Below are 40,808 nucleotides of genomic sequence, written 5' to 3' on the forward strand. Positions count from 1 at the left end.
CCTGTGGCAATCCGGTGGTTTCGCGACCGAAGAGGAAGTAGATTTGCTGATTGCGGTCGCTGTAGTCGAACTGAGTGTAGTTGCGTGTGCCGTAGGTTTCTATCAGGTAGACTTGTGCATTAATTTGAGTTTCGGTCATGCTGATGAATGCTTCCAGACTATCATGATAATGAATATCTACATGAGGCCAGTAATCCAGACCAGCACGCTTAAGCATCTTGTCATCGGTAGAGAAACCTAAAGGATGAATTAAATGCAGGCTGGTATGTGTGCCGGCACAAGTACGGGCGATATTGCCGGTATTAGCAGGAATTTGAGGTTGATACAGAGCTATGTGCAGACTCATCTGATTGGTTTTTATTGATACAAAAAAGATGATTAGTATAATCTATATTAGAAATTTAAGTGACTACTGCTTTGAATGAAGAATGTGACAGATGTATCGCTTATTCGCTTAACTGCTTATAGATAGAAAATTTCTATACCATTTTAATTTAACATAGATTAATCTTATTTTTTATCATTAAATCTACAGATATTTCATTTAAACAATAAAGTAATAATCCAGATTAGCCAGAGTAGGGCACAGCTTATTAAGGAGTATTTGAGTTGCTTCAGTGCTCCCTGATATCTTTGTTCCAAAGTAAAATCTTGCAGTTTTTGTTTTTGCCAAATAGAAGTAAGAATAATACCAGCCTGCCGGTTATTTTCCTGAGTGAGTTCAGAAATATAATGATTATCCAGCCATAGTCGCCAGCATTGATAAATAACCATACCGGCACCAGCTGTGATCAGTGAACGTATCAAGCCAGCAGATGCGCAAAATATTGCCCATAATAAAGGTATTAATGCCATCAATAACAAAAAGCGCCAGCTTGCTAATGTGTGGCTGACTAACACTTTACTAAGTTCATGTTCATTGGATTCTGGGTTATGCTGATATGCCATTGCTCAAGAAGTTCCATATGTTTGGAGCCTAGTACAATTTGCGGGCGTTGTTGCTGCACAAATGTACAGGCCTGTTCTACAGTTTTAAAATTATCAAAAGCCAGCAGCCATGCTACTACTACAATGGCACTACGTGATAGTCCCAATGAGCAATGGATTAAAACACTATTGTGCTGTGTACGTAATTTTTCTAATTCACTGACAGCTTGTTGCAATTGCAACATACTGGGGCAAACCAGATCCAGCATCGGTATACATGTATACACACGATTATATGTAGATTGGGCGCGTGGAAATTCGAATGTTAAATCCAGAATGGCTTTTTGTTTAACACTGCTGCAAGGATAACTACCCATAAAAATGTGCTCATTGATTGGGCTAATAGCAGGAATTTTACGGGTATACAGCCATCTGGAAATAGTCATCAGACATCGCCAGGGAAATAACAGAATATAAGTAGCCGCTGAATATTTGCCATGCTGTGATTTATATATTGTATTAACACCAAAATGATATGAACAACTGACAATAAATAAAGATAATGCCAGCCATAATAACCACGGAGTAGAATAAATTCCAAAACATAAGCACACAAGCGCTGCTGTTGCATAATACTTAGTCAGCTTTTTTGACTGTGTACACGGTATATGAATATGGGTTTTTGGTATTTTTTTAACCGGTATTAGCCAGTCAATAAACATACCAATAGCTACGCCGATGATTACATCAATAAAATGATGCTGCCATGTCGTCAATACAGAAATACCAATTAACAGAAACCAGCAATGAATCAGCCAGCGCAGACGTTTAGGAGCATGTTGTAAAAAGTGTTGCCACAGCAGCCAGCTTAGGATGATATAGAGTATTGAAGACTGATTATAAGATAAATTAAACTGCTCCAGCTGATAAAACCACCAGCCGGTAAAACCTTCAACTTTGGGACGGATAAAGCTAAAACGAAGAGGAAATAGTAAAAAACTGATACAGGCTATTGTAGAAGCTAATACTAACCGGCAGGCCTGACGAGTCTGTTCAGATACAGAGCGACACAAAAATAAAGATATACTATAAAGCAAAGCCAGACTACAGTAAGGAATAATGGTGAGTGGAATAAACGGGATGTATTGTTCCCAGCTATATACCACACTATTAATATCAGCTCGTGTGGCAGTAAACTGATTAACCAGTTCATACATTACCAAGAAAAACGGCGCCAGAATGATTAACCAGCCTACTGCCAGACAGTTTAATTGACTACGCAACTTCATGATGCACGGCGAATTGCCATGGATACGCTGAAAATCCCCCATTCATCAATAATTTGTGCACATTTATCAAAACCGGCTGCACTTACCAGAGCATCCATTTCACCTTGAGAACGATTACGCATAATCCACGGCTGACCCTGACGATGGCTGGTTAAAGACCATGCAATGGTTTTCAATTGTGGGTGCCAGGGTTGATTGGTGTAAATCAGGATACCACCGGCAGGGATAGCAGCTGCTAAACCATTTAGTGAATTGCGTAACAGAGAGTTATCCGGAAAAAGTTCATACAGTCCGGAAACAATACCCAGGGTTGGCTGAGGTGTAAGTGCTGCGAGTTGTTCCTGATTGAAGGCATCACCAATTTCAAATCGCGCTTTATTGCTTAAACCATAATCAGCAATCATCTGCTGACCTTTGCTGACATTAAGTTCACTGTAGTCGCGTAATAAAATTTCTTCAACTGCATTGATATTGGATAATGCTTCAATGACATACCTGCCATGACCGGCAGCAATATCAACAACCCGAACCGGAAGATTTTTTTCCTGTAGTTTTGATACAGCTTGTTTAATCATATATTCCAGATTAATTTTGCGTTGCCGGATACCTCGCCAGCCAATGCTATTGAGATAAGCTTTGTCAAATTGTTTTCCCAGCCAGTTTTGACCCTGAGGCTGATTCTGATAAACATAATCCAGTGTACTGCCGGAATCAAAGCCAGTTTCACAACCCAGTTTAATGCCATTAGAAAGTTTACCAAGGGTTGTCATACCTTTATGTAAGGCACGATAACTGAAGGCACTGAAAGAAAGCGGAACCGGTCCGCCGCTTAATTCACGCCAGTTATCTGCACTCGGGCTCCAGCGATCTTCATGCTGATAATTAAAAGCGGCTACTGGCTGCTGATATAAGGTATCGATAAAGCTGCGAATTTTTGTAAAAGCTTCTTCTCGGTTAAGTTCGCCCAATGTATCGTGATAAAAACCGGGCAGAATGTGCATTTCTTTGAGCGGATTGCGAATACGCTGATAGAAATCCAGTTGTGGTTGCCTGTGCACTACATAATCCTGACCGGATATCAGCAGTTGCGTAGGTAAAGTAATAGCAGCAGCATCTTCAATGACGCGGTCGGCTGTACGGTATAAATCCAGTAAAATATTTACTGCAATTGCACGGGTAATCAGCGGATCGTTATTAAAACTGTTAACACGTTCGGGATCATGGGTCAGATACTTGCCTTTGACATAGGAATTAACAAAGAAAAGGCCTTTCACATATTGTCCGAAACTAAGCAATGGCCGGGCAAACGGCACGTACAGTTTTACTTTAAAAGCAGGAGAGGCTAATACAAGCCCGCGAATTTTCGGGGCATAATCATGTGCCCATGTTGCTGCCAGTACCGCTCCCACACTCTGGGCAATCACTATGATATTCGAAAGGGGAGTTTGGCTGTCTGCGGCAACAAAATGCATAAATTCATCCACATCCTGTACAGAACGAGCCAGAGACGGGCTGTAACCGCGAGGGCCGGGAGAGTGGCCATGCCCGCGGGCATCCCATGCATAAAAATCCGTATCCGGCATGTTCAGCTCATCCACAATGTGCTGCAAACGACCAGAATGTTCATGTCCGCGGTGAAACAATACAATAACTTTACGTATCGTGCCGGAGGTAATTGCAGACCAGTGTCGATAAAATAATTCTTGTTTATCGCTGGTATAAAATGTACTTTCTTTTGCTTGGCGTTGTTCAGTCATCAGAATCTCTTTTCGTATATTGCGGACGCAATGCGAGTAAATTATTTAATAAATCTGCTTTAAACTGGTCCTTATCCGGCTGGTAATACATGGCACTACCAATATTAATGTCTATGAATAGGGGCAGCGGAATACGATTACCTTTAGCCATAATCTGTTCAGTTCCCTGTAGCCATACCGGAATGATGGGTACAGTTGGCATAGCAGCGCTTAAATACCAGATACCTGATTTGAGCGGTTGCATTTTTCCGGGTTCGCCACGAGAGCCTTCTGGAAATAGGATAAGGATTTTGTTTTGACGTAAGGCTTCTTCACAGCCCTGAAGCGGATTGTTCTGACCGCCATTCTGACGGGTAACCGGAATAATGTTGAGAATATTAATTGCAAACCAGGCCAGCCATTTATTACTCAGAAAGTAATCTGCTGCAGCTACCGGATGAATCTGATTTTGCTGTAAAGGTGAGTATAGACCCATCAGTGCAAATACATCCATGTGGCTATTATGATTAGCAACAATGATTGCCGGACCCTGTTTAGGCAGATTGTGATGCTGATGAATACGCAAACCCAGCCAGAAACGCATAAACGGCCATTCTATACATAATGCAAATATGGGTTTGAGTAATGATTTAAGCATGATTTAGTAGTAAAAATAGCGAACGAAATGAAAAAATACCGGTGCAGTAAAAATCAATGAGTCCAGACGATCAAGAATACCTCCGTGGCCGGGTAATATCGTGCCGCTGTCTTTAATACCAATATCCCGCTTGATTGCAGACATGACAATATCACCACAGAATCCGCTTATACTGATGATCAGACCTGCAATTAAAGACATTTCCCAGCTCAGTGGTGTCAGTATAGGACCCAGCAGCATGGCAGCAATTGTCGTGCTGGCTATGCCGCCAAGTAGTCCGGCCAGAGTTTTGTTCGGGCTGACTTTAGGTGTTATTTTGATTTTACCCAGAGATTTACCCCACAAGTATTGAGTAATATCATTGAATTCTGTTAAACCCACAAGGAACAGTACCAATAGCGCACCAGTTTGCTGATGATCATTCGGCAGTACCAGCAAACTGGCAACATGGCTGAAAGCAAATACAGTTGTCATCAAACCCCACTGCAATTGAGACACTGTACGCAGAAAATGTTTGGTATCACCAGCAATAACCATTCGTGCCGGTAAAAACAGGAACATATATACCGGAATAAATATAATAAAAAAACCGTACCAGTTACTGCCGATAAACCAGTAATTAATCGGAATAGTGATAAACATCCACAGGATAGGCATACGGTCTGCATGGCGTGCCGGTACCAGCGTTAAATATTCTTTTAACGCCATGAAGCTGACCAGAGCAAAAAAACATATCCCTAACCAGGATGGACTGATTAATGCCAGAGAAAACAGTATAATAATAATCCACCACGTTCGAATACGCAGTGTGAGTTCATGCCAGTCTTTATCCGGTTTCAGGTACACTAATAAGCCATTGATAACTGTAGCCAGTAATAAAAGGCTGAAAATGACCAGTAAGGATTTTTGCAACAGCATATCAGTGTTCTCCGGTCAGGGCACTGCGACAACGGTTAACACAAGTCCAGACCAGTAAGACAATTGATATACACCACAGCAGATTGTTCCATGATGTTAATTCTGGCCAGATAGCCAGTAATAAAGACCATGTACCGAAAATCAGGGCACGATCACTTTTACCCATGGGACCCGCATAGCTGCGGATGCCATTAATTGTTTGAGCAAGAATGCCGCAGAATTCCGTAAGTACTGCACAGAAGAACATTACCAGTACCACAGTTGTATTACTGCCCGGTAACAGAATGAACGGCACATATAAGGCAATATCAGATAAGACATCACCCAATTCATTTAAGACAGCACCAAGCCGGCTTTGCTGGTTACATTCACGAGCGAGCATGCCATCCAGTGCATTGAGCGCCATTCTGATAAACAATGTAATCGGTAGCAGCCAGAATAATTCCGGATGCGGAAAAATAGCCAGTATGACACCGATTAATACAGAAAGACCAATTGCAGAAAGGGTAATGTGGTTTGCTGTAACGCCTTTTCGATACAGCCAGAACATGAGCGGGCGTAATAATTTTTGAAAAGCAGGTTTGATACTGTAAAGAGTCATGCTTTTATAAATTAAGTTATGTAATTTCTATATTATAAAATGTATTTAAAATTTTTGTTTTGTTATTTTTATTAAACATGTTAGGCTGCTGTACCGATTTGTTTAGCCATACTGCAAAACATACGTTAATAAATATTCCATGCGGGGTTTATTTTCAGTGTTGTGATTAATAAGTAGTGAACTGCTATACGTTTTTAAATTTTTACTGTTACGTGATGAATTTATAGATGAATTGCCGGTAATGCGTGATAGTATTACCGGCAATTTTCAGGATGAAATAGGTTTATTCACCTTGTGGCAGTGCCCACATCTGATTTTGATTGTATTTCTGCATAAATTGTTTAAATTCTGGTGATTGATAGGCTGCTTTTAAGTCTTTTGCCCACTGTGTATCTTTATTTTTTTCATTAATGGTAACCACCATTTCCATTTCCGGAATTACTTTTTCACGAAGTACGGCTTTTTTCGGATCAAGTTTAGACTGGTAAGCAATCCCACCGGAGGCGAAACCGAAATCTACTTCACCTAGTGTGCGCGGAATCATGACTGAATCCATTTCTTTAATTTTCAATTGTTTTGGATTGCTGACAATGTCTCTGGATGTTGCCAGTATCGGGTTAGTACCGGATTTGAGCTGAATGAAATGATTATCGGTCAGAATGCGCAATGCACGCGAAGTATTGGCCGGATCACTGGGAATCAGCACAGTAGCACCATTGGGCGCCTGCTGAAAGGATGTGTATTTGTCTGAATAAATAGCAGCCGGTATGGTGGGGATATGCACCAGAGGATACAGATGTGTACCTTTTTCACGGTTAAAGACATTAAGATAGGCAGTATGCTGATCCAGATTAAAATCAACCTGACCATTATTAACAGATTGATTATTCACTTCCAGCGTGGAAAAATTCATGGTTTTAATGGTGTAGCCCTGTTTTTCCAGAATAGGTTTAATGCCTTGTTCAAATACTGTGCTGTAAGGCATAGCAGAGGCACCAAAAACCAGCTCTTTTTTGGTCGTACTGGCTGCTGTGGAATCTTGCTGAGTTTTAGAGCAGGCAATAAGACCTGTTGTTACGAGACAGAATAAAACGAAATAGATAATTTTGTTCATAATGTGCCTGCTAAAAATTTAATATGGAATTTAAGTATATAATTGGAATTAGTTTGTAAATATACTGATTTTAAATAACTTTACTACTAAAAAGAATATGGGTTTATGCTATTTGCCTATTGTTTGAATTGTTATGCTTACTGATTTAGAAAAAAACGCCATACGTGATCATTACCAAAGTATTGCCAGAAGTTTGCCTAATTTCCGGCCCCGGCAGGCACAGCGGGAAATGATTGCGGCCGTTGCTAATGCATTTTCACGCACTCAGCAACAGCAGGATGGTGAGGATGCACCGGAGCGCAATGGTGAGTCTATCGTTGTAGTAGAGGGGCCGACAGGAGTAGGTAAAAGTCTGGCATATTTACTTGCCGGCGGAATTATGGCGCAGACGCGCGGCAAAATACTGGTAGTAAGCAGTGCGACTGTCGCCTTGCAGGAACAACTGGTCGGGCGTGATTTACCGTTTGTAGTCAGGCACAGCGGACTGAGTCTTAGTTTTGCTCTGGCTAAAGGACGCGGACGTTATTTATGTCCCTATAAACTGTATCAATTAACCCAATTAAACGCACAGGACAGTTTGCAGGGTTTTGAACCACAAATGGTACTCTGGGAGCGGAAGCCTAAAAAAGAAGAATTGGCAGTATTGCGTAATATGGCAGATCAGTTTGCTGCCCGTACTTTTAATGGAGACCGGGATACATGGCCGGAACAAATTGACGACGGTTTATGGCAGAAAGTAACTAATGATCGCCATGGTTGTTTGAAATCCGGGTGCCCGAACCGCGCCGAGTGTCCTTTTTTTCTGGCGCGGGAGACGCTGGAAACGGTGAATGTTGTGGTAGCCAATCATGATTTACTGCTGGCTGATATCGGCATGGGCGGCGGTGTAATTTTGCCGGCACCGGCCAACAGTTTTTATTGTATCGATGAAGCGCACCATTTACCGCATAAAGCTTTACAGCAATTTGCGGCTGAACATAGTTTGAATCAGACATTATGGTTTTTAGACCGGATTGGTAATATTGTAGATAAAGTAGCTGGTGTGCTGGATAAAAGTGAACTTGCAGTGCTGGCTGTTGAAGCTGCATCGGGTTTGCAGGAAAGTTTGCAGGAATGGCTGATTTGTCTGGCTGATGAACCCAGTCTGGCAGTACAGGACAGTATCGAAGAAAGCAGCTGGCTGTGGCCGGATGGTGAAATACCATCGAGTTTGAATATGCTGGTAAATAATACCGCTATCGCCGCACGAATGCTGCTGAAACATTTAAATGGTATGAATGAGGCATTATCTGCCTCCAGACGGGATAAGAATAAGGATAGCAGTCTGCTTGATCAGCTCAGTACGGATTTGGGCATGCTGCTGGCGCGAACTGAACAGGTCGTGGATGTATGGGATTTAATGTCCACGGAAAAAGTTGAAGGCGAAGCACCACTGGCTAAATGGATTACTCGGATAGCTAAAGATAAGGTTGACTACAACTTTCATGCCTCTCCCATTACCAGTGCCAGTAAGCTGGCCAGTGGTTTGTGGCGGCGGGCAGCAGGAGCATTGCTGACTTCGGCTACGTTGCGCTCACTGGGTACATTTGATTTACTGTTAAAGCAAACAGGCCTGAGCTGGCTGCCTGATACTACTATGCTGGCACTGGACAGCCCGTTTCATTTTGCAGAACAGGGTGAGCTGTATATACCGGCACTGGCAGCCAGTCCGAAAGATGCGGCAGCGCATACCAGCGAAATTGTTAATTGGCTGCCGAAGCTGATTAATGAAAGCGAACCTATTGGGACGCTGGTATTATTTTCTTCACGGCGGCAAATGCAGGAGGTCGCGCTGAAATTGCCGGATAGTCATTTGCCTTTATTGCTGGTGCAGGGAGAAATACCCAAACAGATATTATTAGAGCGCCATCATGAGGCAATTGCTGCCGGTCGTCCGAGTATTATTTTCGGTCTGGACAGTTTCGCTGAAGGTCTGGATTTACCCGGTGAGATGTGTGTGCAGGTCATTATTGCCAAGCTGCCGTTTGCTATGCCGGATAATCCGATTGAGAAAACCCGCAATCAGTGGATAGAGGCACGCGGCGGTAATCCGTTTATGGAGATTACTGTGCCGGAAGCCAGTATCAAGCTGATTCAGGCCGTAGGGCGGCTGATTCGGACTGAAACAGATTACGGCCGGGTTACTATTCTGGATAATCGTATTCTGACTGCGCGATATGGTAAACAGTTACTGGCGTGTTTACCGCCTTTCAGACGTATCGGCTGAATATGACTACAGATGTAATCATCAATGCAACTGTATCCTGCTCAGTACAGGGAAATTGTCATACAAACCCTGTACAGCAATTGACAATCAATTGATTAATCTTTAATATTAGAAGCTTTCGTATATTTATCTGGATTAGCTTTTATGAAAACCTTTTCAGCTAAGCCCCATGAGGTGAAGCGCGATTGGTATGTGGTTGATGCTCAAGACAAAGTTCTGGGTCGTCTGGCTGCTGAAATCGCCCGCCGTCTGCGTGGCAAACATAAGCCAGAATACACGCCACATGTTGATACTGGTGATTACATTATTGTAATTAACGCTGACAAACTGCGTGTGACTGGTCAGAAACAGACTGACAAAAAATACTATCGCCACTCAGGTTTTCCTGGTGGTATTTATGAGCGCACTTTTGCTGAAATGCAAAACCAGTTTCCTGGCCGTGCGCTGGAAAAAGCCGTTAAAGGTATGTTACCTAAAGGCCCGCTGGGCTATGCCATGATTAAAAAACTGAAAGTATATGCTACTGCAGAACATGGCCATGCTGCTCAACAACCTAAAGTTTTGGATATCTAAGGACACGCAATGAACGGTAAATATTACTACGGCACGGGTCGCCGCAAAAGTTCAGTGGCTCGTGTTTTCCTGCAAAAGGGTAGCGGTCAGATTATTGTAAATGGTCGTCCGCTGGATGAATTTTTCGGTCGCGAAACCGGCCGCATGATTGTTCGTCAGCCTCTGGTACTGACTGAAAATCTCGAAGCTTTCGATATTAAAGTAAATGTAGTAGGCGGCGGTGAAACCGGTCAGTCTGGTGCAATTCGTCATGGCATTACCCGTGCACTGATTGATTACGATGCAGCTCTGAAACCAACTCTGTCTGCTGCTGGTCTGGTTACTCGTGATGCACGTGAAGTTGAACGTAAAAAATTCGGTCTGCGCAAAGCACGCCGTGCAAAACAGTTCTCAAAACGTTAATCTGTATTGCCACTACCAAAACAGTTTATATATTCAAAAAAGAGCCTTTATTGGCTCTTTTTTTTGTGAATAGGTCAATAAAGATATATTGTAAATTCTGAAACAGATTACTGGTATATTATCCGCAGGAGCAACCTATTGCTTAGCAGCTAGATGGCGCAGTAAGCCGGCAGTTCTAGTACAGGCTGTTAAAATTGCTGCTGGTTATGAGTATGATGAAATTAATCTGAACTGCGGCTGCCTCAGTACTAGCTCGCGGGTACGGCAAGGTGCTTTTGGTATCTGTCTGATGCGTGGTTGAACTGGTAGCACAATGCTTAATGCTATGCAGGAAACGGTTAATATTCCGGTTACGATTAAGCATCGCATCGGTCTGGATTAAGTCGAGTTTTACAGACAAATATAAAAGCAAAAAATTACAAGTTATATAATTTAATAAAAATAAAACAAATCATAATTAGATAATTGTTTAATATTTTTGCTAAACAAATTATTTATACTTTTGGTATTAATTTTAAGATTAATATATCTGTTTTATTAATAATAATTAATGATTTGTATCTAGTAGAAATTAATCTATATAATTTTATTTAATCTAATTTCAGATCATACTCGATAAATATTTATTAAATTGATATGACGATTTTTAATTAAATAATGTATTAAATAATTTCCGAATAATTATAATTTAAGGATAATTCTTTTGTGATTTCTATATTGTTTGTATAAGATATAGTTTGCTAATTTTTTGATGATTTTTTTAGGTAGCAGGTCTGTTTTTACGCCATTTGTACCGGTTATAGCCAAACAGGTACTGGCTTGGGAAACGTGTTACCCATTTTTCAACATTATTATTAATAATCTGTGCATCATGCTCGCGGTTGCCGTTGAGTGTGCCTTCAAGCGGTGCGATATGAAGGGCAAAGCCGCGACCGTGCGGCAGGCGTTCGCCGCAAAAGAACAGGGGAGTGACTTCAGGCATGATGGCCAAACGAGAGGCTAGGGTCATGGTGTAGGCAGGCTGACCAAAAAAGGTTGCCCATACACCTTCTCCTTCGCCGGGTACCTGATCGGGCAGTACAATAGTAGCCTGCTTATTTTTTAATGCCCGTACAATCTGTTTTACCCCCAGCATATTGGCAGGAGCGGTATAGCCGTTATCACGCACACGTCCGCTATTCATAACGTTTTCCAGCCAGCTTATTTTAGGCGGGCGGTACATGGCAGTAAGCGGAAAAGGCAGTTTTTCGCTCAGAAAACGGCCAGCAAGATCATAATTGCCCAGATGTGGTGTAATTAAAAGCAAACCTTCGTTGCGTTCAATAGCGGCTTCTATGTACTCCCAGCCGTGTACTTCTTTAAATAATGAGACGATATGCTTGCTTGAGCGGGTCCAGGCTATGGATAACTCAAGCCCGCTTTTGGCTGTTTCTGCAAAAATAGATTTAACCAGTTTTTCTGATTCTTGGTCGTTGGCGGCAAGTTTGCTAAAATGCAGATTTTTAGTTGTGCGTTTACGTTCACTGGTGGCGAAGTAAAAGCCAAGGCGCCCCAGTACGGAACCTAAACCCTGTAAAACAGGTAAGGGGATTAATGCCAACAGGAAAAATATGAAATAAACCAGCTTTTGCATCCGTTCTGTATCTCAAACTCGAAAATTTGGGCGACATTGTAACAAAAGCATTTATAACTGCCCATCATAATGCTTGATTAGCATCAGAAAGTATCCGCCAATTATGAGTGAATTTCTGTTTACTTCCGAGTCGGTATCCGAAGGTCATCCGGATAAAGTTGCCGACCAGATTTCCGATTCTATTTTAGACGCTATCCTGACTCAGGATCCTACTGCACGTGTTGCAGCTGAAACTCTGGTAAATACCGGTTTGTGTGTTCTGGCCGGTGAAGTTTCTACACGTGCGCATATTAATTATATACAGGTTGCACGCGATACAATTAAACGTATCGGTTATAACTCATCAGAACTGGGGTTTGATGCCAGTGGCTGTGCGGTGATGGTGTGTTATGACGAGCAGTCTCCTGATATTGCTCAGGGGGTTAATGAAGGGGAAGGGCTTGACCTGGACATGGGTGCAGGCGATCAGGGACTGATGTTCGGTTATGCCTGTGATGAAACGCCAGCACTGATGCCGTTTGCAATTTATTATGCACACCGTCTGATGCAGCGTCAGAGTGAAGTGCGTAAAAGTGGTGAACTGCCGTGGCTGCGTCCTGATGCCAAGGCACAGCTTACCTGTGTGTATGACAGTGAAACCGGAAAGGTAAAACGTATTGATACTGTGGTGCTGTCTACGCAACATGAGCCGGATATCGAGCGTGATGAGCTGGTTGCAGCTGTTAAGGAATATATTATTAAGCCGGTGTTACCTGCTGATATGCTGACTGAAGAGACGCAATATCTGATTAATCCGACCGGGCGTTTTGTCATTGGTGGTCCGCAAGGCGACTGTGGTCTTACTGGTCGCAAAATTATTGTGGATACTTATGGTGGGGCAGCTCCTCATGGCGGTGGTGCTTTTTCCGGTAAAGATCCTACCAAGGTTGACCGCTCTGCTGCTTATGCCTGCCGTTATGTGGCGAAGAATATTGTTGCCGCTGGTCTGGCCAGTCAGTGTCAGATTCAGATTTCCTATGCTATCGGTATTGCACAGCCTACTTCGATTGCGATTGATACTTTCGGTACTGGCAAGATCGATGAAAACAAGCTGATTGAAATTGTGCAGGAACATTTTGATTTGCGTCCGAAGGGTATTATTAAAATGCTGGATTTGCAGCGACCGATTTATGCGAAAACGGCGGCATATGGTCATTTCGGGCGTGAAGAGCCTGAATTTACCTGGGAACGTACGGATAAAGCGCAACTGCTGCGTGAAGCCGCAGGTATTTAATTCTGGTTATGTAGAAACAGGCTGCTTTTGACGCAGCCTGTTTTTTTGCTGATGCAGGAGTTAGTCAGGATATGTATATATTGTGATGGTGTTGTATCAGTAGGTTGTCTGTGGAATAAGCTGAATATGCTGCTTATGTCGTTATTGGTAATGTATTTGCTAAGAAAATTGCAGTTTTGTACAGGGTGGAAGATGCAATTTTGTTTAAGGCTGGTGTGAAAGGTTGTTGTGGAGAAGCCGGTAAAACAGGTATCTGGTTAATAAGGCGTAAAAAAATTCAAAATGTCTCTATATTTAATCTGTTATTAAATATAATTATGCTCTTAACACATAAGTATGGTTTTGAGTTGTTACTTTATGGTTTGTATAGAAAAATAATTATGTTTATGGTCTTTGCAGCCAATTATTAACAAATTTAAGTGATGGTTTATCTGAGTTGAAAACCGGTTAACCGGTATTGCTGAATGCTGTCCGGGTTGTTTCATTTCTGCAACGACGGATGATGCGCTAAAGCAATTTGCTGTTCTGGTCTGTAGAGTCTGTTTCCGGTAATTGTATTTGACAGGTGATAGATGAGGGCTGGAAAAAACGATAACGGTATAGGGTATTTACTGTTACCGGCAATATGCAGATATACAGATAGATAAGAGGGCTTTTCAAAAAATTTGCTAAGGTAGTGACTATTTTAGGAATGGAATATTTTCAGCTAAATAATAAGCTTCATTTATAATAAGTGGTATGGTTATTAAAATGGTTTATTTTTTGGATTTTGAGGTGTTCTAAGATGGGTTTTTCTCTTCCTGCTACCGAACTGGAAGCTACTTTAGGGGTGCTGGCAGTGAAAATGCCAAGCATGAATGTTCAGTTGGTGATGCTCAGCCGGTTAATCCGTCTGGTACATACGTCGATTCACGGTGAGCTGAATGAACGTTTACACAAGCACCATTTATCAGAAAGTCTGTGGCATGCATTGCTGGCAGTGTATTCACGACCGAATCATGAGATTTTACCATCAGAACTGAGCAGTATCCTGAATCTGACTCGTACCAGTGCAACGCGTTTATCGGATGATCTGGTGCTTAATGGCTGGGCTACGCGCTCTACTCATCCTTATGACCGGCGCAAAATTACGCTGAAACTAACTAAAGCCGGTGAGAATCTGATTCAAACGGTTAGTCCGGAAACCAATGAGGTACACCGGCGGGTATGGTCAGCCCTGAGTGAACCGGAATATGAACAATTACAGCAGCTGTTAACTAAGTTATTAACCGCTGCTTAACTTTTTGCTGAGATTTGCATGAAATTAACTGTATCTGCGCCCCGATTACGTCAGCTGGCTCTTGTTAGCCCTGTTGCTTTGCTGCTGTTATCTGCTTGTGCCAATTTTGGCAAACAGCCTGAGTTAGAAAATCCACAGGATGCCGGTCAGCTGCAACTGCCGGCAGGGCAGACTGTAGCAGTAAAACAAAACTGGTGGCTTGGGCTGAATCAGCCATTGTTAAACAGATTAGTGGAAACCGGCTTGTCCAATGCGCCGGATTTACGTATTGCGGCTGCGCGTATTGCAGAAGCTGAGGCTCAATGGCGTGGTGCCAGAGGCGAAGCTGGTGTTCAGGTCGGGGTACAGGCTAATGGTGTGGCCGCCTATCTGAATCCGAAGCCTGACTCAAATCGGGACGGTGATAACCCAAATCATGTTTTCAGTAATGAAATGGCTGCGGTAGCGGTTAATTATACTTTTGATTTCTGGGGCAGACAGCGTAATCTGATTAAGGCTGCGCTGGGTTCCCGTCTTGCAGCTTCTTATCAGCAGGAACAGGCACGGCTGGTACTGAGTCAGAGTATTGTGTCGCAATATACGCAATGGCAGCAGTTACAGGAACAGTCGGATATTCTGAAACAGCGTATTGCAGTGAATCAGCAGTTGCAGAAGCTGGTTGCAAACCGGATTCGCGCAGGTTTACAGCCGGCAAGTGATGAGTATGCTGTTACGCAGACTGTACTGAATTTGCAAAGCGCTTTACGTCAGACACAGGCGGATATTGAACGTACCCGTCATGGTATTGCGGCATTGGTCGGATTATCACCGACCCAGTTGCCGGAAGCAGTACCGCAGCCATTTGGTAAGGTGCCTGCAGTTGCGACTGATGGTTTGCGGGCGGATATTTTAGGGCAGCGGCCTGATATTGCTGCACAGCGGGCGTTGTTACAGTCAAATTACTTTGGTGTGAAGGCGGCTGAGGCTGCTTTTTATCCTAATATTGAAATTAAGGGTCTGGCAGGTCTTGCGCATGTTGATGCGTTTGATCTGGTGCACTCTTCTTCACGAATGCTGGGTGTTGTTCCGGCCATTACTCTGCCGTTATTTACTTCAGGCAGTTTACAGGCGGCATTATCCGGTAAACGCTCTGCTTATAATGAACAGGTAGCTCAATATGATAAAACCGTATTGACTGCCTTGCAGCAGGCAGCTGATGCAATTAGTGATTATCAGCACAGTACTGTGGCACTGCCATTACAGCAGCAGGCATGGCAGGTGGCACAGAAAAATGCGGCTGCCAGCAGCAAGCGTCAGGCAGCCGGTCTGGACAATGCTATTACCAGACTACAGCGTGAAGACGCTGCTCTGAGTGCACGGGCTGATTTGGTTAAAACCATTGCCTGGCAGCAGCAAAGCTGGAATAGTCTGCATGCTTCTCTGGGCGGCGGTTTCCAGATGTCAGATGCTGAGGCTACTCGTTAATTTACTGTTATTTTTAAATTTTATTGAGCTATTTTCGTATGAGTGAACAAAAGCAAACTAACGAGGCGGTAACCACCTCACAACCGGCGGTTCAGCCGCAGTCAGAACGGGTACCGGCCGGTCGCAAACGTAAACTTGTGTTGCTGACCGTGATTTTTCTGCTGATTGCACTGGGTTGTCTGCTGATGTATCTGCTGGTTTGGCAGCATAAAGAATCTACCGATGATGCGTATGTAAATGGTCATCTGGTACAGATAACTCCGCAAATTACCGGTACGGTACAAAAGGTAAATGTGGATGATACGCAAACTGTGAAAGCCGGTCAGGTGCTGGTAGAGCTGGATAACAGTGATATGCAGCTGGCGTTTGAACGGGCACATGATGAGCTGATTAATGCAATTCGCCAGAATCAGCAGCAGACTGCTCAATCACGTCAGGCCAGTGCACAGGTTGCAGCGCAACAGGCACAGTTAAAACGTTTGCAAGCTGACTTACAGCGCCGCCAGAGTCTGGCCGGTACAGATGCCATCTCTGCTGAGGAGCTGAGTCATGCGCGTGATGCAGTACAGGAAGCACAGGCTAATCTGAAAGCTATGCAGGGACAGGAAAGCGCGGCCAAAGCTGTATTGGGTCACAATGTTCCGCTGCGTCAGCAGCCGGCAGTGATGACTGCTGTCAGTCATCTGAAGAGTGCATGGCTGGATTTGCAACGTACTCAGATTAAGGCTCCGGTTGACGGACAGGTTGCCAAGCGTAATGTACAGGTAGGGCAGAAGGTAGCCACCGGTGCTGCACTGATGGCGGTTGTACCATTGAATAATGTGTGGGTGGATGCAAACTTTAAGGAAAGTCAGCTGGCTAAAATCCGTATTGGTCAGCCGGTGGAAATCAGTGCTGATGTATATGGCAGTAAGGTGACTTATCACGGTAAGGTAGCCGGTCTGTCAGCAGGTACGGGAGCTGCATTCTCACTGTTGCCGGCACAAAATGCAACCGGTAACTGGATTAAGGTGGTACAGCGTGTGCCGGTGCGGATTGCTCTGGATCCGAAAGAGCTGGCTGCATATCCGCTGCGGGTAGGTTTGTCAATGGATGTTGAAGTGAGTACGCGCAACCAGAATGGTCAGGATTTAACTGCGGCTAATGCGATTCCCACTAATGGAAATATGGCTGCAATTGACTGGACTCCAATCAATAATATGATTGAGGAAATTTTTGCTCAATATGCACCCTGATTGAGTTAATACTGAACCATAATCCGACGGCTGCCAAAGCAGAAGGGCATATTCTGTCGCCAGCAGCCATTATTCATGGTAATGATTTTGCCTGATTTTTTTGTTATTCCGGAAGTATCGTCTTTGTGAATAGTATTGACTGTACTTGTAAGTACAGCTATCCGGATATGCTGCAGATAAAAAATATTTCTGCGATAAGGCTGCTTGAATGACGCATTCTCCTTTAAAAGGTCCGGCACTTGCTCTGGTTACGGTGGCTCTGTCACTGGCCGTTTTTATGCAGGTGCTGGATTCAACTATTGCCAATGTGGCATTACCGACTATTACCGGTAATCTGGGTGCAGCTAACAGTCAGGGTACATGGGTAATTACGGCGTTTGCTGTAGCAAATGCTATTTCTGTACCGCTAACTGGCTGGCTGGCACGCCGTTTTGGTGAAGTAAAAGTATTTGTCGTGGCTACACTGTCCTTTGTGCTGGCCTCGTTTTTATGTGGTATTGCCCCCAGTCTGGCATTGCTGGTGTTTTTCCGTGTATTGCAGGGGGCTGTGGCCGGTCCGATGATTCCGCTGTCACAAAGTCTGCTGATGGCAGCTTATCCGCCGGAAAAGCGCCCGATGGCGCTGGCTATGTGGTCAATGGTGATTATTGTGGCACCGATTTTCGGCCCGATTCTTGGCGGGATTATCAGTGACAACTGGCATTGGGGCTGGATTTTCTTTATTAATGTGCCAATCGGGTTGCTAGCCGCGGGTATTTCATGGCAGATGCTGAAAAAACGCGAAACTGAAACCGAAAACCAGCCAATCGACCGGATGGGGCTGTCCTTGATGGTTGTAGGTGTGGGTGCCTTACAGATGATGCTCGACCGTGGTCATGAGCTGGATTGGTTCTCATCCAATGAAATCATTATTTTAGCGGTTATTGCCACGGTATGTCTGAGCTATTTTGTTATCTGGGAATGGTATGCAAAATATCCGATTGTGGATTTACGCCTGTTTAAAGACCGTAATTTTACGGTAGGTGTGATTACGCTCAGTACCGCCTATATGACCTATATGGGCGCAATTGTATTATTGCCGATGCTGTTACAGATGCAGTTGGGCTATACCGCTACCTGGGCAGGGCTGGCAACGGCGCCTATCGGTATTTTCCCGGTATTGTTGTCACCATTGATTGGTAAGTTTGGTAACAGGCTGGATATGCGGGTGCTGGTAACCATCAGCTTTACTGTATATGCCATCTGTTTCTTCTGGCGTACCAATTTTAATGCCGGTATGAGTTTTATGGATGTATTCTGGCCGCAGTTTGTGCAGGGGATTGGTATGGCTATGTTCTTTATGCCGCTAACCCAGATTACTCTGTCTAATATGTCCGGTTCACAGATTGCCAGTGCTTCAAGTATTTCCAATTTTGTGCGTATTCTGGCTGGCGGTATTGGTACTTCAATGGTCAATGTGTTATGGGATAAACGTGAGGCTTTGCATCATACACAACTGGTAGAAAACATTCATCCTTATAACAGTACGATGAATGAATCAATTCAAGGGATGAATCAGCTCGGTTTAAGTGGTACTCAGCCGCTGGGCTCGATTGAGCAGACCATAGGGCAGCAGGCTCATATTATGGGTGCCAATGATCTGTTCTGGCTGTATGGGATGACATTTCTGATTCTGATTGTACTGGTGTGGTTTGCCAGACCGCCGTTTGGCAGTGGCGGTGGCGGCGGGGCACATTAGTTTGTCTGTAATCCGGTTCATACGGTCTGTGTCTTTGCAGGCCGTATTTATTTTTATCCGGAGTATTTTGCCTGTCACCATTTGCTATGGGGTTATTGCAATAAGTTATATACAACAGTGAATGTAAAGTGACCGCAGCTTGTGTACAATAGAGCGCAGTTAATGATAGAGCTGGCGATAATCAGTTAGGTAACAATAGTAATGATGATGAAATTGGCGTTTGCTTTTTTGTATGTGCTGCAATTACTGCCATTATGTATGATTCATGCGCTGGCACGCTGTGTAGGCTGGGTAAGTTATTATGCGGTAGCACCAAGACGACGTATTGGTCTGATTAATTTGCGTCACTGTTTTCCTGAATGGACAGAACAGCAGCGGCGCAAAATACTGCGTGAACATTTCTACCATATGGCCATGTTATTACTGGAATATGGTTTGTACTGGTATGGAGATGCAGGCCGGCTGAAAAAGCTGGTGCGTTATCAGGATAAACATTATCTTGATGAAGCTCTCGCCGCGGGTGAAAAGGTAATTTTACTTTATCCGCATTTTACTGCTTTTGAAGCAGCTGTCTATGCTCTTAATCAGGATGTACCTCTGATTAGTGTTTACTCACATCAGAAAAATAAACAGATGGATGAGCAGATACTTAAGGGACGTCATCGTTATCATAATGTTTTTCTGATTGGGCGTACGGAAGGGTTGCGTGCAATTATCAAGAAAATCAAAACCAGTACCGCTCCGTTTCTTTATCTGCCCGATCAGGATTTTGGCCGGCGTGAATCAATTTTTGTGAATTTTTTCGGTATTCCAACTGCTACAATCGCCGGTCTGAGCCGGATTGCTGCTCTGACTAAGGCAAAAGTGATTCCTGCTATTCCAACCCGCGAGACTGATGGTACAGTAACTCTGCGCTTTTATCCGCAGTGGGAACATTTCCCCAGTGAAGATGTGGTTGCCGATACTCAGCGCATGAACGATTTTATTGAAGCAAGAATACGTGAACAGCCGGCACAATATTACTGGCTGCATAAACGCTTTAAAACCCGTCCGGAGGGTGAAGCGTCGTTTTATCGAAAAATCCGCAAATAATAAATTGTCTGCCTGCTACAGCAGACAGACGGTCAGATTCATCTTATGGCAATTATTTATTCAGACGCCGGATAATGCGACAGATTGTCCGATATAAGCATCATTGTGCAGTGCTTTCAGCATAAAATGTGCCACATCTGCGCGGGCAATACGACCACTTCCTGCTGGTACACCCTGTGCTGCTTCAAGATAATGAGCCGAAAGCGCATCATTAGTTAAGCCAAGCGGGCGCACAATGGTTGCAGACAGACCGACTGCCTGAATGATTCCGATTGCCGCCCGATGGTCTGCCAGCGGATAACGTAAGAATTCCATTGCCGCCTGACCGCGCTCTCCTTCAAGTTCATTATCCACGCCGGCAGAGGCGCAATACACAATACGTTTAATGCCATGTTTCTGTAATTGTGTAACGATGTTGTCAAGCATGCGCTGCAAATCATCACCCGGTTTAACTCCCTGATTGGTATTCAGAGCAGAAGCGACAGCATCATACTGGCTGTTACCGGTAAATAGTGCCGCTACATCAGCAGCGTTAAATGCATCACAGTGGCGAATATGTAATTTAGGATGCTGTAAATCAAATTTTTCCGGCAAACGAAGCGCAGCAGTTACTTCATCTCCGCTGTCTAATGCCTGCTCAACCAATGTCCTGCCAACGCCGCCACTGGCACCAAAAATCAGAATATGCATAAAAATTCCCCCACTGAATAGTTAAAATTAATTCAATAACCCAATGTTAGCAAAATAATCACGATAAATTGCTGCCTTGCTTTCCAGTGCAAGCGGATAAGCACGCGATGAAGAAGGCAGTCTGGATAAAGTTAAATGCCGGCCGTCCAGTATAGTGTGACTAGGATGGCCGATAGTCGGTACTGGTGTATCTGCTGGTAATAGTTGTAATAATGTGCTGGTAGCTTTGTCTCCGGTAGTCATAATATGCTGACAGTGCGGAATCTGAGTCAGTACTGCTGATAAGTTTACCGGTGTAACAACTTCGAGGAATTTATCGGCTGCATTATTTTGTAAACGTCTGATCTGATAGGCAGCGTCATTAATGGCTATACCGCGTTCTGATAAAAAAGTACGGATGAGTTTCTCGTTGAATGCTTTATTGTTATCAGTAAAAAAGTAATGTTTGTCCTGAAAAAATACCAGCCCGAAAATACGCCACATATCATTTTGCAGATTCGGGTAATAAAAATTCATTTTCCATCGTCCGGCAGGCGGAGGGAATGACCCGAGCATCATCAGCCGCGCATTTGCGGGTAAAAAAGGTTTCAACGGGTGTGTTTCAACAATAATTTCAGCCATAAGTATCTATAATATAACCCATACTTACTAGCATCGGCCGAACAGACAGGCTACCATATGAGCCTGTTCATCTGTATAACCTGCTTCTCCCAGCCGTGCAGCCATTACCCATTCACTGGAAAAGCCTTGCTGACTACTGTATTCCTGCCATAAACGCAGTTGTTCGGTTTTATTACCATTTTTTTTGGCAAGTTGCAGACGTTGCCTGATTTCCGGTGGTATAGATTCATCCATTATTATTTCCTTATAGTTCAGATATCCTGTCCCTGATTTTCATAACGACGGTGAAACCACAACAGGCAGGCACAACCAATTAATGTCAGTGGCACCCCGAGTAATGCCGGATATTGATACCCCCAGTGATGGCTGATGGCCAGCCCGCCATTATAAGAACCAATGGCATTACCCAGATTAAATGCCATCTGTACACTGGCGGCTCCAAGCAAGGCACCGCCCGGAGAGTGACGCAGTAATAACAATTGCTGTGGTGCGGATACAGCAAACAGACAGAATGTACATACACACATTAGTATGGCTGATAACCAGCTATTCGATGCAAACAGGAAAATCAGTAATAGTGCTGCGGCTGCCAGTCCCTGTAAGCCGGCTGCGACCTGACCCGGTGTATAACGGTCGGCCAGACGGCCACCGCACCAGTTACCGGCGACCATACCGGCGCCGGCCAGTACCATCAGTAAGCTGACCTGATTACCACTGAAACCGGATACCTGTGTGAGTAAGGGGCTAATATAGCTGAACCAGCAGAAAATCCCGCCGTTACCAAACATGGTGGCAGCCAGTATCAGCCATGGTGCAGCAGATTTCAGAAAACGGAATTGTCCCAGAATACCAGTATCAGGTAAACGATCCATTTGAGGGATAAAACGCCGTAAGGTGAATACCAGTATGATGGCCACTACAGCCACCAGAGTAAATACCAGACGCCAGCTTAAATGCAAACTCAGCCATGTACCTACTGGTACACCAATCAGATTGGCTACTGTCATGCCGGCAATCATCAGTGCTACAGCCTGCGCAGAGCGTCCCGGCGGTGCAAGTTTGGTAGCAACAATGGAACCGATACCGAAGTATGCGCCATGCGGCAGACCGGAAATAAAACGTGCTACCAGTAAGGTCATATAGCCCGGAGATAATGCAGCCAGTATATTACCAATGGCAATCAATGCCGATAATGACAATAAAATGGTTTTGGGCGGCAGACGGTAACTTAACACCAGCAGCCATGCACCGCAGCAGACACCGATTGCATAAGCAGCAATAAAATGTCCGGCCTGAGCGATACTGATATTCAGTGAAACCGCCACATCCGGCAGAATACCCATCATGCTGAATTCTGCCATACCCAGTGCAAATGTGCCTAACGATAATGAAAGTAAACTCTTCAGTAGCATAATAATCTACAGCTATAGTTTGTTCAGCAATAAACGATAAGTTTAGACTCAGCCTGCCGGCTTGTCACTTTTCGCACTGGTAAATACCATAATCATATAAACAAATTTTGTTTAGCCACGCGGAGCAAGCAAAATGATTGCTGCACCAAGCAGGCATACCAGTGCACCACTGATATCCCATCTATCCGGTACAGATCCTTCTACCAGCCAAGACCACAGCAACGAACAGCAGATATAAATACCGCCGTAAACGGCATATGCCCGTTCGGCAATATTGCTTTCCACCAGCGTCAGCAACCATGCAAATAACAACAGTGGCAGTGTGCCGGGTAGTAGCCAGAGTACTGATTTTCCCATGCGTTGCCAGACCCAGAAAGAAAAACAGCCGCTGATTTCAGCAACAGCAGCCAGAAAATAATAAACAAAAGATTTCATGGTGAGTTTTCGAATCAGTTTGATTGATTGTGACCACCTGCCTTGCAGATGCAGAAATAAAGAGAACCGCTTATACCATAGTAGTCTTACCTGCACCGGACAATCTGATTTCAGCAGGATATCTGCCAAAGGTGAGTGCTGTTACCAGTGTAACTGCAACACAAAACCTGATTCAAACCTTGCAGTTCTGAATTTAAATACATTATCAAAATAATTAATTGATTCTGCTGATGTCCGGTTATTTATTGGTATTAAATTGACCAGCAATAACCATATAAACATTGTTTATTCAATAAATTTTTATTTTAGAGTATATTAATATGTAAATAAAATTTATTATCTATTCTCGGAGCAGAAAATGAAAAAAGCAATTGTCCAGTTTTCAACCATTAATGCATTGATGGCAGGGTTGTTTGATGGAGTATTTAGTGTGGGAGAAGCAAAAAAATATGGTGATTTTGGTTTAGGCTGTTCTCATGCGCTGGCCGGTGAGGTAATTGTTGACCATGATTTTCTGGAGGCCGACGGTGATAAGGCGGTTAAGGTGATGGGCGATAATGAGCTGTTGCCGTTCGTACAGGTTACAACATTTCAGCCTGATAAAGTCGTGGATATAACTGATGTCTGTAAAAGCAATCTGTATGCGCATCTGGCGCACTATCTGCCTCTGGATAATGTATTTGTGGCAGTAAAAATCAGCGGACAGTTTGATGAGCTAAAGATTCGTCGCCCGTTTGCTCAGCATAAACCTTATCCGTCTGTTGTTAAAGTTTTTGAACAGCAAGTAGTAGATACGGTAGAGAAGGTCACTGGCACATTAATCGGTTTCTGGACGCCAGAGTTTTTCAAAGAATTATCTGTAGCCGGTTTTCATCTGCATTTTATTGATACTATACGTAAACTTGGTGGTCATGTTATTGATTTTTCTTCAAGTAATGCTGAGCTGGCGTATGAGTGCAAGCAATCGGTTCAAATTGCTTTACCTGAAAGTGAAGAATATTTACGCAAGAATCTGAAAATGGATGATTTAAATAAAGTTATTAAGCAAGTAGAAAATTAATCAGCGCGTGTTACACTATTATTGATTATCTGGAGTAAATTAAGGGGAGAGGACAAAAGTTTTCCGGTATTACCGGATAAATCCTGTCTGTATCTGCTCTGAAAGTGTCAGCCATGAAAAAAATAATTGCGCTATTCTGTTTGTGCTTACTGGCAGCCTGTAACCGGCAGCCGGATGAATCTGGTGCAGCTTCTGCAGAAGCCGTCAGTAAACCTCGGCATATGCCTCTGGCCATTGATCCGGTATTGACTACGTCTGTAGATCAGCAATTGCTGGCATTACAGAAGAAACTGCCACAGCAACACAAACAGAATCTGTTTACAGCAGCTGTACGGCACAATCAGACTATTTATTATTCGTATACCATGCTGGACAGTAAGCAAAATCAGGCTAATTTCAATCCGGCATCAGTGAAAAAGGATTTAGAGCAGGCGTGCCGTCAGCCTCTGACACGGCGTATGTTGCTGGGGGGATTTAATTTTGTGTATGTTTATACTTTTCAGGATCATTCACAGGTAAGTGTGCCGTTGTCTGGCAAAGATTGTCGCTAGGATACTATATGCAGCCTGTTTAATGAAAAAAGGGGCAGAGATGCCCCTTTATAGCGGTCTTTTGTCTATTGCTGTTTTAACCGGGCAAATGCTGCCGCCATTGCATTATCTGTGCCGGATACATTTTGTGTTTTACCATTTTGCCGGCGTGGTCGTTCGTGTTGGCGGGATGCAGGCTGAGTATCGTCGTTCAGACGCATGGACAGAGCAATACGTTTACGCGCTATATCAACATCGATAACCTTCACTTTAACCACATCGCCGGTTTTAACAATATCACGCGGGTCAGCAATATAGCGGTCAGCTAAGGCAGAAACATGTACCAGTCCGTCCTGATGCACGCCAATATCGACAAAAGCGCCAAATGCGGCCACATTACTGACTACGCCTTCGAGAACCATGCCGGGTTTAAGGTCGCTGATGTCTTCGATACCATCAGCAAATGTTGCGGTCTGGAATTCACCGCGCGGGTCACGACCGGGCTTTTCCAATTCAGCCAGAATGTCGTTAATCGTAGGTAAACCGACATTAGCATCGATGTAATCTGCGGGTTTAAGTGTTTTGAGCACACTGCGGTTGCCAATCAGCTGGTCAGCCCGCAGCTGAGCCGTTTTGAGCATTCTGGCAACGATAGGATAGCTTTCCGGATGGACTGCACTGGCATCCAGAGGTTCATCACCGCCCTGAATACGCAGAAAGCCGGCTGCCTGTTCAAAAGTTTTACTGCCCAGACGCGGTACTTTAAGCAGAGTTTTGCGATTGGCAAAAGCCCCATTCTGGTCACGATAACTGACAATATTCTGTGCCAGTGTACTATTAAGACCGGAAATACGCGCCAAAAGGGCGACTGATGCGGTATTCACATCCACTCCGACAGCGTTTACACAATCTTCCACAACTGCATCCAGACTTTTGGCCAGCTGGCTCTGGTTAACATCATGCTGATATTGACCAACACCAATTGATTTAGGGTCGATTTTCACCAGTTCTGCCAGCGGGTCTTGCAGGCGGCGGGCGATAGAAACAGCACCGCGCAGACTGACATCCAGCTCAGGAAATTCTTTGGCTGCTAAAGCAGAAGCGGAGTAAACAGAGGCACCGGCTTCAGAAACAACGATTTTTTGCAAATGATAATCAGGCAGGGCACGAATCAGTTCACCGGCCAGCTTGTCGGTTTCACGACTGGCCGTACCGTTACCAATGGCAATCAGCCGGACTTTATATTGTTTTACCAGATGAGTCAGTGCAGTCAGAGCACCTTTCCAGTCGTTACGCGGCTGGTGCGGATAGATAGTAGCTGTTTCCAGTAGCTTACCGGTATCATCAACTACCGCTACTTTTACTCCGGTACGGATACCGGGATCCAGCCCGATAGTGGTAAGACGGCCGGCCGGAGCTGCAAGCAGCAAATCTTTCAGATTTTGGGCAAATACACTGATGGCAGCCTGATCGGCATTTTCTTTAAGCCGGTTGAGGGTTTCAAGTTCTAATGAAAGAAAAATTTTAGCACGCCAGCTTAAGCGCACTGTGTCACGTAACCAGCGGTCAGCAGCACGTCCGATATCTGCGATACCAAACTGTTGTGCAATCAGTTGCTCATAAATACTCTGTTCGCCGGCAGGTGTATCATCAGGCTGGTATTTCAGATTGAGCGACAATATTCCTTCATTACGGCCGCGCAGTATGGCCATAGCACGATGGCTGGGCATACTGTGAATCGGTTCACGGTGATTAAAGTAATCTTTGAATTTCTCACCGGCACTTTCCTGACCTTCGATAACTGTGGCATGGATTTCGCCTTCACGCCACAATTTCTCGCGCAAACGTCCTATCAGAGCGGCTTCTTCGGCAAATTGTTCCATCAGAATTGCGCGCGCTCCGTCCAGAGCGGCTTTACTGTCAGCGACATTGTCGTTTAAATAATTTTGTGCGGCAGTTTCCGGATCCAGATCTGGCTGAGTAAGCAGTGATTCAGCTAATGGTGCCAGCCCGTACTCGCGTGCAATTTGTGCTTTGGTACGACGTTTGGGTTTATAAGGAAGATAGATATCTTCGAGTGCAGTTTTATTATCAGCGTCTTCTATGCTCTGGCGCAGCTCATCAGTCAGTTTGCCCTGTTCTTCGATGCTGGATAATACAGTTTGTTTGCGTTCCTGTAATTCACGCAGATATTGTAATCGTTCAGCCAGCGTCCGCAACTGAGTATCATCCAGTCCGCCTGTGGCTTCTTTACGGTAGCGTGCCACAAACGGTACCGTAGCCCCATCATCCAGCAGGTCAATCGCTGCCTGAATTCGTGCGGAAGCAACATTCAGCTCCGAAGCAATTTTCTCAGTGATGTTCATAACAGTCTAATAAGCAATAAAAAGGCAAGCATAGCCGGCTGAAGTGGCTTTGTCACCTGTTCATGTCAGTTAAAAAGCCAGTTAGTTATACCAAATGCTGAATAAGATGAGCGGTATCGATAAAAAAGCTATTTGTCTGAGACAAATAGCTTTTAAATATCCTTAGAATCAGGCAGATTTAACCGGCTACCGGATAGGTGCCCGGTATCAGAATATCTTTATTAACGGTTTTGATATCAGTGTGACCGGTAAAGGCCATGCTGATATCCATTTCGTTATAAATAATTTCCAGCGCACGTGTTACACCATCCTCACCATATGCACCCAGACCATACAGGAATGCGCGGCCAATTAGCGTACCCTTGGCTCCCATAGCAATAGCTTTGAGAACATCCTGTCCGCTGCGGATACCACTATCCAGCCAGACTTCAATATTATTGCCTACAGCAGAAATAATATTGGGTAATGCATGGATGGTCGAAGGAGCGCCGTCCAGCTGGCGACCACCATGATTAGACACTATAATTGCATCTGCGCCGGATTTCACAGCCATTTCTGCATCTTCGGCATCAAGAATGCCTTTAATAATCAATTTTCCGCCCCATAGATTCTTGATTTCTTCAATGTCTTTCCAGCTGAGGCGCGGATCAAACTGTTCAGATGTCCATGAAGACAATGATGTCATGTCGGCAACACCTTTGGTATGACCGACAATATTACGGAAAGTGCGACGCTGTGTATTCAGCATAGCCAGACACCATTCCGGCTTAGTAGCCAGATTCATCCAGTTGCGCAGTGTGGGTTTAGGCGGCGTAGACAGCCCGTTTTTAATATCTTTATGTCTTTGTCCCAGAACCTGTAAATCAGCAGTAACCACCAATGCTGAGCATTTGGCTTCCTGAGCACGGCGAATCAGATCGCGCATGAATTCGCGGTCACGCATAACATATAATTGAAACCAGAACGGAGCGCTGGTATTTTCTGCCACGTCTTCAATAGAACATATAGACATAGTAGACAGCGTAAACGGCACACCGAATTTTTCGGCCGCACGTGCAGCCAGAATTTCTCCGTCGGCATGCTGCATACCGGTTAATCCGGTAGGCGCCAGTGCCACCGGCATTTTTACTGTCTGACCAGCCATTGTTGTTTCCAGTGTACGGCCGGTCATATCCGTCAATACACGCTGGCGTAATTTAATTTCCTGAAAATCATTACTATTGGCATGATAGGTAGATTCAGTCCACGAACCAGTATCAGCATAATCATAAAACATCTTAGGTACTTTGCGTTTGGCAACTTTACGCAAATCTTCGATACAGGTTATTTTGCTTAATTTGTTTTGCATGTGGATACCTATTTTTCAAATTTTCTTTGAAGAAAACAGTCTTAGCTAAAGAAGATAATGTTATACATCAATTTTATTCGGTTGTAATCACCATCATTGATTTCCAACCGATTCTTAAATAGTTATTCATCTGCCAGAATCAGAATGAAGCTGACAGACAGGAATCAGAATTCAGACAACGCGCGATAGTTTATATATCATCACCATAATCAGAATCAGCAGGCAGCTAATGCCAACCAGCATAGTCCATGGTCCCCAGCGTTGTGAGCGTCCGCAAAATCCGGCAGTTAGTATGGCACAACAAACACCAAGTAAAATCAGTAAAATATAAAAATCCATCTTTTGCTCCAGTTGTATTTCTTTATTGTAAATAATCGCTACGATTATTGTAACGGTCAGTTTGCAAATATGTCTGTTTTTTTACAGGACATTAAATATTCACAATTTCTGCTTATTGATATTTTCATCTGTCTGAATGATTATAAACTGGCAATAATAATAAAATCAGAAATTTTGCTGCAGAAATGACAGATATAAATGGTATTTTTTAGTCTGCAGAGCAATGGCCAGATAAAATAAAACCCCGCTTGGAAGCGGGGTTAAATAGTATCAGGAAAAAATTAGTCTTTTTTCTCTTTATCTTTTACTTCTTCAAATTCAGCGTCTACAACGTCATCGCTGCCTTTGCTTTGTGACTGTTCAGTCTGGGCACCAGCTTGCTGACCTTCGGCCTGTGCCTGAGCATACATCATTTCGCCCAGTTTCTGGCTGGCTGTACCTAAAGCCTCGGCTTTAGCATCAATGGCAGCTTTATCTTCGCCTTTAACAGCTTCTTCAGCTTCCTTGATGGCTGCTTCAATTTTTTCTTTTTCAGCAGCATCAAGTTTGTCGCCATATTCAGTCAAAGATTTCTGTACTGAATGAATCAAAGCTTCAGCCTGATTGCGACTGCTTACCAGTTCGGATAGTTTGCGATCTTCCTCAGCATTAGCTTCTGCATCTTTTACCATGCGTTCGATTTCTTCTTCGCTCAAACCGGAAGAAGCCTGAATGGTGATATTAGCTTCTTTGCCGGTACCTTTGTCTTTTGCAGATACATGCAAAATACCGTTGGCGTCGATATCAAAAGTTACTTCTACCTGAGGCACACCACGGGGTGCAGGAGGAATATCACCCAGATTAAACTGTCCCAGACTCTTATTAGCAGAAGCACGTTCACGTTCACCCTGTAATACATGGATGGTTACCGCACTTTGATTATCTTCAGCTGTAGAGAATGTCTGAGTTGCTTTAGTCGGAATGGTAGTGTTTTTGTTGATGAGTTTAGTCATCACACCGCCCATGGTTTCAATACCCAGAGACAAAGGTGTTACATCAAGTAACAGCACGTCGTTACGGTCACCGGCCAGTACGGCACCCTGAATAGCAGCACCTACAGCAACAGCTTCATCAGGATTAACATCACGGCGCGGTTCTTTACCGAAGAAATCTTTAACAGCTTCCTGTACTTTTGGCATACGGCTTTGACCGCCTACCAAAATAACATCATTAATATCATTTACGCTCAGACCGGCATCTTTAATTGCAGTGCGGCAAGGTTCGATAGAGCGGGTAATCAGATCTTCTACCAGACTTTCAAATTTGGCACGGGTAATTTTCATCGCCAGATGTTTCGGGCCGGAAGCATCCATAGTGATGTAAGGCAGATTGATTTCTGTCTGCTGTCCACTGGAAAGTTCGATTTTCGCTTTTTCAGCAGCTTCTTTCAGACGTTGCAGAGCCATTACATCATTTTTCAGATCGATACCCTGATCTTTTTTGAATTCATCAATGATGTAGTTAATCAAACGCTGGTCGAAGTCTTCACCGCCCAGGAATGTATCACCATTGGTGGCCAGTACTTCAAACTGTTTGTCGCCATCAACTTCAGCGATTTCAATAATAGAAATATCAAATGTACCACCGCCAAGGTCGTATACGGCAATCTTACGGTCGCCTTTTTCGCCTTTATCCATACCGAAAGCCAGAGCCGCGGCAGTTGGTTCATTGATAATACGTTTTACATCCAGACCAGCAATACGACCGGCGTCTTTAGTAGCCTGACGCTGACTGTCATTAAAATAAGCCGGCACAGTAATAACAGCTTCAGTTACTTTTTCACCCAGATAATCTTCAGCTGCTTTTTTCATTTTACGCAATACTTCGGCAGATACTTGCGGAGGTGATAATTTTTCACCATGTGCTTCTACCCATGCGTCGTTATTATTTGCTTTAACAATCTGAAAAGGCATAGATTTAATATCACGCTGTACTTCAGCATCATCAAATTTGCGGCCGATCAGACGTTTTACAGCATAAATAGTATTTTTCGGATTGGTAACAGCCTGACGTTTGGCTGGAGCGCCTACCAGAATTTCGTTATCGTCCAGATAAGCAACAATTGAAGGCGTAGTACGTGCACCTTCTGCATTTTCAATTACTTTAGTCTGGCCACCTTCGGAAATGGCAACACAGGAGTTGGTGGTACCTAAGTCAATACCGATTACTTTTGCCATAATTAATAATCTCCTAATTATTTAATTTCGTACTTTGCGCCGCTATATTACGGCTGCAAACAGGGTGGTTAATTACCACCGCCATACTATTGCTAATGAATCGTAAATGGGTATGCCCGGCACGATTTCAAGCATAGTTTTGCAAAATTTATCTATTTAATCGCATCCGGAAAATCTGCTTTAACATCAATAGCGTTTACTTACACAGCTGTATGTTATATTCATTCAGGCTTAAACAGTATAATCATCTGACTTTCGTTAATACCGTCTGATACTTTTTTGCTTTATATCAGACGGTATTTTGCTATAAAAGTATACAATCACATTCAGGTTAGTGATTTCTGTCTGGCTGTAGTCTGTATCTTTATGATTTAGGAGTATGTTGTATGCCTGTAAAAATTGGGTTTAAACCCATTCCCGCGGCTATTGCGCTGATAATCGCTCTGATTATCTGGTTCATACCGGTTCCAGAGGGGGTTTCACCTCAGGCATGGCATTTACTGGCCATGTTTGTCGGAGTTATTGCTGCCATTATCGGCAAAGCAATGCCAATTGGTGCACTATCTATTATTGCCATTATGCTGGTTGCCTTAACCGGAGTAACTAATAATGATCCCAGTAAGGCTATGGGTGATGCCTTAAGCAGTTTTGGTAATCCGCTGATCTGGCTAATTGGTGTGGCAATTATGATTTCGCGCGGTTTATTAAAAACCGGTCTTGGTGCACGTGTGGGCTATCTGTTCATTAGGTTATGGGGTAAACGTACGCTAGGTGTTGCCTATAGTCTGGCCGTAGTGGAATTAATACTGGCTCCGGTTACACCGAGTAATACTGCTCGTGGCGGTGGCATTATTCACCCAATCATGAAGTCTATTGCATCCAGCTATGATTCTGATCCTGAAAAGGGCACAGAAAAACGTATGGGTAAATTTCTGGCTCTGGTAAATTATCATGCCAATCCCATCAGCTCAATCATGTTTATTACTGCTACCGCTCCTAACCCGTTAATTGTGAGGCTAATTGCCGATGTAACCAATAAAAATATTAATCTGACATGGGGTACATGGGCTTTGGCAATGTTAATACCGGGTCTGATAGCGATGTTCCTGATGCCGCTGATTATTTACTGGTTGTATCCGCCTGAAATCAAGCAAACACCCAATGCCGTTGCTTTTGCTAAAGAGCGTCTGAAAGAGCAGGGGCCGATGACACGTGATGAAAAAATCATGCTGGGTATTTTTGCAGTATTGCTGATTTTATGGGCAGGTTTGCCGGCCATGCTGTTTGGTGATGCATACATTATAGACGCGACCACTACTGCATTCATTGGTTTGTCATTGTTATTGTTAACCGGTGTATTAAGCTGGGATGATATTCTGAAAGAAAAAAGTGCATGGGATACCATTACCTGGTTTGCTGCATTAGTCATGATGGCTACTTTCCTGAATAAACTCGGATTGATTAAATGGTTCTCTGGTGTGCTGGAAAGCAGCATAGGCGGACTGGGTATGGGCTGGATGGGTGCCTGTGCCTTATTATTACTGGCTTATATGTATGCACACTATATGTTTGCAAGTACTACTGCTCACATTACAGCCATGTTTGCTGCCTTCTATTCTGCCGGTCTGGCGCTTGGCGCACCTCCGATGCTGTTTGCACTGATGATGGCTGCAGCTTCCAGCATCATGATGACATTAACGCATTATGCTACTGGTACTTCACCTGTGATATTCGGTTCAGGCTATGTTACTTTAGGCGAATGGTGGAAAGTCGGTTTCATCATGAGTGTAGTCGAACTGATTATATTTGTGTTTATCGGTGGTGTTTGGTGGAAAGTTCTGGGTTTTTATTAATCTGATTAATCTATTATTGCAGGCTGCCATAAAGCATGGCAGCCTGTTTTGTTGTCTGAAATCAAATTCAATGAATTTTTAAAGAATTTCACTTGTTGCGTTTGTATAGAATGGGTTATGATGCCCTGCCTTAAGGGAGTAGTTGCACAGGTGGTTTCTTCAAGCCTGTGGTTACGGTCAACATATTTACAGTTTTTACTGCATGGTCGTAACGTCCTTGCCTGTTGGCGGACTAACGAGACTTGAGACACATAAAACCATTACGGCGGGGGTTTTATTGTGTCTTTTGTCTTTTGCCCGCCAACGGTATTCTGAAAATGATTCATACTTTTCTTTCTTCTGTCATTCCAGTTGCGCTTGCTGAAATTGGTGACAAAACTCAATTACTGACTTTATTTCTAGCAACCCGATTTTCGCGCAAATATTCCATCATTGCCGGTATGCTTTGTGCCACCTTACTTAATCATATTGTTTCTGCATGGTTTGGCGTAGAAGTAGCACGTTTTTTTACACCGCAGTTAATGGGTTGGGTTGTAGGCTTCAGTTTTCTGATAGTGGGTTTATGGCTGTTAAAGCCGGATAAAGATGATGGCGTAGATACTCGTTTTATGCGTTACGGTCCGTTCGTGGCCACCGCAGTATTATTTTTTCTGGCAGAAGTGGGTGATAAAACCCAAATTGCTACTATTTTGCTGGCAGCTCAATACCGTGATTTGTTTTCAGTAGTTCTGGGTAGTACAGTAGGTTTGTTATTAGCTAATGTTCCGGTAATATTTTTCGGAAACTGGCTGATGCAGCGTTTACCCTTAAACCGTATCCGTATAGGAGCCTGCATTCTGTTCTGTCTTTTAGGTATTATCACCCTGATTCAGACATGGTTATATTAAAAATTATCAGATAACTATGCAAAATTTATAACATTAAGCGGATTCAAATATTATGCAAAAACAGTTGAAACAACGGTGTGAATGGGTCAACTCCGACCCATTGTATGAACACTATCATGATTTTGAATGGGGAAAAATACAGAGAGACGGGCAAAAACTGTTTGAAAAGATTTGTCTGGAAGGCCAGCAGGCGGGCTTATCATGGATTACCGTATTAAAAAAACGCGATGAATACCGGCGTTGTTTCTATGATTTTAATCCGCATCAAATTATTACAATTACCGATATTGAACCACTATTACAGAATTCCAGACTTATTCGCCATCCGGCCAAACTCAAAGCAATTATTAATAATGCCCATGCATATCTATCTATGCAGCAACATGGGGAAGATTTTGCCAGTTTTATTTGGTCATTTGTTAATGATCAACCGATTATAAATCACTATAAACATTTATCAGAGGTGCCAACACAGACAGAAATTAGTCGCGCTATGTCCAAAGCTTTAAAAAAGCGTGGTTTTAGCTTTGTAGGTCCGACTACATGCTATGCGTTTATGCAATCAATGGGATTAGTAAATGATCATTTAACAAACTGTTTTTGTGCCCAGCATTAAAATAACTATTATTTCTGTGATTCATCATGTAATTTGCTTTTCATGTTTACGTAAATAACCTAAAACACGAAAAGAATCTATTTTCCATAATCCATCTTTATAAATTAACGGAAAAGTGGCATGACTACTGGCAGTAGGACCAGGATTTTGCTGAACGATCTCAATATCATTGTCAGTAACTTTACTGATAATGGCTACGTGGTCATATTTAGACCAGCCTAAGACAATAATATCGTCAACTTGAGGTTTTGTGGGAGAGCCGTTATGGAACTGAAGTAAATTACGTTTAGGATTAAGATTTCCATCTGGTATCGAATCATCAAAAAATTGTTTGGCATGCCCGTAACTGTCAGGCATTTTATGATTAAAGCGTTCATAATAGTAGCGCTTAATAAATTCGACACATTGATACTTTAATCCTAAATTATAGCCATCTGGTGCTATATTTCTTTCACTTACATGGCTGTTTTCCATTGTAGTAAACCTTAACACCATTGAATTCATCGACAACCGTACCTATTTTGCTTTCATCGACAAAGAGATCTTCATATACATAATAAAAACTGAATCCTAATAATATTAATACAATTATTATTGGGAAGAAAACTTTTTTAGATTTAAGTAACATTTTGTTTTCCTATTATTTAGTATAATATCATTATGTTAATTAATAATTAAAAGTAAATTTAAGAAGGATGAAGTAATTTTATGATTTTTATTTATGTGGTTAAGTACAATCTTTGAAATTATCAGAAACATCTGGAGAATAAATTAAATAATGTAAATTTTGTATATATATTACAATAATATAAAAAATATCCGTACACCAGATAATTTGTCTTACAATTATATTATGTAAAGATTTCAGTCACTGATTAATTATCCAAATCAGTAAATTGTGCTATAAAACTATATTGTATATGTATTTAATTGTGGACGTAACGAGTAATTGTTATGCAAAACAAGTTCAGATTTAGCTTTTATTTCATTATCTGTTTATTGTTTTTCAGTGATATGGATGTGGTTTGGGCTGAAGATACAACAGCAGCTGTATCCACAGCCAGTGAGCCTAAATCTGTGGTCTGGTATGCTTGTCCGCTGGCAAATAATCATGTCAGCTATACCACCAAACCTTTAGATGTTCAGTGTCAGATTGCAAAGTATCCACCTGCAGATGATGATAATCTAAAAAAATATTCTCTGGAAAATCAAAATGCTCCGGGTTTGGAGCAGTTGCAGCGTCTTTGGTACAGTGCTGAATTTGGACGAGACAGTGACTTAATGAAGACACCGGCTTCACCCAAAATAGGTATTTCACTGCGACAACAGCCCCCGAAACCTGAAACTGTGACTATGATTAGAAACAAAAATAATATGGTTACAGTACCGGCTAAAATAATCACTATACCCAAACTGACACCAAAACAACTGGTTCAACGTGATATTGCCAGTGAACAGAATGCATTGACAATAGCCCAGCAAAAGTTACGTCAGGCACAAAAGCAGGGAGCAACAGCACAAATTCAGCGCTGGCAACAAAATATAACAGACCGGCAAGCCAATATCCGCGTATTAAAGCAGGAACTCAGCCGATACTAAAAATTAATTTGTTTGCTATTGAATAAAATATAAGTACTCAAACTTGCAGCCAGAATGTTACCGGTCCGTCATTAATCAGAGAAACCTGCATATTTGCGGCAAAGATACCGGTTTTAGTCACAATTTGTTTCTGGCATAATTCAACAAAATAATTATACAAATCATTGGCTTTTTCTGGTGCTGCACCTTTTGTAAAACTAGGGCGCATCCCTTTTTTAGTGTCGGCAGCAAGCGTAAATTGCGAAACAACCAGTAACTGACCATTAGCCTGCTTAACGTTCAAATTCATTTTATTATCCTGATCACTGAAAATCCGATAACCAAGTACTTTGTCACAGAGACGTTCAGCTTTTTGTAAATCATCTCCTTCTTCCACACCTAATAACACCAGTAATCCCTGATCTATTTGTCCGACTATTTCAGAGTTTACACAGACGCTGGCTTCTTTCACACGCTGTATTAATGCAATCATAGAAAATCCTGTTTCGAATCTGTTTGAATTTAAATTCATTTATAGATTACAGATTATTTAATCAATTTCATATGATTAAATAATCTGTAATCATATATAACTTAAATCATTAAATCAGAAAATTTTGTGCATCAAAAAACGCCTGCTATAGAGTACAGGCGTTTTTTGATTGCTCTAAAACTTAATCAGCATCATGAATAAATTTTACCCCAGTTAACTGCGAAGCCAGAATAGCAGACTTAATCATGCGCAAGGCTTTAGGACGAACAAAATTTCGTCTGGAGGCCAGAACCACGCGCCGTTCCGGTGTCGGACTAGTAAAAGGAATAATACTGAACAACAGATGATCATTCTCTGTTAAAGCTGTAGCTGGCATGACACTAATACCCAGACCACTGGCCACCATATGTCTGATCGTATTGATAGAACTTCCCTGAATACTATTAGACAGTCCCTGAATTTTCTGACGCGAAGCCAATTCTTGGCAGCTAGCCAGTACATTATCACGCATACAGTTGCCTTCGGTGAGCAGTAATACCCGTTCTTCACCTAGTTGCTTTGGTGTAACCTCGTCCAATTGCTCGAAAGCATGGCCTTTTGGAACAATAACAAAAAAAGGCTCATCATAAAGCGGAATAGTTTCCAGCCCGGTTTCAACAAATGGTTCTGCTACTACAATAGCATCCAGATCACCACGCTTAAGTGATTCTTTTAATACATCTGTATAGTTTTCATCCAGCTGTAATGGCATTTCAGGAGCCATCTCTCGCAAAGATAAAATCAACTTTGGCAGCAGATACGGTGCAATGGTAAAAATCAGACCAAGTTTAAATATTCCTTCCAGCTCACTCTGTTCCTGATTCGCCATCAGCTTAATACGATCAGCTTCTTCAAGAACACGGCGAGCCTGTACCACAATTCGCTGGCCAGCATCAGTTGTCATTACCTCATTACTGCTGCGATCAAATAATGCCAGCCCAAGCTCCTCTTCCAGTTTCTTAATTGCAATGGATAAAGTAGGCTGACTTACAAAACATCGCTGGGCAGCACGTCCAAAATGTTTTTCCTGAGCTACAGCCACAATATAGCGCAATTCAGTCAGCGTCATTAACTGGCCTTTTTCTTTCCTGTTTCAGGTAAAGTAATATTCAATGCCAATACATCCATACCGTTTTTCTTTTCCTGAGAAATATGAATATCATTTAAAGAAACATGAACATATTTTGATAACACTTCCAGTAACTCTTTTTGTAGTGTAGGTAAATAGTCCGGTGTATGAGTAGCTCGCTCCTGCGCAATAATAATTTGTAAACGATCGCGAGCCGTTTTTGCGGATTGTTGCTTCTTACCAAAAAGAAAATCTATTATAGACATGTCTTATCCTCCAAACAGTCGCTTGAGAAAACCTTTTTTCTCAGTATCCAGAAAACGGATTGGACGATCCTCACCCAGCAAACGAGCGACAACATCTTTATAAGCTTCAGCAACAACTGAATTTTCCTGCAAAATAACCGGCGTACCAGAATTAGATGCCTGTAATACATTTTGTGATTCAGGAATAACACCAATTAATGGAATACGCAAAATATCCTGAATATCCTGTACAGACAGCATTTCACCTTTTTCTACACGCTCAGGTGAATAACGGGTAATCAGTAAATGCTCTTTTACCGGTATCCCATTAGTTTCGGCACGGCGAGATTTGCTGGATAAAATACCCAGAATACGGTCAGAGTCACGTACACTGGAAATTTCCGGGTTAGTAGTGACGATGGCTTCATCGGCAAAATATAAGGCCATTAATGCACCTTGTTCAATACCAGCTGGTGAATCGCAGACTACATATTCAAAGCCCATCTTCTCAGTCAGATCTTTTAAAACCTTTTCTACACCGTCGCGGGTAAGCGCATCTTTATCCCGGGTCTGAGAGGCAGGTAATACATAAAGATTTTCACAGTGTTTATCTTTAATTAATGCCTGATTCAGAGTAGCTTCATCCTGAATAACATTAATCAGATCATAAACCACACGGCGTTCGCAACCCATAATCAAATCCAGATTACGTAAGCCCACATCAAAATCAATTACCGCAGTTTTATGGCCTGCTAAAGCCAGACCTGTTGAAATACTGGCACTGGTTGTGGTCTTACCAACACCACCTTTACCTGACGTCACCACAATAATCTTTGCCACAATCAAAATCCTTTTTGTTATATAAATGAATCTGTCAATACATTCAAAAATCAGTCATAAAATTAATGTGCCTGAATCGCACTAAGCACCAGCCGGTCATTCTGCAGGAAAATCTGTACAGGGTGACGATACAGATGTGCTGGTAATTGTTGATCAAAAATGCGATAAATTCCTGCTACCGATACCAGTTCGGCCTGCATAGACTGTGCAAAAATGCGAGTATCCTTATTTCCGGCAGCACCAGCCAAAGCCCGGCCGCGTAAAGGGCCATAGATATGAATATTGCCATCCGCAATAATTTCCGCCCCTTCACTTACCAGTCCCAGAACAATTAAATCAGATTTTTCTGCATAAACCTGCTGACCGGTACGAATAGTGCGATCTATTACCAGAGTTGGTAAGGCAGAAACAGATGAAGTAAATTTTTCTTTTTCAGTAATTTGTGGTATTTGCGCCTCAGTTACAGCTTTGACGCGTGCACTGGCCTGTTCCTCTGGAAGAATGCTGAAAGCAATATTATGCTGTTTAGCCAGATTGGACCATGATAAATCGGTATGGCGGATAGCAATAATGCGCAAATTATATCGTGCAAACAGCGCAATCAGCTTCGCTAAATTCACATTTGCCTGATTGGAAAGATTTTGCAGATCCAGAGTAAAAGGCATATTGCGTAAATTACCAAAACGTTCTGCCCGTTGCTTTAGTTCCTGGTTAATCAAAGTCAGATCATCTGTCAGTAATTGTACTGACAGCGTGTCCAGACGCGCAGATTTCACATTAAAAGCAGCATTCATTAACGTGTTTGCCCAAGTAAATTATGGTTAGAATATAGAGTAAGTATTGAAGTGTACCGTTTTGGTTAAAAGGCTTCAATTGCAACACGAAGCCTCAGGTAAAATAATCGTCTTTTAGTTAGAAAAGTTAATAATGACAACTAGCTCCATTTGCCTGAAAAAAGCACACAGACCAAGCGTAAACATTGTTGGTGCAGGTAAGGTTGCCTCAACATTAGCCATAATCTGGCATCAAAGTAAACTGATTAATATTCAGGCAGTCTGGAATCGTAATTTTTCAGCTGCAGAGTATCTTAAAAATCACATACCGCACATCCAAGTACACAAACAGCTAGAAACATTACCACCAGCGGATATTATAGTCATAGGTGTTAGCGATCAGTTCATTGAAGAAATTAACAGGAAAATACATCAAATTGAGTGGCTAAAGGCTGACACATTGATACTTCATTTCAGTGGTGCATTAAATAGCAATATATTAATACCAAACAATCAACAAAAATTATTAGTAGGTTCATTACATCCGGTATTTGCCTTTGCTTCGATAGAAACGGCCATCAATACTTTACCGGGGCATCTATGTGCAATAGAAGGCGATGCAGAAGCATTACCTTTATTATATAAATTGGCACAGGCAGCAAACTTATCCTGCTTTAATATTGATTCTGCTCAGAAAAGCCGTTATCACGCCGCTCTCTCCATCAGTGCAAATTTTTTAGTAACATTAAATGCTTTCGCAAGAAATATATTGGCTTCACTGTCTTTGTCGCAAGAATTAGCAGAAGCTCTGGTAAATCAACTAATGCAGCAAAATCTCAATCAATTACAGATGATGTCTCCAGACAAAGCCTTAACCGGCCCCATTAAACGTGGTGACAGCAATACCATTGCCCGCCACTGGCAATCATTAAAACAATCAGAACAAACACTATATAAAGCATTGGCAGAGCAAACCTTACACTTAACCACATTGAGTGCAGAAAAACAGCAACAGATTTTGCAAATAATCAATTCGCAAGAAAATTAGAAAGTACATACACAGCTAAAGAATACAAATTTGATGTAATCAAAAATAATGGATCAAAAATAAACTCAGGAAAAACAGCTGAATGAGAAGAAAGTCAAAAATAAATGCAGGCAGGAGTTGACAGGGGATTTGTGGAGGCGTATAGTTCGCCT

General features: G+C 42.8%; 40 protein-coding genes and 1 pseudogene. 17 read left to right on the forward strand and 24 right to left on the reverse strand.

All coding sequences use genetic code 11. From position 1 onward, the window contains the following. From H3U73_RS10065 to H3U73_RS10100, 8 genes are all read right to left on the reverse strand, one after another. The coding region (locus H3U73_RS10065) for a tRNA (cytidine(34)-2'-O)-methyltransferase (RefSeq protein WP_198190495.1) at window positions 1-346 on the reverse strand (346 nt) is incomplete at its 3' end. A 194-nt stretch (window positions 347-540) separates the two neighbouring features. Continuing rightward, window positions 541-948, reverse strand: coding sequence for a hypothetical protein (locus H3U73_RS10070; protein WP_084550377.1), 408 nt, complete (start codon window positions 946-948; stop codon window positions 541-543). After that, the gene (locus tag H3U73_RS10075) at window positions 894-2,216 is read right to left on the reverse strand and encodes a phosphatase PAP2/dual specificity phosphatase family protein (RefSeq protein WP_084550374.1); all 1,323 of its coding nucleotides are present in this window, start codon (window positions 2,214-2,216) and stop codon (window positions 894-896) included. The genes H3U73_RS10070 and H3U73_RS10075 overlap by 55 nt, the downstream gene beginning before the upstream one ends. Continuing rightward, window positions 2,213-3,973, reverse strand: coding sequence for a bifunctional alpha/beta hydrolase/class I SAM-dependent methyltransferase (locus H3U73_RS10080; RefSeq protein ID WP_198190496.1), 1,761 nt, complete (start codon window positions 3,971-3,973; stop codon window positions 2,213-2,215). The genes H3U73_RS10075 and H3U73_RS10080 overlap by 4 nt, the downstream gene beginning before the upstream one ends. Next, window positions 3,966-4,610: a 1-acyl-sn-glycerol-3-phosphate acyltransferase gene (locus H3U73_RS10085; RefSeq protein WP_037393225.1), complete on the reverse strand. Its 645-nt coding sequence runs from the start codon at window positions 4,608-4,610 to the stop codon at window positions 3,966-3,968. The genes H3U73_RS10080 and H3U73_RS10085 overlap by 8 nt, the downstream gene beginning before the upstream one ends. Before the next feature lie 3 nt (window positions 4,611-4,613). After that, window positions 4,614-5,528, reverse strand: a complete 915-nt coding sequence (locus H3U73_RS10090; protein ID WP_078474483.1) for a phosphatidate cytidylyltransferase — start codon at window positions 5,526-5,528, stop codon at window positions 4,614-4,616. A gap of 1 nt (window position 5,529) precedes the next feature. Then, the gene (locus H3U73_RS10095) at window positions 5,530-6,129 is read right to left on the reverse strand and encodes a CDP-alcohol phosphatidyltransferase family protein (RefSeq protein WP_084550368.1); all 600 of its coding nucleotides are present in this window, start codon (window positions 6,127-6,129) and stop codon (window positions 5,530-5,532) included. Between the two features lie 283 nt (window positions 6,130-6,412). Beyond that, a complete protein-coding gene (locus H3U73_RS10100; protein ID WP_084547198.1) occupies window positions 6,413-7,243 on the reverse strand; it encodes a MetQ/NlpA family ABC transporter substrate-binding protein in 831 nt (276 codons plus the stop codon). Between the two features lie 133 nt (window positions 7,244-7,376). On the opposite strand from H3U73_RS10100, the gene dinG reads away from it, so the two are divergent. The 4 genes and pseudogenes from dinG to H3U73_RS10860 form a co-directional block, all read left to right on the forward strand. Further along, window positions 7,377-9,509: an ATP-dependent DNA helicase DinG gene (gene dinG / locus H3U73_RS10105; RefSeq protein WP_084550365.1), complete on the forward strand. Its 2,133-nt coding sequence runs from the start codon at window positions 7,377-7,379 to the stop codon at window positions 9,507-9,509. 144 nt (window positions 9,510-9,653) lie between these two features. Next, a complete protein-coding gene (gene rplM / locus H3U73_RS10110; RefSeq protein ID WP_025329931.1) occupies window positions 9,654-10,082 on the forward strand; it encodes a 50S ribosomal protein L13 in 429 nt (142 codons plus the stop codon). A 9-nt stretch (window positions 10,083-10,091) separates the two neighbouring features. Then, the gene (gene rpsI, locus H3U73_RS10115; RefSeq protein WP_025329932.1) at window positions 10,092-10,484 is read left to right on the forward strand and encodes a 30S ribosomal protein S9; all 393 of its coding nucleotides are present in this window, start codon (window positions 10,092-10,094) and stop codon (window positions 10,482-10,484) included. Between the two features lie 160 nt (window positions 10,485-10,644). After that, window positions 10,645-10,863, forward strand: a pseudogene (locus H3U73_RS10860) (tRNA-dihydrouridine synthase); the annotation flags it as partial. A 381-nt stretch (window positions 10,864-11,244) separates the two neighbouring features. Here H3U73_RS10860 and H3U73_RS10125 read toward each other — a convergent pair. Further along, window positions 11,245-12,117 carry a lysophospholipid acyltransferase family protein gene (locus H3U73_RS10125; RefSeq protein WP_025329934.1) on the reverse strand — a complete coding sequence of 291 codons (873 nt, stop codon included), beginning with the start codon at window positions 12,115-12,117 and terminating at the stop codon, window positions 11,245-11,247. A 103-nt stretch (window positions 12,118-12,220) separates the two neighbouring features. Between H3U73_RS10125 and metK the strand changes: the two genes are divergently transcribed. The 6 genes from metK to H3U73_RS10155 all read left to right on the forward strand — a co-directional run bounded on the left by metK (window position 12,221) and on the right by H3U73_RS10155 (window position 20,198). Continuing rightward, on the forward strand, window positions 12,221-13,390 hold the full coding sequence (metK, locus tag H3U73_RS10130; RefSeq protein WP_198190497.1) for a methionine adenosyltransferase: 1,170 nt from the start codon (window positions 12,221-12,223) through the stop codon (window positions 13,388-13,390). 784 nt (window positions 13,391-14,174) lie between these two features. After that, entirely contained in the window at window positions 14,175-14,669 is a 495-nt protein-coding gene (locus tag H3U73_RS10135; protein WP_078474474.1) for a MarR family transcriptional regulator, read from the forward strand. Between the two features lie 18 nt (window positions 14,670-14,687). Then, window positions 14,688-16,133 carry an efflux transporter outer membrane subunit gene (locus tag H3U73_RS10140; protein WP_100125448.1) on the forward strand — a complete coding sequence of 482 codons (1,446 nt, stop codon included), beginning with the start codon at window positions 14,688-14,690 and terminating at the stop codon, window positions 16,131-16,133. Window positions 16,134-16,171: 38 nt separating this feature from the next. Beyond that, complete coding sequence (locus tag H3U73_RS10145; protein WP_198190498.1) at window positions 16,172-17,368, forward strand: efflux RND transporter periplasmic adaptor subunit; 1,197 nt, start codon at window positions 16,172-16,174, stop codon at window positions 17,366-17,368. A gap of 208 nt (window positions 17,369-17,576) precedes the next feature. After that, complete coding sequence (locus H3U73_RS10150) at window positions 17,577-19,106, forward strand: DHA2 family efflux MFS transporter permease subunit (protein WP_025329940.1); 1,530 nt, start codon at window positions 17,577-17,579, stop codon at window positions 19,104-19,106. Window positions 19,107-19,313: 207 nt separating this feature from the next. Beyond that, entirely contained in the window at window positions 19,314-20,198 is an 885-nt protein-coding gene (locus H3U73_RS10155) for a lipid A biosynthesis lauroyl acyltransferase (RefSeq protein WP_100125460.1), read from the forward strand. A gap of 60 nt (window positions 20,199-20,258) precedes the next feature. Here H3U73_RS10155 and H3U73_RS10160 read toward each other — a convergent pair whose 3' ends face one another. From H3U73_RS10160 to H3U73_RS10180, 5 genes are all read right to left on the reverse strand, one after another. Beyond that, window positions 20,259-20,888 (reverse strand): NAD(P)-dependent oxidoreductase, encoded by a 630-nt coding sequence (locus tag H3U73_RS10160; protein ID WP_100125450.1) that lies wholly within the window; start codon window positions 20,886-20,888, stop codon window positions 20,259-20,261. A gap of 27 nt (window positions 20,889-20,915) precedes the next feature. Next, the gene (locus H3U73_RS10165; protein ID WP_198190499.1) at window positions 20,916-21,509 is read right to left on the reverse strand and encodes a uracil-DNA glycosylase family protein; all 594 of its coding nucleotides are present in this window, start codon (window positions 21,507-21,509) and stop codon (window positions 20,916-20,918) included. A 27-nt stretch (window positions 21,510-21,536) separates the two neighbouring features. Continuing rightward, on the reverse strand, window positions 21,537-21,743 hold the full coding sequence (locus H3U73_RS10170; RefSeq protein WP_025329944.1) for a hypothetical protein: 207 nt from the start codon (window positions 21,741-21,743) through the stop codon (window positions 21,537-21,539). A gap of 17 nt (window positions 21,744-21,760) precedes the next feature. Continuing rightward, a complete protein-coding gene (locus H3U73_RS10175) occupies window positions 21,761-22,921 on the reverse strand; it encodes an MFS transporter (protein WP_078474468.1) in 1,161 nt (386 codons plus the stop codon). A gap of 111 nt (window positions 22,922-23,032) precedes the next feature. Then, window positions 23,033-23,356, reverse strand: coding sequence for a YnfA family protein (locus H3U73_RS10180; RefSeq protein WP_198190500.1), 324 nt, complete (start codon window positions 23,354-23,356; stop codon window positions 23,033-23,035). Between the two features lie 358 nt (window positions 23,357-23,714). Between H3U73_RS10180 and budA the strand changes: the two genes are divergently transcribed. Together budA and H3U73_RS10190 are read left to right on the forward strand one after the other, a co-directional pair. Beyond that, on the forward strand, window positions 23,715-24,416 hold the full coding sequence (gene budA / locus H3U73_RS10185; RefSeq protein WP_198190501.1) for an acetolactate decarboxylase: 702 nt from the start codon (window positions 23,715-23,717) through the stop codon (window positions 24,414-24,416). A 113-nt stretch (window positions 24,417-24,529) separates the two neighbouring features. Further along, on the forward strand, window positions 24,530-24,967 hold the full coding sequence (locus tag H3U73_RS10190) for a hypothetical protein (RefSeq protein WP_084550330.1): 438 nt from the start codon (window positions 24,530-24,532) through the stop codon (window positions 24,965-24,967). Between the two features lie 65 nt (window positions 24,968-25,032). On the opposite strand, the gene H3U73_RS10195 is transcribed toward H3U73_RS10190, so the two are convergent. The 4 genes from H3U73_RS10195 to dnaK all read right to left on the reverse strand — a co-directional run bounded on the left by H3U73_RS10195 (window position 25,033) and on the right by dnaK (window position 31,215). Continuing rightward, window positions 25,033-27,312 (reverse strand): Tex family protein, encoded by a 2,280-nt coding sequence (locus H3U73_RS10195; RefSeq protein ID WP_084550327.1) that lies wholly within the window; start codon window positions 27,310-27,312, stop codon window positions 25,033-25,035. A gap of 178 nt (window positions 27,313-27,490) precedes the next feature. Next, complete coding sequence (locus H3U73_RS10200; RefSeq protein WP_025329950.1) at window positions 27,491-28,660, reverse strand: alpha-hydroxy acid oxidase; 1,170 nt, start codon at window positions 28,658-28,660, stop codon at window positions 27,491-27,493. A 171-nt stretch (window positions 28,661-28,831) separates the two neighbouring features. Continuing rightward, window positions 28,832-28,999, reverse strand: coding sequence for a hypothetical protein (locus tag H3U73_RS10205; protein WP_167539456.1), 168 nt, complete (start codon window positions 28,997-28,999; stop codon window positions 28,832-28,834). Window positions 29,000-29,280: 281 nt separating this feature from the next. After that, window positions 29,281-31,215: a molecular chaperone DnaK gene (gene dnaK / locus H3U73_RS10210; RefSeq protein WP_025329951.1), complete on the reverse strand. Its 1,935-nt coding sequence runs from the start codon at window positions 31,213-31,215 to the stop codon at window positions 29,281-29,283. 398 nt (window positions 31,216-31,613) lie between these two features. Here dnaK and H3U73_RS10215 point away from each other — a divergent pair, with 398 nt between their 5' ends. From H3U73_RS10215 to H3U73_RS10225, 3 genes are all read left to right on the forward strand, one after another. Next, the gene (locus tag H3U73_RS10215) at window positions 31,614-33,068 is read left to right on the forward strand and encodes an anion permease (protein WP_084550387.1); all 1,455 of its coding nucleotides are present in this window, start codon (window positions 31,614-31,616) and stop codon (window positions 33,066-33,068) included. 320 nt (window positions 33,069-33,388) lie between these two features. Further along, window positions 33,389-33,955, forward strand: a complete 567-nt coding sequence (locus H3U73_RS10220; RefSeq protein ID WP_144363180.1) for a TMEM165/GDT1 family protein — start codon at window positions 33,389-33,391, stop codon at window positions 33,953-33,955. A gap of 52 nt (window positions 33,956-34,007) precedes the next feature. Further along, window positions 34,008-34,571, forward strand: a complete 564-nt coding sequence (locus tag H3U73_RS10225; RefSeq protein ID WP_084550324.1) for a DNA-3-methyladenine glycosylase I — start codon at window positions 34,008-34,010, stop codon at window positions 34,569-34,571. A gap of 24 nt (window positions 34,572-34,595) precedes the next feature. Here the strand turns inward: H3U73_RS10225 and H3U73_RS10230 are convergent, their stop codons facing one another. After that, entirely contained in the window at window positions 34,596-35,045 is a 450-nt protein-coding gene (locus H3U73_RS10230) for a CHAP domain-containing protein (protein WP_198190502.1), read from the reverse strand. A gap of 480 nt (window positions 35,046-35,525) precedes the next feature. Between H3U73_RS10230 and H3U73_RS10235 the strand changes: the two genes are divergently transcribed. Continuing rightward, window positions 35,526-36,170, forward strand: coding sequence for a hypothetical protein (locus tag H3U73_RS10235; RefSeq protein ID WP_084547467.1), 645 nt, complete (start codon window positions 35,526-35,528; stop codon window positions 36,168-36,170). 37 nt (window positions 36,171-36,207) lie between these two features. On the opposite strand, the gene dtd is transcribed toward H3U73_RS10235, so the two are convergent. The 5 genes from dtd to minC form a co-directional block, all read right to left on the reverse strand. Then, window positions 36,208-36,642, reverse strand: coding sequence for a D-aminoacyl-tRNA deacylase (dtd, locus tag H3U73_RS10240; RefSeq protein WP_025329957.1), 435 nt, complete (start codon window positions 36,640-36,642; stop codon window positions 36,208-36,210). 181 nt (window positions 36,643-36,823) lie between these two features. Next, window positions 36,824-37,750, reverse strand: a complete 927-nt coding sequence (locus H3U73_RS10245; RefSeq protein WP_084547468.1) for a hydrogen peroxide-inducible genes activator — start codon at window positions 37,748-37,750, stop codon at window positions 36,824-36,826. Continuing rightward, window positions 37,750-38,016: a cell division topological specificity factor MinE gene (minE, locus tag H3U73_RS10250; protein ID WP_025329959.1), complete on the reverse strand. Its 267-nt coding sequence runs from the start codon at window positions 38,014-38,016 to the stop codon at window positions 37,750-37,752. Before minE ends, H3U73_RS10245 begins: the two co-directional genes overlap by 1 nt. A gap of 3 nt (window positions 38,017-38,019) precedes the next feature. Then, entirely contained in the window at window positions 38,020-38,835 is an 816-nt protein-coding gene (minD, locus tag H3U73_RS10255) for a septum site-determining protein MinD (protein WP_025329960.1), read from the reverse strand. Between the two features lie 62 nt (window positions 38,836-38,897). Continuing rightward, window positions 38,898-39,629: a septum site-determining protein MinC gene (gene minC / locus H3U73_RS10260; RefSeq protein ID WP_025329961.1), complete on the reverse strand. Its 732-nt coding sequence runs from the start codon at window positions 39,627-39,629 to the stop codon at window positions 38,898-38,900. Between the two features lie 133 nt (window positions 39,630-39,762). Here minC and H3U73_RS10265 point away from each other — a divergent pair, with 133 nt between their 5' ends. Then, a complete protein-coding gene (locus tag H3U73_RS10265) occupies window positions 39,763-40,656 on the forward strand; it encodes a Rossmann-like and DUF2520 domain-containing protein (RefSeq protein WP_084550321.1) in 894 nt (297 codons plus the stop codon). The last annotated feature ends 152 nt before the right edge of the window (window positions 40,657-40,808 follow it).

The organism is Snodgrassella sp. W8124 (assembly GCF_016100875.1).
Taxonomy (GTDB): domain Bacteria; phylum Pseudomonadota; class Gammaproteobacteria; order Burkholderiales; family Neisseriaceae; genus Snodgrassella; species Snodgrassella alvi.

Bases quoted from the DNA above. Each gene is read 5' to 3' on its own strand.
- H3U73_RS10070 (WP_084550377.1), bottom strand. From the start codon at position 948: ATGGCATATCAGCATAACCCAGAATCCAATGAACATGAACTTAGTAAA.
- H3U73_RS10075 (WP_084550374.1), bottom strand. From the start codon at position 2,216: ATGAAGTTGCGTAGTCAATTAAACTGTCTGGCAGTAGGCTGGTTAATC.
- H3U73_RS10080 (WP_198190496.1), bottom strand. From the start codon at position 3,973: ATGACTGAACAACGCCAAGCAAAAGAAAGTACATTTTATACCAGCGAT.
- H3U73_RS10085 (WP_037393225.1), bottom strand. From the start codon at position 4,610: ATGCTTAAATCATTACTCAAACCCATATTTGCATTATGTATAGAATGG.
- H3U73_RS10090 (WP_078474483.1), bottom strand. From the start codon at position 5,528: ATGCTGTTGCAAAAATCCTTACTGGTCATTTTCAGCCTTTTATTACTG.
- H3U73_RS10095 (WP_084550368.1), bottom strand. From the start codon at position 6,129: ATGACTCTTTACAGTATCAAACCTGCTTTTCAAAAATTATTACGCCCG.
- H3U73_RS10100 (WP_084547198.1), bottom strand. From the start codon at position 7,243: ATGAACAAAATTATCTATTTCGTTTTATTCTGTCTCGTAACAACAGGT.
- dinG (WP_084550365.1), top strand. From the start codon at position 7,377: ATGCTTACTGATTTAGAAAAAAACGCCATACGTGATCATTACCAAAGT.
- rplM (WP_025329931.1), top strand. From the start codon at position 9,654: ATGAAAACCTTTTCAGCTAAGCCCCATGAGGTGAAGCGCGATTGGTAT.
- rpsI (WP_025329932.1), top strand. From the start codon at position 10,092: ATGAACGGTAAATATTACTACGGCACGGGTCGCCGCAAAAGTTCAGTG.
- H3U73_RS10125 (WP_025329934.1), bottom strand. From the start codon at position 12,117: ATGCAAAAGCTGGTTTATTTCATATTTTTCCTGTTGGCATTAATCCCC.
- metK (WP_198190497.1), top strand. From the start codon at position 12,221: ATGAGTGAATTTCTGTTTACTTCCGAGTCGGTATCCGAAGGTCATCCG.
- H3U73_RS10135 (WP_078474474.1), top strand. From the start codon at position 14,175: ATGGGTTTTTCTCTTCCTGCTACCGAACTGGAAGCTACTTTAGGGGTG.
- H3U73_RS10140 (WP_100125448.1), top strand. From the start codon at position 14,688: ATGAAATTAACTGTATCTGCGCCCCGATTACGTCAGCTGGCTCTTGTT.
- H3U73_RS10145 (WP_198190498.1), top strand. From the start codon at position 16,172: ATGAGTGAACAAAAGCAAACTAACGAGGCGGTAACCACCTCACAACCG.
- H3U73_RS10150 (WP_025329940.1), top strand. From the start codon at position 17,577: ATGACGCATTCTCCTTTAAAAGGTCCGGCACTTGCTCTGGTTACGGTG.
- H3U73_RS10155 (WP_100125460.1), top strand. From the start codon at position 19,314: ATGAAATTGGCGTTTGCTTTTTTGTATGTGCTGCAATTACTGCCATTA.
- H3U73_RS10160 (WP_100125450.1), bottom strand. From the start codon at position 20,888: ATGCATATTCTGATTTTTGGTGCCAGTGGCGGCGTTGGCAGGACATTG.
- H3U73_RS10165 (WP_198190499.1), bottom strand. From the start codon at position 21,509: ATGGCTGAAATTATTGTTGAAACACACCCGTTGAAACCTTTTTTACCC.
- H3U73_RS10170 (WP_025329944.1), bottom strand. From the start codon at position 21,743: ATGGATGAATCTATACCACCGGAAATCAGGCAACGTCTGCAACTTGCC.
- H3U73_RS10175 (WP_078474468.1), bottom strand. From the start codon at position 22,921: ATGCTACTGAAGAGTTTACTTTCATTATCGTTAGGCACATTTGCACTG.
- H3U73_RS10180 (WP_198190500.1), bottom strand. From the start codon at position 23,356: ATGAAATCTTTTGTTTATTATTTTCTGGCTGCTGTTGCTGAAATCAGC.
- budA (WP_198190501.1), top strand. From the start codon at position 23,715: ATGAAAAAAGCAATTGTCCAGTTTTCAACCATTAATGCATTGATGGCA.
- H3U73_RS10190 (WP_084550330.1), top strand. From the start codon at position 24,530: ATGAAAAAAATAATTGCGCTATTCTGTTTGTGCTTACTGGCAGCCTGT.
- H3U73_RS10195 (WP_084550327.1), bottom strand. From the start codon at position 27,312: ATGAACATCACTGAGAAAATTGCTTCGGAGCTGAATGTTGCTTCCGCA.
- H3U73_RS10200 (WP_025329950.1), bottom strand. From the start codon at position 28,660: ATGCAAAACAAATTAAGCAAAATAACCTGTATCGAAGATTTGCGTAAA.
- H3U73_RS10205 (WP_167539456.1), bottom strand. From the start codon at position 28,999: ATGGATTTTTATATTTTACTGATTTTACTTGGTGTTTGTTGTGCCATA.
- dnaK (WP_025329951.1), bottom strand. From the start codon at position 31,215: ATGGCAAAAGTAATCGGTATTGACTTAGGTACCACCAACTCCTGTGTT.
- H3U73_RS10225 (WP_084550324.1), top strand. From the start codon at position 34,008: ATGCAAAAACAGTTGAAACAACGGTGTGAATGGGTCAACTCCGACCCA.
- H3U73_RS10230 (WP_198190502.1), bottom strand. From the start codon at position 35,045: ATGGAAAACAGCCATGTAAGTGAAAGAAATATAGCACCAGATGGCTAT.
- H3U73_RS10235 (WP_084547467.1), top strand. From the start codon at position 35,526: ATGCAAAACAAGTTCAGATTTAGCTTTTATTTCATTATCTGTTTATTG.
- dtd (WP_025329957.1), bottom strand. From the start codon at position 36,642: ATGATTGCATTAATACAGCGTGTGAAAGAAGCCAGCGTCTGTGTAAAC.
- H3U73_RS10245 (WP_084547468.1), bottom strand. From the start codon at position 37,750: ATGACGCTGACTGAATTGCGCTATATTGTGGCTGTAGCTCAGGAAAAA.
- minE (WP_025329959.1), bottom strand. From the start codon at position 38,016: ATGTCTATAATAGATTTTCTTTTTGGTAAGAAGCAACAATCCGCAAAA.
- minC (WP_025329961.1), bottom strand. From the start codon at position 39,629: ATGAATGCTGCTTTTAATGTGAAATCTGCGCGTCTGGACACGCTGTCA.
- H3U73_RS10265 (WP_084550321.1), top strand. From the start codon at position 39,763: ATGACAACTAGCTCCATTTGCCTGAAAAAAGCACACAGACCAAGCGTA.